We start from the raw sequence: 56,305 nt of genomic DNA, 5'->3' as shown, positions 1-56,305 counted from the left end.
CAGCGCACCACGCCGCCGCGCGCGCCCGTGCTGCCGACGCGCTGGGGTCTTCTGCACAAGACTGCCGAGCAATACCTGTCGCGCCACTGGCAGCGCCTGACTGCGCCGGTGGAGCGCGCTTTCGCCAGATTCGACCTTGTGCCCGATCTTGCCGAAGATCTTGGCAGCGCCCGCTGGTTCAGGGGCTTTGGCACCATGCTCGCTCTTGGCGCGGCGGCTGTGCTGATGTGGCCCAGCTTTGCCCCGTTGCAAGCCGCGCCGCTGACCTTGATGGACGATGCCGCGCAAGACGAGCTGCGTGTGCAGGGCATCCGCCCGCTCGCCTTCGGTGCGGACAACGGCCGACGGATGAACGCCACGTCCGCCGTCATCCCGCTTGCCGCCGCGCCGGAGCGCCCGAGCATCGACCTGACGGCAACGCTTGGCGCCGGCGACAGCTTCCCGCGCATGCTGCAGCGGGCCGGCCTTGCCAGCACCGACATCGTGCGCGTGCTCGACCTGGTGGGTGGGCAGGTCAAGCCCGGCGCAATTCCGGAAGGCACGCGCTTTTCCATTCGCCTGGGCGCGCGCACCAGCCCGGCGCAGCCGCGCCCGCTCGAGCAGCTGTCGTTCCGCCCCCGCTTCGACCTCGCGCTCGATATCCGGCGCAGCGGTGGCGCCCTGGCGCTCGCCAGCAACGCCATTGCCGTTGACACATCGCCACAGCGCATTCGCGGAATCGTCGGGGCGAGCCTCTATCGCTCCGCCCGCGCGGCAGGCGCACCTCCGTCTGCGGTGCAGGACTACTTGCGCACGATCGACGAGCACATGGCGTTCGAGGAGATCGCGCCGGGTGACGAGTTCGACCTGGTCTATGCCAATCGCCGCGCCGGCACGGGCGAGCAGCAGGCCGGCGATCTGCTCTATGCAGGCGTTGTCCGCGCCGGAAAGCCGGTGCTGCAACTCCTGCGCTGGGGCAGCGATGGGGCATTCTATTCGCCGCAAGGCATGGCCGAGGGCGCGCAGGAGACCACGGGTTTCCTCGGTGCGCCGGTCAACGGCCGCATCACTTCGGGCTATGGCGCGCGCCGCCATCCGATCCTCGGCTATGTGCGCATGCACGCCGGGATCGATTTCGCCGCCAGCTGGGGGTCCCCCATCTATGCCGCCACAGATGGCCGCGTCAGCATAGCCGGGTGGCATGGCGGGCACGGCAACTACGTTCGCCTCGATCACGGCGGCGGCATCGGAACCGGCTATGGCCACATGAGCCGCATCGCCGTTTCGGCGGGCATGACCGTGCGGCGCGGGCAGGTGATCGGCTATGTCGGCTCCACCGGGCTTTCGACCGGGCCGCACCTCCATTACGAGATGTATCGCGCAGGGCAGACGGTGAACCCGATGTCGATGACCTCGATCGTCCAGCGCGCGGCTATCGACCCGGCGCAGCTTGCCGCCTTCCGCAGCAAGCTCGCGCAGATCACGGCGATCCCGGCTAACCGCTCCCGATGATTGCAGCGGGGCGAGCCAGCGGCTAGGCCTTCCTGCCATGACGACTTATCCGATGACTCGCCTGCGCCGCACCCGTGCCACTGCATGGAGCCGCGCCATGCACCGCGAAGTGCTGGTCACGCCTGCAGACCTGATCTGGCCGCTGTTCGTGACCGAGGGGGAGGGCGTCGAAGATCCGATCCTGTCGCTTCCCGGCGTATCGCGCTGGTCGGTTGACGGCATCGTTGCGCGGGCCAGGGAAGCGGTGGCGCTGGGCATTCCGTGCCTTGCCCTGTTTCCGAACACCCAGCCCGATCGCCGCAGCGAGGATGGCAAGGAAGCGCTCAACCCGGACAACCTGATGTGCCGGGCGATCAAGGCGATCAAGCAGACCTGCGGCGACGATATCGGTGTGCTGACCGACGTCGCGCTCGATCCCTACACCAGCCACGGGCAGGACGGCCTGATCGATGATGAGGGCTATGTCCTCAATGATCAGACCGTGGAAATGCTTGTCGGGCAGAGCCTCAACCAGGCCGCAGCCGGGGCCGATATCATTGCCCCGTCCGACATGATGGACGGCCGCATCGGTGCAATCCGCGAGGCGTTGGAAGGCGCTGGCCACATCAACGTGCAGATCATGTCCTATGCGGCCAAGTATGCCTCGGCTTTCTATGGACCGTTCCGCGATGCGGTGGGTTCGCGCGGGCTGCTCAAGGGCAACAAGAAGACCTACCAGATGGACCCGGCCAACGCCGAGGAAGCGCTGCGCGAGGTCGAGATGGATCTGGCCGAAGGTGCTGACAGCGTGATGGTCAAGCCGGGCCTGCCCTATCTCGACATTGCGTGCCGCGTGAAGCAGACCTTCGGCGTACCCGTGTTCGCCTATCAGGTGAGCGGCGAATACGCGATGATCGAGGCAGCCGTGGCAGCCGGGGCCGCCGATCGCGATGCCATGGTTCTGGAAACGCTGGTGGCCTTCAAGCGCGCGGGCTGTTCCGGCGTGCTGACCTACCATGCGGCTCACGCTGCCCGGCTTATGGGCGCCTGAAGGACCAGATGATGTATCCCGACGTTTCGATCGTCCCGCTCAACGGCAAGACCCCGCGCATCCACGAGAGCGCCTTCATTGCGCCCGGCTGCCGGATCATCGGCGATGTCGAGATCGGGCCGGACGTTTCCATCTGGTACAACTGCGTCCTGCGCGGCGACGTCAATTTCATCCGCATCGGCGCGCGGACCAACATTCAGGATGGCAGCGTCATCCACGTCGACAGCCCCGCGCCCACCAAGCCCGATGGCTTTCCGACGATCATTGGCGAGGACGTATTGGTCGGTCATCTGGCCATGGTCCACGGCTGCGTCATCGAGGATCGCGGTTTCGTCGGCCTGGGCGCGATCGTGATGAGCGATGCCCATATCGAAAGCGACGGCATGCTCGCAGCAGGCGCGATGCTGACAGGTGGCAAGCGCGTGTTGTCGCGGCAGTTGTGGGGCGGCCGTCCCGCCAAGTACATGCGCGACCTCGACGATGCGGCCATCGCCGATATGCAGCGCGGCGTGCAGCACTACGTCCGCAACGGTCAGGCGCACAAGGCGGCGGTGCTTGGCACGACCGAAGGCTGACCTGCCACCGCCAGCGGCCTTGCGCGCGCTGGTCGATGCCGAGGGGCGTCTGGCGGTGCGCGTGACGCCGGGCGCGCGCAGCGAGGGCATCGAGATCGAGCAGGGGCGCGTTGCCGTGAAAGTCCGCGCCAAGCCCGAGGATGGCAAGGCGACGGCAGCGGTCGGCGAACTTCTGGCAAGGGCGCTGGGTGTTGCGCCGTCCAAGGTAGAAATGTTGCGCGGCGCAACTTCTCGGGAGAAGTTGTTCAGGATTCCGCCAGTCTAACTTTCAGAAGGTACCCTGAACGCAACGACGACCATCGCCGCGCTCCAGACGCTGGCGATCCACAGGCATCCCATCGGCAGGCGATCCTGCAGGAAAGCGCCGAGCACGGCACCGCCCAGCAGGCCAAGCCAGAGCTGCGCCCATGACGCCCATCGGCCATCGCCTTTACCCGTGATGCGGCGTGCCAGGCCAATGCCGAGCTTGACCAGGGCGCCGGTCATGTAGGTCAGGCCGACAGTTACTTCGCCATCGCGCTGGAAAGTGTTGTTCAGCGCACCCATCGCCAACACCAGCGCCGCCATCATGAGCGTTCCGATCCCGGCAGCGCGGGCCAATGCGCCGATCACCAGTAGCGCGGTCACCAGCGCCAGCACGGCGGGTTTGCGCATCGACCCCGCACGCTCGGAAACGAGCGCGCCACCCGTCACGCCAGCGATGAAGCCGCCGATCAACAGGGCCGGAACTATCGCATCTTGCGGGGCAGTGCCAATCGCAACGCCAAGCCGTGTCGTATTGCCCGACATGAAGGAGACGAAGTAGGCCTGCGCCGAAAGAAACCCGACCGAGTCCACAAACCCGGCCATTGCGGCAAGAGCCATGGCGAATGTCCGGCGCTGGCGGTCGTTGAGGATCACGCTGCGCCTTCTAGCGCGTGTTTGCGCCGAAGGGAATCAACGGGGGAATCAGTCGCGCGCCATGCCTCGGGCCATCTGGCCAAGGACTTCGCTGAGCCCGACGGCAATTTCGCGGTCCTCCGGGGCAACATCGGCGATCGCCCGCGCCATGCAGTCGGCCCATTGCTTTGCCGTGTCGCGCGTGATCGGGAAGGGCTTGTGCATCGACATCATGCACTTGCCCGGATGCGCCTCGAACCAGTCGCGTGGACCGCCGCTCCAGCCCGCCAGAAAGCCCGGCAAGGATTCGCGCATCGGCGCAAGGTCCGGCGCATGCATGGCGCGCAGTTCTGCAAACGCAGGATCGGTTTCCATCAGGTCATAGAAACGGTCGGTGATGCGGCGCAGCGTTTCGATGCCGCCAAGGCGCTCATAAGGACTTGTCGCGGGGGCCTGGGTAGCCAAGGGATTGCTCCGGAACAGGGATCTGGAGCCTTGCTTGTGCCCCCAACCTGCGCCGACAACATTGACCGCCGTCAATCAACTGGACAATCCCTTGGCGCTTCAGTTGCGATGGGGGAGTGCCTTGGCCGCCAGTCCTGCGGCCATTCCGCCAAGGACTGCCCCGATCGCCCAGTTGGTCGCCACCGCATCCCACTGGCGATAGCGGGTCCATTCACTGCCGGTGCGGAGCGACGTCCAGGCGAGTCGCCCTAGCGCATAGGCCGGAGCGGCGAGCAACACGTTTGCCATTCTTTTCTCTCCCAGACGTTTTTCAGGAAACGGCAGGCAAGTGACTAGGTTCCGCAAGCTCAATCCGCGATCAGGCCCTTCAGCGTCTCGAGCCGGTCCGCTTCATGCGCGGGCTTGTCGCTGCGGATGCGGCTGATGCGCGGGAAGCGCATGGCGACGCCCGACTTGTGCCGCTTGCTGGCGTGGACCGAGTCAAAGGCGACTTCGAATACCAGCGACTTGTCGGTTTCGCGCACCGGGCCGAACTTCGCCACGGTATGCTGCCGCACGTAGCGGTCGAGCCATTTCAGTTCATCGTCGGTGAACCCGAAGTAGGCCTTGCCCACGGGTAGAAGTTCCGCGCCCTCGTCGGGGTCGCCGTTCCAGCAGCCGAAGGTATAGTCCGAATAGAACGACGATCGCTTGCCGCTCCCGCGCTGCGCATACATCAGCACGCAATCGATCAGCAGCGGATCGCGCTTCCACTTGTACCACAGCCCGGTCCGCCGCCCGGCGACGTAAGGGCTGTCGCGCCGCTTGAGCATGACTCCCTCGATCGCCTCGTCCCGGGCGCGGGCGCGCACTTCGGCAAGCTCGGCGAAGTCCCGTGCCTCGATCACCTGCGAGATATCGAAGCGGCCCTGGTCGAGCTTCGGCACCAGGGCTTCCAGACGAGCGCGGCGCTGCTCCCAAGCCCATTCGCGCAAGTCTTCGCCATCCTCGATCAGCAGGTCATAAAGACGTACGAAGGCGGGATAGTCGCTGAGCATAGCCTTCGACACGGTCTTGCGCCCCAAGCGCTGCTGCAGCGCGTTGAAGCTCGCCGCGCCACCACTCTCGCCACCCTGATGCACCCCGCGCACCAGCAGTTCGCCATCGAGCACGCAGGGCGTGGAAAGCGCTGCCGTCACTTCCGGGAATGTGCCGGAAATGTCGTCGCCACTGCGCGAATAGACGCGCGTCTCGCCGGCGACGTGGACGATCTGCACGCGAATGCCGTCCCATTTCCACTCGGCTGCGAACTCCGACAGCTCAAGGCTTTCCGCTTCGAGCGGGTGTGCCAGCATGAACGGCCGGAACAACGGGAGCAGGTCGGTGCGCGGAGGCGCAGTTCCGTTGGCGGCCCAATCGAACAGGGGCAGGTAAGGGGGCGCCTGTCCGTGCCAGTACTCCTCCACATCCTCGACGCTCACGCTGAACGCCTGTGCGAACGCGACCTTGGCGAGCCGCGCCGAAATGCCGATGCGCATCGCACCGGTGGCAAGCTTCAGCAGGGCATAGCGACCGTTGACGTCAAGACGGTCGAGCAGATCGGTAAGTACGCCCGGCGCGGTGGTACGTGTGGTTGCGTGCAGGGTTTCTACTACCTCCGCTACGGAAGGCGGAGGCAGCCGATCTCCCAATGGTTCCGGCCAGAGCAGGCTGGCCGTCTCGGCGGTGTCGCCAACGTAATCGCGGCTCAACGTCCACAACACGGGGTCCACCCGCTCGGCCATCAGCGAGCGGATCAGCCCGGCCTTGACTGCGGGGAAGTCCAGCCCATCGGTCAGCGCGGCCAGCGCCCAGCCGCGGTCTGGATCGGGTGTCTCGCGCATGTAGTCGGCCAGCAGCGCCAGCTTGGCATTGCGCGATGGCGTGAGGACGAGCGCGTCGAGCAGGGCGGCAAAGCGCTCCATCAGTCGTCCTCGTCCTCGTAGCCGACCAGCGCGAGGGCCCGCGCCTTGCGCTGCGTCAGTTCGCACCAGCGCAGCAGCGCTTCCTCGCGTCCGTGGGTGATCCAGGTCTCGGCCGGATTCACTTGCGCGATGGTCTGGGTCAGTTCGTCCCAGTCAGCGTGGTCGGAGATGATCAGCGGCAGCTCTACATTGCGTTGCCGCGCCCGCTGCCGCACCCGCATCCAGCCCGAAGCCATGGCGGTGACAGGGTCAGGCAGGCGGCGGCTCCAGCGGTCGTTCAAGGCAGACGGCGGGCAGATCACGATGCCGTTGGCCAGCGCCGCCTTGGGCACCCCTGCCACGGCCTTGAGATCGCCAAGATCGACGCCGTGGTCCTCATACAGCCGGCACATCCGCTCCATCGCGCCGTGGAGCCAGATCGTGTCGTGAAATCCCGCCGCGCGCAGTTCGGCAATCACCCGCTGCGCCTTGCCCAGGGCATAGGCGCCGACAAGCACGCAGCGCCCTTGATCGTTCTCGCGGGCACTGAGCAGCTTGGCCATTTCCTCGGCAATCGGCGGATGGCGGAACACCGGCAGTCCGAACGTGGCTTCGGTGATGAACACGTCGCAGGGCGTCACTTCGAAGGGCGGACAGGTGGGATCGGCACGGCGCTTGTAGTCGCCGGTCACGATCACCCGCTCGCCGGCGCGCTCGAGCAGGATCTGCGCAGAGCCAAGGACATGTCCCGCCGGCACGAAAGTTGCGCGCACCCCTCCGGGAAGGCTGATCGTCTCGCCATAGGCAACAGGCGCCGCCCGGACCGCGCTATCCGCTTCGACACCATAGCGCAGCTGCATGATCGCCAGCGTTTCGGGCGTCGCCACTGTCCGCCCGTGACCACCCCGTGCATGATCGGCATGCCCATGCGTGACCAGGGCGGTATCGACTGGCCGTGCCGGATCGATCCACACATCCGCTGGAGCGACGTGGATGCCCATCGGCTCTGCCCTGATCCACGAAAATGCCGCTGCCATGCCGGAACAATGGCGGGCTCACGGGATTCGTTCCAGATGAACCATCGCCACAGGATTGCGCGCGCGGGACAGGCGAGGTTCAGGTCACCGGGTTAGCTTTCGCCCGCCCTCAAACAGACGATCCGGGAGACTGGCCATGCTCCGCAAAAGCACATTGCTCCTCGCACCACTATGCGCCGCTGTGCTCTTGGCAGGGTGCGACGGAAAGGAGAAGGAAACCGGACCGGATGTCTCGCCGACAGCGTCGATCCCGGCGATTGCCGGGGCCGAGCCGCCGGTTACAGCGGTGCCGCCCTCGGCCAATCCGCTCGCCAGCTTCGACCGGCTCGATGCCGCGCGCGATGGGGCGATATCCAGCGCGGAGTATGCACAAGGGGCGCAGACCCTGTTCGAGATGATGGACCTGAAACAGAACGGCAATCTCGACGTCGACCAACTCCGCGCGGGCTCTGCCATGCTGGCCGAGATCGACGGCCTGACTCCGCGGGACCTGCTGGCCGTCGCCGATGCCGATGGTGACGGCAAGCTGACCCTGTCCGAATGGATGGCCTTCAACAACGCCCGATTTTCGATGATCGACAGGAATGGCGATGGCATGGTGAGCCGCGCCGAATGGGATGCCCCTCATCCCGCGCCGCCTCGGGCGCCATAAGGATGATCGAGAAGGGGCGGCACCTCGCGATGCCGCCCCTCTGCTCGTGCACAGCTCTGGAGCCTATTCGGCTTCGTCCGCACTCGGCTCTTCGGTCGCCGCGCTTCCCGCCTTGCCCTTCCTGGCCTTCTTCTTGACCAGCTTTGGCGCGGCTGGCGTCAGTTCAAAGGACAGCGCGTCCTCCTTCAGGCTGACGTGGACTTCGCCGCCATTGGCCAGCTTGCCGAACAGCAGTTCCTCGGCGAGTGGCTTCTTGACCTTCTCCTGGATCAGGCGGGCCATGGGCCTTGCGCCGTAGAGCTTGTCGTAGCCCTTCTTCGCCAGCCAGCTGCGCGCGTCGGCATCGAACTGGATGTGGACGTTCTGTTCGGCCAGCTGCAGTTCGAGCTGCAGCACGAACTTGTCGACCACGCGGCTGACGACTTCGGGCGGCAGGTAACCGAACGGCACGATCGCATCGAGACGGTTGCGGAATTCAGGCGTGAACATCTTCTTCACCGCCTCGTCACCCGCATCGGCCTTCGACACGTCGCCAAAGCCGATGCCCTGCCGCGCCATGTCCGAAGCGCCCGCATTGGTGGTCATGATCAGGACCACATTGCGGAAGTCCACCGTCTTGCCGTGGTGGTCGGTCAGGCGGCCATTGTCCATCACCTGCAGCAGGATGTTGAACAGGTCGGGGTGGGCCTTCTCGATTTCGTCGAGCAGCAGGACGCAGTGCGGCTGCTGGTCGATCGCATCGGTGAGCAATCCGCCCTGATCGAAGCCGACATAGCCCGGAGGCGCGCCGATCAGGCGCGAAACCGAATGCCGCTCCATGTATTCCGACATGTCGAAGCGCTGCAGCGGAATGCCCATGATCTGGGCGAGGCTGCGGGCAACTTCGGTCTTGCCCACGCCAGTGGGACCCGAGAACAGGAACGAGCCGATCGGCTTGTCCGCATCGCGCAGGCCGGCGCGGCTCAGCTTCATGGCCGAGGACAGCACCTCGATCGCCTTGTCCTGCCCGAAGACCAGACGCTTGAGATCGCGCTCGAGATGTTCGAGCACCTTCTTGTCGTCGCTGCTGACCGACTTGGGCGGGATGCGCGCCATCGTCGCGATGACCTGCTCGATCTCGCGGGCGGTGATCGTCTTCTTGCGCTTGTTCGGCGGCACCAGCATCTGCATCGCGCCCACCTCGTCGATCACGTCGATCGCCTTGTCGGGCAGCTTGCGGTCATTGATGTATCGCGCCGAAAGCTCGACCGCGGTCTTGATCGCGTCCGGCGTGTACTTGACCTTGTGGTGCTCCTCGAACGCGGTGCGGAGGCCCCGAAGGATCTTGATGGTGTCCTCGACGGTCGGCTCGTTCACGTCGATCTTCTGGAACCGGCGCAGCAGGGCACGGTCCTTCTCGAAGTGGTTGCGGAACTCCTTGTACGTGGTCGAGCCGATGCAACGGATCGTCCCGCCCGAAAGCGCAGGTTTCAGGAGGTTTGAGGCATCCATCGCCCCGCCGCTGGTGGCGCCAGCGCCGATCACGGTGTGGATCTCGTCGATGAACAGCACCGCGTGAGGCATCTTCTCGAGTTCCGAGACGACCTGCTTGAGGCGTTCCTCGAAGTCGCCGCGATAGCGCGTGCCCGCGAGCAGGCTGCCCATGTCGAGCGAGTAGATGACCGCTTCGGACAGCACTTCGGGCACTTCGCCTTCGACGATCTTGCGCGCGAGGCCCTCGGCAATCGCCGTCTTGCCCACGCCCGGATCGCCCACGTAAAGCGGGTTGTTCTTGGAGCGGCGGCACAGGATCTGGATGGTACGGTCCACTTCCGGGCCGCGCCCGATCAGCGGATCGACCTTGCCGTTCAGCGCCTTCTCGTTGAGGTTGACGCAGAACTGGTCGAGCGCGGTTTCCTTCTTCTGGCCCTTGGCGTCGGCCTTCTCTTCCTGCTGCTTCGGAGCCTCTTCCTCGGCGCCCTTGGGCGTGCGACCTTCGACCTGGCGGCCGCCCTTGCCAATGCCGTGGCTGATGAAGCTGACCGCATCGAGGCGGCTCATGTCCTGCTGCTGCAGGAAATAGACAGCGTAGGAATCGCGCTCGGAGAACAGTGCGACCAGCACGTTGGCGCCCGTCACGGTGTCCTTGCCCGAGGACTGCACGTGAAGGATGGCGCGCTGGATCACCCGCTGGAACCCGGCGGTCGGCTGCGGATCGGCCTTTTCCTGGGTCTTGAGCGACTGGTATTCCTGATCGAGGTACTGGCGCACCACGTCGCCAAGATCCCCAAGGTCCACGCCGCAAGCCTGCATGACCTGCGCCGCGTCCGGATCGTCGATCAGGGCCAGCAGGAGATGCTCGAGAGTCGCGTACTCGTGGCTGCGCTCGGACGCATTGGCGAGCGCGGTGTGCAGCGTTTTCTCGAGACTCTGGGCGAAACTGGGCATGTTGCGGCTACTTTCTGGCTTGCGCCGGTGGGTTCTCCGACATGGAGAGTGCACACGCGTTATTAACCCGGGCTAAACCACGTGTGAGGGTGAGAACAGATGCCTGAAAGACACCCGTATATCGCGAGATATGGTAACGCCCTTCGGCAAAGGGAAGGGCGCGCGCATTCATCCGGCTTCGCCAGTAGGGGGAGGCGTTCGAAACAGCGCTTCTGCCGCCGCGCGATGGGCGCTCGCCTTGTCGCGATGGGCGACGGTGCGCATGATCTCGAGTTCGAGCAGGCGAATGCGCTCGTTCAGTTCATCGTGCGAATAGGGGTCGAGCACTTCGGTTGCCAGCTGGCTGGCCAGGTCCCCTTTCGGGCGAGGGCGCTCATCATGGTCCATTCCGGGCAGTTTGGGCATTGCAATGCCTTGCTGTCAACGCCTTGCATGGCTAGCCAGAGGCAAATTGGTATTCACAGGGGCAACAGCGGCGGATGAGCGGCATTCCTGCAACAATGACGGCAATTGGCTGGGACGCGCCCGGCGGGCCTGAAGTCCTGCGACCGGAAAGCGTCCCGGTTCCGGTGCCGGGACCGGGGCAGGTGCTGGTCAAGGTGGCCTTTGCGGGCGTGAATCGCCCCGATGTCATCCAGCGCCAGGGCTTCTATCCCCCGCCGCCCGATGCCTCGCCCCTGCCGGGCCTCGAAGTGTCGGGGCAGGTCGTCGCGATGGGCGAAGGGGTGACCTGGCCTTTCACCGGCACGATGGTCTGCGCGCTGGTGGCGGGTGGCGGCTACGCCGAGTACTGCATCGCCGAAGCCGCGCAGTGTCTCCAGGTGCCAACCGGCCTTTCCATGGCAGAGGCTGCGGCGATTCCGGAAACCCTGTTCACTGTCTGGCACAATGTCTTCGAACGCGGCATGGCGGCACCGGGCGAGACGATCCTCGTTCACGGCGGCACCAGTGGCATCGGCTCGATGGCGGTCCTGCTCGGCAAGCTGTTCGGCGTAACGGTAATCGTCACTGCGGGCGGCCCAGAGAAGTGCCACCAGGCGCTCGAGATCGGCGCGGCCCATGCGATCGACTACAAGGCGAGCGACTTCGTGGAAGAGGTCAAGCGCATCACGGAAGGCCGCGGGGTCGACATGGTGCTCGATATGGTTGCGGGTGATTACGTGGCGCGCAATCTCAAGTGCCTCGCCGATGATGGCCGCCATGTGACAATAGCGGTGCAGGGCGGGGTGAAGGCGGAACTCAACATGGCTGAAGTCATGCGCCGCCGCCTCACGCTCACCGGCTCAACGCTGCGTCCGCGTTCAAAGGTCTTCAAGGCGGCGCTTGCGTCCGAAATCCGCGAAACGGTTTGGCCGCTCGTCGCCACCGGCGAACTGCGCCCTATCATGGACCGGACCTTTCCCCTGGCCGAGGCTTCGGCCGCCCACGCCCGCATGGAACAGGGCAGCCACATCGGCAAGATCGTGCTGGCGGTCTGAGCGCGCGGGAAATCGCACTGCGTGCGATGCCCACCCCCAACCCCTCCCGCCTGCGGGAGGGGGGATAAAGCACAGCCCTGACTCCCCTCCCGCAGGCGGGAGGGGCTGGGGGTGGGCATTGACGACAGCCAACAAAAAGGCCGCCCCTTCGCAAGGGCGGCCCCTTTTCGTGTCGGATCCAGCCGGACCTCAGCTGTCGGAAATGCCCTCGGCGCGGCGCGCGGCAAGCCATGCTGCCGCTTCGGCTTCCTGCGCGGCTTCCGATGCGGCCTTGGCCGAGGCCTGACGCTCGGCGCGCAGTTCCTCGATCAGCGCTTCACGGTCGGTGCCAAGGCGCAGCGCGGCTTCGCCGTTGTCCTCGATGCCAGCCTTCTTCGCGGCCTTGGCGACCAGCGAATCGAGTTCGCGCTGCGAACACAGGCCCAGCGTGACCGGGTCCTTCGGGTTGATGTTGCCGATGTTCCAGTGGCTGCGATCGCGGATCGCGGCGATTGTCGTGCGCGTCGTGCCGATCAGCTTGCCGATCTGCGCGTCGGAAACTTCGGGATGGTTGCGCAGGATCCAGGCGATGCCATCGGGCTTGTCCTGACGCTTCGAAACCGGGGTATAGCGCGGGCCCTTGGTGCGGCTGACGGCCAGCGGGGCACGCTGCATCTTCAGCTTGTATTCGGGATTGGCCTGGCCCTTGTCGATCTCGGCCTGGTTCAATTCGCCCGAATGGATCGGATCGCGCCCGGTGTACTTCTGCCCGGCCAGGTCGTCGGCCATGGCCTGCACTTCAAGGATGTGAAGGCCGCAGAACTCGGCGATCTGCTCGAAGGTCAGCGCGGTGTTGTCGACGAGCCAGGACGCAGTGGCGTGCGGCATCAGCGGATACGTGGGCTGGTTGCTCACGGACAATCTCCCGAAAAAAAGCGGTCCCGCAAAACGCGGATACAATAAGGGCCGCCCCTCGCGGAGCGGCCTTGAACCTCGCCGATGTAAGCCGGGAATGGCGAATCGGCAAGTTTTTGTTTGGGAACCTTAGCTGACGAGCGTCAGAGACGGCTCCTCCCCAGCGTGAACCCGATGGGCGAACCTGCCATCGACCTGCGCGCCCTGTTCGATCGTCAGCGCATCATAGCTGACATCGCCGTGGATGCGGGCGGTCTTGAGGATCACCAGTTCTCCCGCTTCGATCGAGCCATGGACCGTGCCCGAAAGCCGCGCCGACCGCGCCTTGATCGCGCCGGTGACAGTGCTCTTCTCGCCCTGCACGAGCGCGGCGCAAGTGATGTCACCTTCTACGCTGCCGTCGATGTGCAGGTCAGCAGTCGCCGAAAGATCACCCTTCACAGCGAGATCGGCACCAAGCACGGAGAATGTAGCGGCCATGGTCGTGTTACTCCCCGATGTTGTGCGCGGCGCTTCCGGCGCGGATTTCCTGAACATGCCTGTTTGCCTCAAGGAAGGGGCGCGGGTTGACCGGACGGTCGTTGATCCGCACTTCGAAGTGGAGATGGGGGCCGGTCGAGCGCCCGGTGTTGCCGATCTTGCCGATTTCCGCACCAGCGTCGACCTTCTGGCCAATGCGCGCGACCGTGCGCGACATGTGGGCGTAGCGGGTCATCAGCCCGTTGCCGTGGCTGACCTCGACGACGTTGCCATAGCCCTGCTTCTGCCCGACGAAGCTGACCGTGCCCGCCGCCGCCGCATAGATCGGCGCGCCCACGGGCCCGCGGAAATCCAGCCCGGCATGAAACGCCGCGCCGCCGGTGAACGGGTCGGAGCGATAGCCGAACCCGCTCGAGATGAACTCGAGGCTGGCCGGCAGCGTGTTGGGAATACGCCGTAGCCCCTTTTCCAGCGCGGCCATGCGTTCGAGGCTGGCGCCAAGGCGGGCAAAGCGCGGGTCGACCGACTGGTCGTTTTCGGTAAAAAGACGGATCAGCGGGCCGCCCTGCCCTTCGCGCGAGGCAGCGCGCAGCATCGCCGGGTTCAGCCCGACACGGCGGATCGCGGTTTCAGCCTGCGCCGAACGCGCATCGGCATAACGCGTCAGTCGCTCGATGAAGGCCAGCTGGCGCGCTTCGATTTCGGCGAGGCGCTTTGCCTCGGGCAATTCCATCGAGATCTTGCGCACGGTCTTCTGCGCTTCGCCGCTGCTGTCGGACACCGTGCCTTGCGGCAGGTCCCTGGGCAGTTCGCCGATCGTGCCTTCGATCGCCTTCTCGATGAAGTCCTGACGGCGATCGAGGTCGTCCGCCACACCTTCCAGCCCGCCGCGATACTTCGCCACCCGGCTTTCTGCCGATGCCACCGCCGCTTCGCGTTCCAGCAGCGCGGCATGATCGCGCGCGGCCGTGAACTGCGAGAACAACGTCACCGCCATGACCACCAGCCACAGCAATACGGCCGCAGCGATGCCACCGGCTATTGTCATCTGCAGGCGCGAGGAGATGCGGATGAAGCGGACCTGACCCTGCGAGCGCATGAAGAACTCGCGCTCGGGAAACCAGCTGCGAACGCGTGCAACCGCATTGGCCACAGCTGGCGCAGCCGCAAAGCGGGCAGGCTTTATCGATGGCACAGGCAGGCGACCCCCGTCGTTTTTCTGCTTGGTTTGGTTAATTCAGATCCCGTCGCGGCGCGGACTAGCCATCGGGTTCCCGGCTGGCGAATCCGAATCGGGCCAGACGCGCCGAGTCGTGTGAGTCCCCCGATGAATCGTTTGCAGTGGTGTAAGCAGGCGCACAATTCACGCCTTGAAAGGCTTCGACTCGCCCTTCTCGCTTCCATCCGGATGACACGCGGCAATCCCGGTGCTAGTGCGCTGCCCCATGTCCAGCCAGCCCGCACAGCAGCCCGAATCCGTGACCGATCTGGTCGAAGGCCTCGCCCGCGCCGCCCGCACGGCGCAGGGCCTGTTGGCACGCATGGATTCGCCAGCCAAGGAGCGTGCGCTCAAGCTTGCCGCCTCTGCCTTGCGCGCCGCCGAGACTGAAATCCTCGCCGCGAACGAGCAGGACATGGCCAACGGCGCAGCGAATGGCCTCACCAGCGCGATGCTCGATCGCCTGAAGCTCACGCCCGAACGTCTCGCCGGAATCGCCGATGCGGTGGAACAGGTCGCCAGTCTGGCCGATCCTGTCGGCGAAGTCATTTCAGAAGCCGCGCGCCCCAACGGCATGGTGCTGCAACGTGTGCGCATTCCCGTCGGCGTGATCGGCATTATCTATGAAAGCCGCCCGAACGTGACCGCCGACGCCGCCGCGCTCTGCGTCCGCTCCGGCAACGCCACGATCCTGCGTGGCGGATCGGAAGCGGTCCACTCCAACCGCGCGATCCACAAGGCGCTGGTCGCCGGGCTGGTCGAAGGCGGCGTGCCCGCCGATGCTGTCCAGCTCATGCCCACGCAGGACCGTGCCGCCGTCGGTACGATGCTTGCCGCCGCTGGCCTGATCGACATGATCGTGCCGCGCGGTGGCAAGAGCCTCGTCGCCCGTGTGCAGGCCGATGCCCGCGTGCCGGTCCTTGCCCACCTTGATGGCATCAACCACACGTTTGTTCATGCCGCTGCCGATCCGGCGATGGCAAAGGCTATCGTGCTCAACGCCAAGATGCGCCGCACCGGCATCTGCGGGGCGATGGAAACCCTGCTGATCGATGCGACCTATCCCGATCCGCACGGCCTTGTCGAACCGCTGCTCGATGCCGGATGCGAGCTGCGCGGCGATGCCCGCGCCCGCGCCATTGATCCGCGCATCGTGCCCGTCGCCGCCAACGACTGGGATACCGAATATCTCGATGCGATCCTGTCGGTGGCCGTGGTCGACGGCCTCGACGAAGCGCTGGCACATGTCGCTGCCCACGCCTCGGGCCATACCGATGCCATCGTCACCGAGGATCAGGCCGTGGCCGACCGCTTCCTGACCGAAGTCGACAGCGCCATCGTGATGCACAATGCCTCCAGCCAGTTTGCCGATGGTGGCGAATTCGGCCTCGGCGCAGAAATCGGCATCGCCACCGGCCGCCTCCATGCACGCGGCCCGGTCGCGCTCGAAGGCCTCACCACCTACAAGTGGCTGGTCCGTGGCTCGGGACAAGTGAGACCCTGAGGAATCCCGCTGCGCCCCTGACCGGCCTGTTCGGCGGCAGCTTCAACCCCGCCCACGGCGGCCACCGCCGCGTCACGCTCTTTGCGGTTCAGGCGCTGGGGCTTGACGAGGTGTGGTGGCTGGTCTCTCCCGGCAATGTGCTCAAGCCGGCCCACGGCATGGCTCCGCTCGAAGCGCGGCTGGCCTCGGCCCGCCGGCAGAGCCGGAATGCCCCGATCCGCGCCACCGCGATCGAGCGGGAACTCGGCACCCGTTTCACCGTCGACACCCTGCGTGCCATCAAGCGCCGCTATCCCAGACGCCGTTTCGTGTGGCTGATGGGAGCGGACAATCTCGCGCAGTTTCATAAGTGGAAGCACTGGCGGCAGATCGCGCGCGAGATGCCGATTGCGGTGATTGCGCGTCCGGGTTATGATTCGGCTGCCTTGGCAAGTCCTGCCATGGCCTGGCTGCGCCGCTGGCGCCAGCGGCCCGGACAGTTCGTCTCCGGCGCAATGCGGAGCGCTCCGGCGCTGACCATTCTTCGCTTCGATCCTGACCATCGGTCTGCCAGCGCGATTCGCGCCCACGATCCGGATTGGTCCCGCCGCTACGCACCAGCGGCCATGCGCGATGTCGTAACGCATCGCCCGGTCTCTCCGGGCCTTATCAAGCGAGGAAAATCCTGACCGCGCAACACCTTGATCCATGTTCCGCCATGGTGCGGGACATAGAAACTCTTGCGCGTTCCAACCGTTATCCCTTGACTCTTGAGCCACGGAGGCCATTTCGCGCATCATGACCAGCGTACAACCGCTGTCGGCCAATGCCGGCACCGCTCCGAAGACACCCTACACCCCCGCCGCGCTGCACGATCTCGTGCTGCAGTCGCTTGACGACGATCAGGCGCAGGAGGTGGTTTCCATCCCGCTCGAGGGCAAGAGCTCCGTTGCCGATTACATGGTGATCGCTTCGGGCCGCTCGACCCGTCAGGTCGCGGCGATGGCACAGAAGCTGGCCGAGCGCATCAAGCATGGCGGCTTCGGCCACGTGCGGATCGAAGGGCTTCCGGCGGCGGACTGGGTGCTGATCGATGCGGGCGACGTGGTCGTCCACCTCTTCCGCCCGGAAGTGCGCACGTTCTACAACCTCGAACGCATGTGGGCCTTCGGAGACGCCGGCGCGGCGTGATTCGTGACGTGCGCCCTTGGCATCCGCCAAGGGCTTGCGGCACCAGCCCACTCCCCCGGCCCGACCACTCAGAGCCTACCTGGTAAGATGATCGGGCCGGGGAAGCGGTCTGGTGCCGCTCTTGTTTTGGTTCTGGGGATTCTCACGCAGCCCATTCCCGGCTAGACCGGTCCCATGCTGCTCCACGTCATCGCCCGCGGAAAGATCGGTCGTTCGCCCGAGGCTGAGCTCGTCGAGCGTTATGCCAAGCGGATCTCGTGGGGCTGGAAGGTCACCGAACTGCCCGACCGGGGCGGCACCGTTCCTGCCCCATCGCAGACACCGTCACGCACCGTCGCGCTCGATGAACGCGGCAAGCAGCTGACCTCCAGCGAATTCGCCGCGATCCTTGGCCGGTGGCGTGACGATGGCGTGCGCGAAACGCGGTTCCTGATCGGAGCGGCTGACGGTCATGATGACCCTTTGCGCGATTCCGCCGACCTGCTGATCGCGTTCGGCAAGGCCACCTGGCCCCACATGATGGCGCGCGCCATGCTGGCCGAACAGCTGTGGCGGGCGACCAGCATTCTCGCGGGCCATCCTTACCACCGCGAAGGATAGTGGCGCCATGACGTCACGCCTTGCCTTTGTTTTTGCTTGCTTACTCCTCATTGGGGCCCTCGGCTGGCAGGTAACGGCACAGCAGGCCACGCCCTATGCCGATGCCGGTGAGGCGGGAGATGTGCTGCGTCGCGCCGGGCAGGCACTGGCGCAATCGCGCAGCCGCGCCGAACAGCTCGAACAGGCCGCACAAAAGGCGACCGCCGAGGCAGACCGCACTGCGCGCGAAGCCGCCGCTGTCGCTGCGCGCATCCAGCAGTCCGAGGCAGAGATCCAGCTGGCGCAGGCGAAGATCGTGCTGATTGACCGTCAGCGCGAAACCTTGCGCAGTCGCATGGCCGAGCGGCAGGAACCGGTCGTGCGGCTGACAGCGGCACTGCAGATGATGGCCCGCCGCCCGCTTGCCTTCAGTCTCGTCCGCGCCGATTCGGTGCGTGACACCATCCACCTGCGCGCGGTGATGGAGACCATGCTCCCCGAAGTGCAGAGACGCACCGCTTCGCTGCGTGCCGAAATCGTGCGCGGTCGCAAGCTGCAGGACGAAGCGCGCCTTGCTGCGCAGCAGTTGCGCGAAGGCGAAAAGTCCCTCGGCGCCCGCCGCACCGAACTTGCCGCCCTCGAAAGTCGCCAGCGGCTCGCATCGCGCGCGGCGCAGGGCGTTGCCGCGCAGGAATCCGATCGCGCGCTGGCCTTGGCCGAACAGACACGCGACCTGTCCGGCCTGATGGGCAGGCTCGAGGCCGACGGTGCCTTGCGCCAGCAGCTTGCCGCGCTGCCCGGCCCGGTGCTGCCGCCAGCGCGTCCGGGCGAGGTGCTCAAGGTTCTGGACGCGCCCCCGCCGCTGCTGGCCACCTCCACGCCGAAGCTCGCCTGGATCATGCCGGTCTCGGGCCGTCTGGTCTCGGGCTTCGGCGCGCAATCGCCCACGGGCCTGACCACCGGGGTCGCGCTCGCGCCTGCTGGCGGTGCGCAAGTCATTTCCCCTGCCGATGGCCGCGTTGCCTTTGCCGGGCCCTATCGCGGCTATGGCACCATCGTCATCGTCGAACATTCCGGCGGCTGGACCACGCTCGTCACCAATCTCGGTCGCGTGGCCGCGCGCGTCGGCGACAAGGTCGTGCAAGGCTCGCCTCTGGGAGTCGCCGGGCCGGGTCGCCCGGTGCTCACCGTCGAGCTTCGCCGCGATGGCACGCCGGTCAATCCGCTCGATCTGCGCGGCTGACGACGCTGGTCGAAGCAAATCCGCCGTTCGTCGACGAAACGGGCTCACCCTGTCCCAAAACCTCATCTGGTGTTAATTCAGCGCCGGTTATAGGATCGCCTGCAATGCTTGCCTCTTCGCGAAAGGCCTTTGGGCACATGAAGTTCGCCCCCCTGCTGCGCGCCACTGCGCTTGTTACCGCCGTGGCGCTGATCCCGGTGGCGACCACCGGCCTTGCCGCGGTCGACGCCAAGTCCGGCCCCGAATTCGGCAAGCTGATGGCCGTCTACGAACGGATCAAGTCGAGCTATGTCGAGCCGGTCGATGATGACAAGCTGCTCAAGGGCGCGATCGACGGCATGCTCGCCACGCTCGATCCACACAGCGCCTACCTCGATGCCCGCGATTTCGAGAACCTGCGCACGCAGACCGAAGGCTCCTACGGTGGCCTCGGCCTGTCGGTCACCATGGATGATGGCGCGGTCAAGGTCATCGCGCCGACCAAGGGCAGCCCGGCAGACCTCGCCGGCATCAAGGCGGGCGACTTCATCACCCATCTCGATGGCAAGCTGATCTACGGCGGCTCGCTCGACGAAGCGGTCGATCAGATGCGCGGGGTGCCGGGTACGCAGATCAAGCTCAGCGTCTTCCGCCCCGGCCGCGACGAACCATTCGACGTCACGATCACGCGCAAGATCATCGAACTCAAGCCCGTCGAACTCGCGATGAAGGGCAGTGTCGCGGTCATTTCGGTGTCCAGCTTCAGCGCCGATGTCGGTGCGTCGGTGCAGCGCGCCTGGAACGAAGCCAAGGTGAAGACCGGCGGCAAGGTCACCGGCCTGGTGCTCGACCTGCGCGGCAACCCCGGCGGCTTGCTGGATGAGGCCGTCGCCCTGTCGGACCTGTTCCTCGACAAGGGCACGATTGTCTCGCAGCGTGGCCGCTACGCCCGCGATACCGAGGTCTATCCGGCGGAGATCGACACCAAGGGCGATATCGCCAAGGGCGTGTCGATGATCGTGCTGATCGACGAAGGCTCGGCATCGGCTTCGGAAATCGTTGCAGGGGCCCTGCAGGATCAGCACCGCGCCGTGGTCATGGGCCAGCGCAGCTTCGGCAAGGGCAGCGTGCAGACGCTGATCCCGCTCACCCGCGATACTGCGGTCAAGCTCACCACTGCGCGCTATTACACGCCTTCGGGCCGCAGCGTGCAGGAAGGCGGCATCGATCCGGACATCACCGTGCCGCAGATCTCCGACCCCGACCTGCGCAAGCGCCAGCTGCGCTCCTACCGCGAGAGCGACCTGCGCGGCCACCTGATCAACGAGATCAAGCTTGAGGACAAGGACCTCGAGAAAGACAAGATCGAGGACCCGCGCTTCAAGATGACGCCCGAGGAACTGAAGGCAAAGGACATCAAGGATTTCCAGCTGTACTACGCCGTGCAGACCCTCAATCGGACCCAGCCGAGCGCGGCGCTTGCAGCAAAGATGAAGCGCTAATAGAGCTCGCGGCATGACCTCGCAGCAGTCCCGTAACGCCGCCTACGCGCTTGCCCTGATCGTGCCCGCCGCGCTGATGGGCGGGGCGCTGATCTCGCAATACGTGTTCGGGCTCTACCCGTGCCAGATGTGCTGGTGGCAGCGCTACCCGCACATCGCCGCCATCGTGCTGGCGCTCCTGGCGCTGACGATGAAAGGGAAGGGCTCCGGCGATCTTGCGGTGACGCTCGCCGCCACGGCCATCGGCATTTCCGGCCTGATCGGCGGCTTCCATGCCGGTGTCGAATACGGCTGGTGGGAAGGCGTCACCGCCTGTTCCACCGTCGCGGGCGGCGGCAATCCTTTGGATGCGATCATGAATGCCCCGGTCGTGCGCTGTGACGTGGCACCTTGGTCCATGTTCGGAATCAGCCTCGCCGGGTTCAACTTCCTGATCTCAGTTGCAGGCGCGATCCTTGTATTCGCGCTGCTCGGCAAAAGCCGCAAGGGAGCGTGAGATGACCAAATTCGCCGAAATGCTGCGCGTCGATCAGGCCGGCGAATTCGGCGCAACGCGGATCTACGCAGGCCAGCTTGCCGTCATGGGCAACCGCGCCCCGCATTCGGCGGAAATCGCCGCAATGGCCGAGCAGGAAGCCGGGCACCGCGCGAAGTTCGATGCCCTGATCGCCCAGCGCGGCGTGCGACCGACTGCGCTCCAGCCGGTATGGTCGGCAGCAGGCTTTGCTCTCGGCGCCGCAACCGCCCTGATCGGCCCCGAAGCCGCCATGGCCTGCACCGCCGCGATCGAGACCGAGATTGACCGGCACTACACCGAACAGCTTGAGGAACTGGGCGACGAGGACCCGGAACTCGCCGCGATGATCCGCGAATTCCGCGATGACGAGCGCGAGCATCGCGATGCCGCGCTGGCGGCTGGCGCAGAAAAGGCGCCTGCCTATCCCGTGCTGTTCCACGCCATCCGCCTCGGCTGCCGCGCCGCCATCGCGCTTTCCAAGCGGATTTGATCCAGCGCAGGGAACTGCGCGCCTTCATCTACCATTCACAGGCAGCGCGCCCTATATCGGGGCAAGCCTGACCGGAGACCCATGATGAAGCGCCTGATTCCTGCCGCCCTGCTGCTGTCCAGCGCCTTTGCCGCTCCGGCGCTTGCCCAGGCGGACCAGCCGCTGGTCGATCCCTCGGGCGAGAAGGTGAACCAGCTGATCGTCTATGGCGACGATCCGTGCCCCAAGTCCGAAGGCAGCACGATCACCGTCTGCGCGCGCAAGGAAGAGGAAGAACGCTTCCGCATTCCCAAGGCGCTGCGCGACAACCCCAATGCCACGGTCAACCAGGCGTGGAGCCAGAAGGTCCGCGCCTATGAGACTGTCGGCAACTTCGGCACCAACTCGTGTTCGGCCGTGGGCGCTGGCGGCGCCACCGGCTGCCTTGCCCGCCTGATCGACCGCGCCTATGCCGAGAAGAGGAATAGCTCCGATGTCCAGTTCGGCAAGCTGATCGAGGAAGAACGCGCCAAGCGGCTCGAGACCATCGACGCCGATGCCGCCGCCGAACAGGCGCGGGTCGAGCAGATCGAGAAGGAATACGAAGCAAGGCTGAAGCGCGAACGGGAGCAAGCCGGCGAGCAGGCTCCGGCCACTTCCGCACCCGCGCAGCCGTAACAGCCCACCCCGCTGCAACTAACGCCAGCTGCGCTGACGTAAGTCTCGCGGCCCTCCCGCTTGCGGGAGGGCGTGTTGCCGTGCTGCGTTGTTCTCCCCTCCCGCAGGCGGGAGGAGTTAGGGGGTGGGCACCGGCGACAGCCGGTAAATTCACCCCAGCGCAATATCCGGCGCGTCTTCCTGCTTCATGCCGACAGTGTGATAGCCGGCATCAACGTGATGCGTCTCGCCAGTCACGCCCGATGACAGGTCGGACAGCAGGTAGAGGCCCGCACCGCCCACGTCCTCGATCGTCACGTTGCGGCGCAGCGGGCTGTTCAGTTCGTTCCATTTGAGGATGTAGCGGAAGTCGCCGATGCCGCTGGCGGCCAGCGTCTTGATCGGGCCGGCCGAAATCGCGTTCACGCGCACGCCCGATGGTCCGCAATCGTTGGCGAGGTACTTCACGCTGGTTTCCAGCGCCGCCTTGGCCACGCCCATCACGTTGTAGTGCGGCACGACTTTTTCCGCGCCGTAATAGGTCAGCGTCAGGATCGACCCGCCGTTCGGCATCATCTCCATGGCCCGCTTGGTCACCGCCACGAGGCTGTAGGCCGAGATGTTCATGGTCATCAGGAAGTTGTCGAGCGTGGTGTCGTAGAACTTTCCACGCAGCTGGTTCTTGTCGGAATAGCCGATGGCGTGGACGATGAAGTCGATCGTCGGCCACTTCGCCTTCAGTGTTTCGAACGTCTGGTCGAGCGCGGCCATGTCGGACACGTCGCATTCGATCAGGAAATCGCTGCCAAGGCTCGCGGCCAGCGGGCGCACGCGCTTCTCCAGCGCTTCGCCCTGGTAGGAAAAGGCCAGTTCTGCGCCGTGTTCGTGAAGCTGCTTGGCAATGCCCCAGGCGAGCGACTTGTCATTGGCGAGGCCCATGATCAGGCCGCGCTTGCCTTGCATAAGTCCAGTCATGCGTCAGTGTTCTCGCTTCTTATCTCGTTCCCGGCGCTCGTGCGCGATGCGCGTGCGCGATTGTCAGCCTGGCCCAGCATGTCGCGCTCCTCCGGTGTTTCGGCAAGTGCGGCGTTGAGTTCGGCCCCCACCACCATCCCTAAGCCCACCAGCCAGAAAAAGAAAAGGGCGATCATCACTCCGGCAAGGCTTCCGTAGGTGAGATCGTACGAAAAGAACGTGCGCAACGCGGTGGGCAGCAGCGTCGTGACCAGGATCCACCATCCCGTGACAAACAGCGCCCCCGGCCATTTCGGGTAGCCGCGCCCGCGATAGGCGCCGGGCGTCAGCGAAATGAACAGCAGCCACAGCGCGCCATAAAGAACCACGGCGGGAATGAAGCGCGAAAGGGCCAGGCTGCCGAGGATATCTGCGAATTGCGGCAACCATGCCTCGATCACTTCCTGCGCAGCGCCGATCAGGACCTGTGCGAAAATGGCGAAGAGAATGAGGACGACCGACGCCAGCGTGATTCCGGTCGATGCCAGCCGGTATCGCCAGAAGGCATGTTCCCAGCGCGTGCCATAGGCGCGGCGCAGGATGTCCCGGATCGTCTCGACCAGACTGCCCACTGTCCACAGGCCGAAGATTCCGCCGATCCACAGGAGCCAGCCGGTACGCGCTTCGATCACGCTGCGGGCAACCGGTTCGATGGTCGTCGCAACGACCGGAGGCAGGGCGATGAGCACCGTATCGATTGCGGCCGCGCGCTGGCTCGCCTCGCCGATAAACGAGAACAGCGCGGCCCCGGTAATGAAGAACGGGAACAGCGCGATGACGATCATGTAGGCAAGATTGCCGGCATGGATCGACCCGTCATTGAAGACGCCGGTCCACACGCGCTTGATCACTTCCCAGGCCCTGCTCCCCGGGCCCAGTCTTTCGCGGGCCTCGGCAAGTCCGGAGCGCCAGCGCAGCGCTTCGCGCCGCCGTGCTTCGGGCGAAAGATCCGGCATGTCGACAAGCGGGCGGGGCCCCGGCGGGGTCTGGCCGGGAGCGTTCACTCAGACACCAAGCTTGTCACGAAGGTTGCGCATGTCCGCCCAACCCTCGAGACGTGCTTTCAGGTCCCCGTCATCGGCAGGAATGTCGATCTGCAGCGTCACCAGCTGGTCGCCGCGGGTGCCATCCTTGCGGGTGAAGCCCTTGCCCTTGAGGCGCAGCGTCTTGCCACTCGAACTGCCCGGAGCCACGGTCAGCATGACGGCGCCATCGACTGTCGGCACCTTGACCTTTGCTCCGTTCAGCGCCTCGGCAAGGCTGATCGGCAGGTCGAGCCGGATATTGTCGCCATCGCGTTCGTAGAAGGGGTGGCTGCCGATCTCGATAGTGACGATGGCGTCGCCGTTGCCGCCGGGGCCGGGTTCGCCCTTGCCGCCCAGCCGCATCTGCTGGCCGCTCTCCAGCCCTGCAGGCAGCTTCAGGTCGATGGTCTTGCCGTCCGACAGGGTGATGCGCTGGTTGGCGCGCGTCGCTGCATCGACGAACGAGACCTGCAGGCGGTAGTTCACATTGGCGCCCTTGGGCGGAGGACCGCGGCGCGCCCCGCCACCCATTCCACCCATTCCACCCATTCCGCCGCGACCGCCGAACAGTCCTTCGAAGATGTCGCCGATATCGACTCCCTCGGCGCCGCCGAAGCCGCCTTCGAAGCCGCCGTCATGGCGGAAACCGCCCTGGTGCCCGCGAAAGCCGCCGCCTCCGCCGAAGCCACCGCCGAACGGGCCGGTCGGATTGCCTTCTGCGTCGATCTCGCCACGATCGAACTTGGCCCGCTTGTCCTTGTCGGACAGCAGGTCATAGGCGCGGGTCACTTCGGAAAAGCGCTCCGCCGCCTTGGGGTTGTCCTTGTTGGTGTCCGGGTGCAGTTCCTTGGCCAGCTTGCGATAGGCGGACTTGATGTCCTTCTCGCTTGCGTTGCGCGGAACCCCCAGGGTGGAATACGGATCGGCCATGGCACTCTAGCTAGGATTTGCAAGCGTTGCCCGCAAGGTTGCCTTTCCTACATCGCAGCAGAAGAGTAGGCCGGTCTCCATGCAATTGATCCCGGTCATGGAAAACCGCTCCCGCCATGCCAGACACCTCATGAAGGCAGGGAGCCCGGCCGTTCAGAAAACCCCGCCGGAAAGTTTTCTCTGGACTGTGTAAACCCCGTAAACCCCTTTCAGGAAATTCCAGTGCAACCTGAACAGACTTCCGACGCGATCCCCCATGCCGATCCGCTCGCGATCTTCGAATCGTGGTATGCTCAGGCGCAGGCCAGCGAGCCCAATGATCCCAACGCCATGGCGCTGGCGACATCTACGCCCGACGGCCATCCCTCGGTGCGCATGGTGCTGCTCAAGGGCCACGGCCCGGACGGCTTCGTGTTCTACACCAACTTCCACAGCCGCAAGGGCGGCGAACTGGCGGCAAATCCCCACGTCGCGCTGCTGTTCCACTGGAAATCGCTGCGCCGCCAGATCCGCATCGAGGGTTCGATTGCCGAAGTCACGGCTGCCGAGGCCGATGCCTATTTCGCCAGCCGCCATCCCGAATCGCGCCTTGGCTCGGCCGCATCGGACCAGTCGCGCCCGCTGCCGGACCGTCAGGTCTACCTCGACCGGGTCGATGCGTTGCGGCAGCGCTATCCCGATGGCAACGTGCCGCGCCCGGCGCACTGGTCGGGCTACCGCGTAACCCCTGTCGCAATCGAGTTCTGGCAAGACCGCGATTACCGCCTGCACGAACGTCGCCGCTTCGTGGCCGACGGAGCAGGCGGCTGGACCAGCACCCTGCTTTACCCCTAAGGCACCCGCCATGGACATGACCCGCGCCGACACCCACGCCGACCTCAACCGCAAGGCTGCGCTTGCCAGCATTTCGGTGGCGGTGCTTCTCGTCGGCATGAAGGCGTGGGCAGTGCTCTCGACCGGGTCGACCGCCATGCTCGGCAGCCTTGCCGATACCGCGCTCGATCTGGTGGCGAGCCTTGCCACCCTGCTCGGCGTGTGGGTCGCCTCGCAGCCTGACGACCACAACCACCGCTTCGGGCATGGCAAGGCCGAAGCGCTGGCGGCGATGTTCCAGGTCGTGCTGATCTCGATCTCGGCCATCGGCCTTGCCTTCCGTGCGGTCGGGCAGTTCCTCGGGCAGGCGCAAGTGGCCGAGGCGGAGTCGGGCGTCGTTGTCTCGACCATCGCGCTCGGCGCGACCCTGGCACTGCTGGCCTACCAGCGCCACGTCATCCGGCAGACCGGCAGCCTGGCGATCAGCACCGACAATGTGCACTACAAGTCCGACCTGTTCCTCAACCTCGCGGTCATCGCTGCGCTGGTGCTCGACACTTATGTAGGCATCAAGGGTGCCGACGCGGTGTTCGCATTCGGCATCGCGCTATGGCTGGCGTGGGGCGCGTGGGGCGCATCGCAGGAAGCCGTCGATCAGCTGATGGACCACGAATGGCCGCTCGAGAAGCGCGAACGTTTTCTCGAAGTCGTCGCCCAGCACCCTGAGCTCAAGGGCCTGCACGACTTGCGCACCCGCACCAGCGGCAACCGCGATTTCGTCCAGTTCCACGTCTGGGTCGACGGACGCATGACCGTGACCGAGGCGCACCGTGTTATGGACGAGATCGAGGACAAGCTGATGGCGGAGTTCCCCGGCGTCGAGATCCTCATCCACCCAGACCCCGAAGGGCTGGTCGACGAGGACATGATGGGCGCCGAGAACCTGCTCAGCCCCGGTCCCGATGGCACCAGCCCGGCCATCCTCGCACAGGGTGCGCCGAACACTTGAGGACAGCCGCGTGACCGATTCCCGAGTTCCCTACTTCCACGTCGATGCTTTCACCGCCCGCGCCCTGGGTGGCAATCAGGCGGCGGTGATGATGCTCGATGCCTGGCCTGACGATGCAACGCTTCTGGCGATCGGCGCGGAGAACATGTTCGCCGAAACCGCCTTCCTCGTGCCCGATCAAACCGGCATGGCCGATTTCGAGCTCCGCTGGTTCACCCCTGCTGTCGAAGTGGCGATGTGTGGCCACGCTACGCTGGCATCTGGGCACGTCGTGCTGGCGCAGGACCCGATGCGGGGCCGTGTCACGTTCTCGACGCGCAAGGCCGGCGTGCTCGAGGTTGCGCGCGATGGCGATCGCTACGTGCTTTCGCTTCCGGCCGTGCCCACGGCTCCCGGTGCTTTCGACGATGCGGTGCCTCTGCTCGGGCCGGGCAAGCCGATCGACGTCTGGCAGGGCGATGGCTACAACATCTTTCATTACGCCACGGCTGACGAAGTCCTCGCACTCGCGCCGGATTTCAAGGCCCTGCTACGGTTCGGCGACACGCAGTTCATCGCCACCGCCGCGGGCAGCGGACATGCCTCGGGCGCAGACATCGTCAGCCGCGTGTTCGTGCCGGGTGGCGGGATTGACGAGGATGCCGCCACCGGATCGGCCCACGCTGCGCTCACGCCGTACTGGGCAAGCAAGCTCGGGCGCGCGACATTCTCGGCGCATCAGGCCTCGGCACGCGGCGCGGACTTCGTCTGCCGCCTCGAAGGTGATCGCGTGTTGCTGGGCGGCGATTGCGTGACCGTGGTCGAGGGGCTGTTCCGCCTGCCGTGAAGCCTCAGCGGTAAAGCGCCACAACGTCCGCCAGGCCGTCCACCAGCGGGGCCAGCTGTTCGTCCGGCGTCTTGCCGAGGCGCACCACAGTTAGCCCGCGGCTCGGGCTGACGATCACGTACTGGCCGAGATGGCCGATGCAGGCGAACAGGTCCTTCGGGCCGCGATCGGGAAACAGCGAAGACTCGCCGTTCGTCGGAGTACGGTTGAGCCAGATCTGCGCGCCGTACTGCGCCTCTCGTGGCGAGGGCGTGACCATGAACTCGATCCACTGCCGCGGGATGATCTGCGCGCCCTTGACCGAGCCCTTGTTGCGCAGGAACTCGCCGAACTTCGCCCAGTCGCGCGCGGTGCCGTGGATCAGCGAACCGCCGATCAGCGTGCCCGCGGCGTCGAATTCGGGCAGCATCGATTTCATGCCAGCCGGTTCGAACAGGCGGGTGCGCAGGTAATCGGCCACGGCCTGACGGCGATTCTCCGGGTTCGGCGCGGGCGAGAGCACGCGCGCTGCGAGATCGGCGAGGATCACGCTGGTCGCCGAAGAGTATTCGAACTTGCGGCCCGGCTCCGCTTCGAGCGGCTGGTCCTCGGCATAGCGCGCCATGTCGTCGCGACCGTCGAGGAACAGCATGCGCACTTCGTCGGATTCGTAGACCGGATCGATCGCTTCGGAATGGCGCAGACCCGACCGCATCTGCAGCAACTGGCGAAGCGTGATCTCGCCGCGCGGATCGCCGGGGCGCTGCCACGCCGGGACCGGCGCGGTCTCGTCCAGCCGCAGGCGCCCATCGGACACGAGCATCCCGATCATCACGCCGGTGACCGACTTGGCCATCGACCAGCTGACGAAGCGGGTATTCTCGTGATAGCCCTCGGCATAACGCTCGGCGACGATGCGACCGTTCTTCATCACGATGACAGCGCGCGTCTCGCCCATCTCGGGCGCGAACAGGGCGTCGACCGCGCGGGCCAGCTTTTCGCGACCGGTGCCGGGGTCCTTGACCACCGCCTTCATGGCTTCTTCCGAGACGGGCGGCGGCCCTTCGGCCTCATTCGTCCCCCGCGAACAGCCAGCCACGGCTGGCAGCAGCGCAAGGGTCAGGATAAGGGAGAGCGAGCGACGGGCCATCGGGCCAGTCCTTTCGACCAGAATCGGCAGTCATGGCAACCGGCAACCAAAGTTCCCCCACAGCTCCGTCATTGACGATCGCGCCCAGACGCAGCTGGCGCTGGCGCGCGCTGCTGATCGCACTGGCCTTGCTGCTTGCGGTGCTGGCGACGTTCTGGACCGCAATTCGCGACTATGCGACGACCGGGGCAAGCTATGGCGCGCGCGTGGCGTGTTCGTGCCGCTTCGTTGGCGGGCGCGAACTGTCGGATTGCCGCAAGGATTTCGAGCCGGGAATGGAACTGGTGTCCCTGAGCGAGGATGCCGAGGCCAAGAGCGTGACAGCACGCTTCGCCCTGCTGTTCAGCCAGACCGCAACCTATCGCAAGGGGCCGGGCTGCGTGCTTGAGCCGTGGAAGAAATAGGGCGCAAGAATTGAAGCTTCAGGCGTCCCAACGCTCGGTCGAATCGATCCAGCCGCCGCCGACCACCCGCTCGCCCGCATAGAGCACAGCGGCCTGCCCCGGAGCGACGCCGTACTCGGGCTGCATGAAGCGGATCGTTGCGCTGGCGCCTTCGCCGAACGGACCTTCCAGTTCGACCGGTACGGGCTTTGCCAGCGAGCGCACCTTTGCCGTCAGCGGTCCCGCCGGGAGCGGGCCGATGCGGTTGGTTTCCGTGATCTTCGCGCGGCTGACTGCCAGCATCGGACGCGGCCCCACCAGCACGCGGCGCTGCGGCGCATCGAGACCGATCACGTAGAGCGGTTCGGGCTGTCCGCCGATCTCGAGGCCCCGCCGCTGGCCCACGGTATAGTGGATGATGCCGCGATGGTGCCCGAGCACTTCGCCACTGGCAGCATGGACGATCTCGCCGGGCGCGTCGCCTTCGGGCCGGACCGACCGCACGATCTTCGCATAGTCGCCATCCGGCACGAAGCAGATGTCCTGGCTGTCGGGCTTGGCGGCGACGACGAGGCCCATGTCCTCGGCGATGCGGCGCGTTTCGGTCTTCGGCAGGCCGCCCAGCGGGAAACGCAGGAAATCGAGCTGGGCCTCGGTCGTGCCATAGAGAAAGTAGGACTGGTCGCGCGCCGGATCGAACGCACGGTGGAGTTCGGGGCCGTCGCCATCGACCACGCGGCGCACGTAGTGACCGGTCGCCAGGCAATCTGCACCCAATTCGCGGGCCATCGCCAGAAGATCGGTAAACTTCGGTCCCATGTTGCAGCGAACGCAGGGAATCGGAGTCCGACCGTTGAGATAATCATCGGCAAAGCGCTCGACGACTTCCTCGCGGAAGCTGGATTCGTGGTCGAAGACGTAATGGGCGATGCCCAAGCGGTCGGCCACGGCACGTGCATCGCGGATGTCGTCACCGGCGCAGCATGCGCCCTTGCGCCCGGTCGCCGCGCCATAATCGTAAAGTTGCAGGGTAATGCCGATCACTTCGGCCCCGCTTGCCGCAGCAATTCCCGCCACGACCGAACTGTCGACGCCGCCGGACATGGCAACGACGATGCGCCGCGCCTTGACCGGTTGCGGCAGGTCGAAGAGGTCTGGAAGTGTTGCCGTGTCGAGCATGAGGCGCGCCATAGTCGGTTTGGCGCCGCAGCGCAAAGCGTGCGGCAGGAACACGGATTCGGACCGTCACAAGATAAACAACAATTAAACGGCCCCTTTACCGGACCTTAGCCATCTCGCGCCTAGAAGCACCGCGATGGATATGAGTTTGAACGATCATGCGGCGTTTTTCGGCGGCGATACGGTTTCGACAGCCGGGTCCGGGTTGCGTCCGCTGTCGTGGCACGGGCTGTGCGCCCGCATCGCCGCAACGCAGGATCTGCGCCGATCGATGTGTGAGGAAGGCGAAGATGGGCTCGCCGAGGAAGGTGGCAGTTTCCACAGACTCACCGCCGCCTTCATTGCGTCGAACGTATGGGGCAATCCACCGCATGAACGGGTCGTTAACCCTAAGTCTTCAGCGAATGGCAAAGCAGGACTGGGCACATTCGCCGCCGATATGACCGTGACGCGGCAAGGCCGCGCCGAAGCACGAGACTGACATGATCGAGAACCAGAAAATCCGTCCGGCACAAGTCATCGGCCCGCTCGGCGAACCCCTGACGCTCGACAGTCTGCCGCCTGCCAACACCACGCGCTGGGTGGTCCGGCGGAAGGCGGAAGTCGTAGCGGCAGTGAACGGCGGGCTCCTGACCATCGACGAGGTCTGCGAGCGCTACAACCTCACGCTCGAGGAGTTCGCCTCGTGGCAGCGCGCGGTCGACCGCTCGGGCATGCAGGGCCTGCGCGTGACCCGTATCCAGCATTATCGCGATCTGTACGAGCGACAGCTCAAGTATTGATCGCAACAACCAGCTCCATCCGCGGCGGCCGCTTCCTTCGGGAGGCGGCCGTTGTTCTTTGGGGCATCTGTTCGGTTGTTCGCTTGCACTGCAAAGGTATCCGGCGGGTTACAAAAAGTTACAGGTGCAAGAAAGACACGGTGTCCATTTCGGCATAAGTCCTTCGTCGAGACGGAATTGCGCCTCGTCGGAAGGGTAGCTATTGCAATGCAATGACCTGCCATACGGCGGTGCCGCATGCTTGCGGCAAGTGCGTTATGAATGTAACACACCTACTCGAATTTCAAGGGGCCTGCCCTCGCCCCGCCGCGGGACGAAGGCATTGACGAACATGAACTACGAAACGACGATCAACGCCGACAATACCGTCTCGCCCGCTTTTGACGGAGAGGGCGATGGTCGGCTGTCGTCCCGACGCATCTGGATCATCGGTGCAGCGGTTCTGGCGGTTCTGGCAGCAGCGTGGTTTCTCATGCACCGGGGCGATGGCAATGCCGCTGCCGATGCGCAGGAATCGCAGGCGCAGGTCGTGACCGTCGTGGTGCCCGGTACCACCACCATCGCTGGAACCATCACGGCCAGCGGCACGATTGCCGCGCGGCGCGAGATGCCGGTCGGGGTTGCCGGGGAAGGCGGGCAGATCGTGCAGGTGCTGGTGGATGCGGGCGACTGGGTCCGTGCGGGCCAGGTTCTCGCTGTGATCGACCGGTCGGTCCAGGGCCAGCAGATCGCGAGCCAGGCCGCCAATGTCGAAGTGGCCGCCGCCGATGCCCGGCTGGCACAGGCCAACCTCGATCGTGCGCTGAAGCTGGTGGAGCGCGGATTTATCTCAAAGGCAGACATCGACCGGCTCACCGCCACCCGCGATGCCGCCAATGCACGGGTGCGGGTGGCAAGGGCCAGCCTTGGCGAACTCGGTGCCCGCGCTGCGCGTCTGAACATCGTCGCGCCGGCGGCAGGCCTTGTGCTGACACGCGCGGCCGAACCGGGCCAGATCGTCACCCCGGGTTCTGGCGTTCTGTTTTCCATGGCGCGTGACGGGCAGATGGAAATGCAGGCTCGCCTTTCGGAATCCGACCTTGCGCGTCTTGCGGTGGGCGCGAGCGCGGAAGTCACGCCTGTCGGCACCGACCGCAAGTTCTCGGGTCAGGTCTGGCAACTCTCGCCGACGATCGACCAGACAAGTCGCGAAGGGATCGCGCGCATTGCCCTTGCCTACGACAAGGTCCTGCGCCCCGGCGGCTTTGCCACCGCAACGCTGGTTTCCGGGACAACGAACGCGCCGCTTCTGCCGGAATCGGCCATCCTCAGCGACGATAAGGGGTCCTACGTCTTCGTCATCGACCAGGATGACAAGGCGGTTCGCCGCCCGGTGAAGACCGGTCAGGTCAGTGCGAAGGGCATCGCCGTCGTCGAGGGCCTTTCGGGCCGCGAGCGGGTGGTGCTGCGGGCCGGCGGCTTCCTCAATCCGGGGGACAAGGTCCGGCCGGTCGTTCAGAAATAAGGGCTGGCGATGAACTTCCAGAACATCTCGGCCTGGTGCATCCGCAACCCGGTCGTACCCATCGTCCTGTTCCTCGGGCTTACGCTCGCTGGCCTCGTCTCGTTCATGCAGATGAAGGTCCAGGACAACCCGGACATCGAATTCCCGGTCGTCATCGTGCAGATCAGCCAGCCCGGCGCTGCTCCGACGGAGATCGAGAACCAGATCACGCAGCGTGTCGAATCGGCCGTGCGATCGATCGCCGGTGTCGACACGCTGACGTCGACTGCCTCCGAAGGCAGCAGCCAGACGCAGGTCCAGTTCAAGATCGGCCAGGACATCAACGCCGCGGTCAACGAGGTCAAGAACAAGGTCGACCAGATCCGTTCCGACCTGCCCGAGGGCATCCTCGAGCCGCAGGTGTTCAAGGTCGAGACCTCATCCAACCCGATTGCCTACTTCGCGGTTGCGGCGGACGACATGACCATCGAGCAGCTCTCGTGGTTCATCGACGATACGATCGCCAAGCGCCTGCTGACCGTGCCCGGCATGGCCGAGGTCAGCCGTTCGGGCGGGGTCAATCGCGAGATTGCCGTCACGCTCGATCCGATGAAGATGACAAGCCTCGGGGTCACTGCAAGCCAGGTCAATGCAGCGCTGCGCCAGGTCAACATCAACGCGGCAGGCGGCAAGACCGAAGTGGCCGGCTCGCGCCAGTCGGTTCGCGTCCTCGGCAATGCGAAGACCGCGTACGAACTGTCGCAGACCGAGATCAGCCTCAGCGGCAATCGCACGGTGCGTTTGGCCGACGTTGCCGATGTCAGCGATTCCTACAGCGAACTGACCTCGATCGCGAAGTTCAACGGCAAGCCTGTCGTGACCTTCTCGTTTTCGCGTGCGCGCGCGGAGTCCGACGTGTCCGTCTATGACGGTGCGCTCAAGGAAATGGAGAAGATCAAGCAGGAGCAGGGCGGCAAGATCCACTTCGAGCTCCTGTTTACCTCGGTCATCCAGACCAAGGATCAGTACCGTTCGTCGATGAACGCGATGGTCGAAGGCGCTGTCCTGGCGGTGGTCGTGGTGTTCCTGTTCCTGAGGGACTGGCGCGCGACGATCGTGTCGGCGCTGGCCATTCCCCTGTCTTCGATCCCCACGTTCTGGGTCCTTGACCTGATGGGCTTCACGCTCAACCAGATGTCGCTTCTGGCGCTGGGGCTTGTCGCGGGCGTACTGGTCGATGACGCGATCGTCGAGATCGAGAATATCGTCAGACACATGCGAATGGGCAAGACCGCCTATCAGGCGGCGATCGACGCCGCCGACGAAATCGGTCTCGCGGTTGTGGCGACGACGTTCTCCATCGTAGCCGTGTTCTTTCCCGTGGCGCTCATGCCCGGCGTATCCGGCCAGTTCTTCAAGAACTTCGGCCTGACCGTGGTCATCTCGGTCCTGTTCTCGCTGCTGGTCGCGCGCATGATCACCCCGATGATCGCGGCCTATTTCCTGCAGGCGCACGGCGAGGCGGAGCACGGCAGCGGGCCGTGGATGGACAAGTACATGAAGGTGCTGGGCTGGTCGCTCGATACCTCGAAGGCGAGGGCCTACCGCGCCGAGCATCCGCGCCGCCGCTTCCGCGCGCGCTTGCGCGACCACCGGTTGTGGATGATGGGCATCGGGGCCGGTGCCTTCGTGCTGACCATCGTCATGTTCATGTCGATCCCGGCACAGTTCTTCCCCGACGCCGACAGCGATTCGAGCACGGTCACCATCGAAATGGTGCCGGGCACAACCTTGCAGCAGACCGAGCGAAAGGTGGGCGAGGTCGTCGACCTGCTCGCCAAGCAGCCCGAGGTGGAATCGCAGCTGGCCTCGGTGCGGGAGGGGCGCGGCAACATCTATGTCAACCTCCGGCCCGACCGCGAACGGACCAGTCTGGTCTTCGAACGCGAATTGACCCCGCAATTGCAGTCCATCTCGGACATCCGGGCGAACTTCCAGGCCCAGGGGCCGAGCGGTCCCGGTGGCGGTTCGGGCCGACCGATCAGCATCATGCTGGCCGGGTCCGATCCAGAATTGCTGCAGAAGACCGCACAGACGCTGGTCGATCAGATGAGCACGCTGCCGCTCGTCGTGGCACCGCGCATCAGTGCCGACTTGCGCCGGCCTGAAGTGATCATCAAGCCGAGGCTTGATCTTGCGGCGAGCCTCGGCGTGACAACGCAGACGCTGAGCCAGGTGATCCGCATCGCGACTCAGGGCGAAATCGACCAGAACAGCGCCAAGTTCTCGCTGTCCGATCGTCAGGTTCCGATCCGTGTGAAGTTGCCGGAAGCCTCGCGCCGGGACCTTTCGACGCTGGAGAACCTGCCGGTTCCGACCGCTTCGGGTGGATCGGTTCCGCTGTCGCGCGTGGCCGAGATCGAATTCGGTTCGGGGCCGACGCAGATCCAGCGCTACAACCAGAGCCGCCGCGTCTTTGTCGGTGCGGACTTGCCTCCGGGCGTGGTCAAGGGCGATGCAATGAACGCCATCGCGAAGCTGCCCGTAATGCGAAATCTGCCGCAGGGCGTTTCCAACACTGCGGCAGGCGAAGACAAGTTCCAGGCCGAGCTGATGTACAATTTCGTCATCGCCGTCGCTTCGGGCATCTTGCTGGTGTTCTCGGTACTGGTGCTGCTCTACCACCGCTTCATCTCGCCGCTGGTGAACATGGGGTCGCTGTTCCTCGCCCCGCTCGGCGGCTTGCTGGCGATCGGCCTGATGGGGCAGGCGCTGTCTCTGCCCGTGTTCATCGGCATTCTCATGCTGTTCGGCATCGTGGCGAAGAACTCGATCCTGCTGATCGACTTCGCAATCGAGGAGATGGCCACCGGGAAGGCCAAGCTCGAGGCCATTACCGAAGCCGGGCACAAGCGTGCGCAGCCGATCATCATGACCACCGTGGCCATGGTGGCCGGCATGATCCCGACCGCGGTTTCGGTCGGCGGCGATGGTGGATGGCGTGCTCCCATGGGCGTCGTGGTGATCGGCGGGCTCACGCTGTCCACGGCCTTGACCCTGCTGATCGTGCCGGCGGGCTTCAGCCTTGCCGACGGTCTCGAGAAGCGCGTCGGGCCATGGCTCGCCCGCAAGGTTCTCGGGCATGAGCCGGCACCAAGGCCCGTTGCCAAGCCGATTGTACCAGCCACGCGGAACGAACCGCAGCACGAGGCATTTCCGGCGGAGTGACCGCCAGATCGCAACAGCCCGTCGAAGCAGCGCCTTCGAACCCCAGCGGACCCGTCCGCATCGGTAGAGGGCGCGCAATGCCAATGGTGGTTGATCGTGCCCGGCGGATGCGTATCGTCGCCACCTGCCTGCTGGTGGCGATGGCGCTGATCTATGTTGCCACCCGACGGTATGAGGGACTGCATCCGGCAATCGGCTTCATCCGGGCCTTTGCCGAAGCGGCGATGGTCGGTGGCCTGGCGGACTGGTTTGCGGTAACCGCGCTGTTCCGGCATCCGCTTGGTCTGCCAATCCCGCACACGGCGATCATACCCGAAAACAAGGACCGCATTGCCGATACGATGGCATCGTTCCTGCAGGCCAATTTCCTGACTCCGCAGGTTGTCGCGCGCCGCATGGGGGCGGTCAACGCCGCCGCCGCCGCCGGTGCGTTTCTGTCCGATCCGCGGACGGGGGAAAGCCGCTTGCGCGATGGGGCGGCAGGGTTGCTGGCCGATGTGCTGGAATCGCTCGATCCCGATGAACTTGGCGGTCTAGCCAAAGGCGCGTTGCGGACGCAGCTGGAGAAGCTGGAACTGGCGCCATTGCTGGGCCAGCTGCTGGGCGCGGCAATCGCCGATGGGCGGCACATGCCGGTCATCGAAAGCCTGATCCGCAAGGCTGCAGAGACGATCGAGGCAAACGAGCCTCTCATCCAGTCAACCATTCACGAGCGCGCCAACACGATCCTGCGCTGGACAGGCCTTGATGAAAAGCTGGCGAATGCCATCCTCGATGGCCTTTACAAGCTTCTGGCTGAAACGCTGGTCGTCCCCGACCACCCGTTGCGCCGCAAGATCGAGGAAGGTCTGGCAACGCTTGCCGACGATCTGGTGAACGACGCCAATATGCGCGCGAAGGTCGAACGGATGAAGCACGAGGTGCTGGCCAATCCCGCATTCGGCCGGTGGCTGGACGGATTGTGGGAACGTGGCAGGATGCGCCTCCTGCAGGTCGTCCGCAACCCGCGCGGCGCGCTGGGCGGCCAGTTGGGGGCAAGCCTTGCCGAGCTTGGCAATGCGCTGCAGCGCGATGTGCGACTGCAGAAGGTGGTCAATCGCTTTGCCCGGCGGACGCTGGTCGGCGTGTCGACGCGCTACGGCGCGCAGATCGTGCGGCTCGTGTCCGAAACCGTGAAGCGGTGGGACGCCCGCACCGTTACTGATCGCATCGAGGGGGCGGTCGGCCGGGATCTGCAGTTCATCCGCATAAACGGCACCTTGGTCGGTGGACTCGTTGGCCTCGTGTTGCATGCGATGGACGTAATGTTGTGAACGCGCTGCCGCAGTTTGAGACGGATCGGCTGATCCTCAGAGTGCCGGGTCGCGACGATTATCTTCTCCTGCGCGATCTTGTCGCCGATCCCGAAGTACATCGCTTCCTCGGGCCTCGGCCGGAAGACCCTACCACAGACATGTTTTCGCGTGCCCTGCGCGGCGCTGGCTCATGGCAACTGTACGGTTACGGCATGTTTCTCGTGCACGAGAAGGGCAGCAATGCCTTCGTCGGGCAAATGGGCCTGTTCCATTCACTGCGCGGCTTCGGCAAGGGGCTTGATGACGTGGTCGAGGCAGGGTGGATCGTGGCGCGGCCCTTCTGGGGCCGTGGCTATGCAAGAGAAGGCATGGAGGCGGCGCTGGACTGGTTCGACCGCACTCACAAGCCGCGCCGCATCGCTTGCATGATCGAGCCTGAGAACCATTCGTCCGTGCGACTGGCCGAGCGTCTTGGCTTCGTTCGTTATGACGAACATATCTTCGAGGACGAAGCGGCTGTCGACCTTTACGAGCGGGTCATAGAGAGCTGACTGCGGGAAACGGCACCGCAGAGGGATCGGCTAGATTGCCGGCGAGCAGGCGCGCGGCCTGTCGCTGGAGTTCCTCGATCGGGAAGGGCTTGGTCAGGACCGCGGTTCGATCCTCCAGACGGGCATCGTTCTGCAGCACTACGCTGTCGGCGTAACCTGTCACGAACAGCACGCCGAGATCCGGCAAGCGGCGGCGCGCCTCGTCGGCAACCTGTCGGCCGTTGAGTCCGCCTGGCAGGCCCACGTCGGTGACAAGCAGATCGATATCGGGGTAGCGATCAAGCACGGCGAGCGCCGCTGCGCCATCGGCAGCTTCGATGCAGCGCATGCCGATCATGGCCAGCGCGTCGAGCATCATCATGCGCACGGTAGGTTCGTCGTCCACGACCAGCACGGTGGCATCGGGCGGCGTATCGAGGCCACGGATGTCTGCGTGCTCCACGACATCTTCGAGCGCAGCATCGTGCCTCGGCAGGTAGATCCGCACTTGCGTGCCCACGCCCTGCGTTGAACGGATCCGGACAATGCCGTTGCTCTGGCGTGCAAAGCCGTAGACCATTGACAGGCCCAGGCCTGTTCCCTTGCCCGTGGGCTTGGTCGTGAAGAAGGGTTCGAACACGCGGTCGAGATCTTCGTCGGCAATGCCCACGCCGGAGTCGGACACGGTGATCGTCATGTAGTCACCGGATGGAAGACCGCGGCTTCGCGCATCGTCCTCGTCCAGCGCGAGATTGAGCGTCGAGATGGCAAGCGTGCCGCCGTCCGGCATCGCGTCGCGGGCATTGATGCACAGATTGAGCAGTGCGTTCTCGAGCTGGTTGGCGTCTACCAGCGCGAGCCAGAGTGCAGGATCGAGATCAGTCTGCACGGCGATCTGCGGCCCCATGGTGCGCCGGACGAGTTCGATGAAGTCTTCGATGAGGCGATTGGCATGCGTTGCCCGCGGCGACAGGGTCTGGCGACGGGAAAACGCAAGCAACCTGTGGGTCAGTGCTGCAGCGCGTTGTGCGGCGCCAAGCCCTGCTTCGACATAGCGTGGCACCTCGTCACTGCGGCCTTGGTTCACGCGTCGGCCTACCAGCTCGAACGCGCCGGTTATACCTGCCAGGAGGTTGTTGAAATCGTGCGCGAGGCCACCGGTCAACTGGCCCACCGCTTCCATTTTCTGCGCCTGGCGCAGGGCGTTCTCGGCCTGCTCACGCTGCGCGAGCGCATCGGCAATCCGCTGTTCGAGCGTTTCATTGAGCTGGTGCAAGGCGCCTTCGGCCCGGACCCTCTCGGTCACGTCCTTGAACAGGACCGCGACCAGCCGATCCTCGAACGTGCCGATGCGGAACGACGAAACCTCGAGGTGGCGGTTGGTTGCGACCAATTCGTTGCGGAACCGGATTGGCTCGCCCGTGTGCAGCACCTTGCCGTAGAAGGCGATCCAGTCATCGGCCTCGTCAGGCACCATGTCGCGCAAGTGCTGCCCGACCACGTTCGGAATTCCGGTGTGCCGTTCGTAAGCTGGGTTGGCGAGGACGTGGACATAGTCACTGAGGGGGCCGTGGGGCCCATCGAGGAACTTGATGACGCAAAAGCCATCGTCCATGTTCTCGAACAGGATGCGATAGATCTCATGGCCGACAGCGGGCGCGCGGAAAGACGGATCCGCTACGGCGACGCCGTCTTTCACGGATGGATCGATTCAGGCGAGCAGGATTGGGCGCAGTCCATCGCATGCCAAACGCAGTTCATCGCAGCTTGTTCCCGCGTCCTGCCAAAAGGGGCGGGAATACGAAAAAGGCCGGAAGGATTGCTCCTTCCGGCCCAATTCGTGTCAGCTTGAACAGGCGTGGACTTAGAAGTCCATGCCGCCCATGCCGCCCATGCCACCGCCCATCGGCGGCATCGCGGGCTTGTCGTCCGGCTTCTCGCTGATCGCCGCTTCGGTGGTGATCAGCAGGCCCGAGACCGAGGCAGCGTCCTGCAGGGCAGTGCGCACGACCTTGGTCGGGTCGATCACGCCGGCAGCCTTGAGGTTCTCATAGGTGTCGGTCGCGGCGTTGAAGCCCTGGTTCTCGTCGTTCTCGCGCAGCAGGTTGCCGGCGACGACAGCACCGTCGTGACCCGCGTTTGCAGCGATCTGACGGATCGGGGCCTGGATCGCGCGGCGCACGATGTCGATGCCCTTGGTCTGGTCGTCGTTGGCGCCCTTGAGGCCGTCGAGAGCCTTGGTCGCATAGAGCAGCGCGGTACCGCCGCCCGAAACGATGCCTTCCTCAACCGCAGCGCGGGTGGCGTGGAGAGCGTCGTCGACGCGGTCCTTGCGCTCCTTCACTTCGACTTCGGTCGCACCGCCGACCTTGATGACGGCAACGCCGCCAGCAAGCTTGGCCAGACGCTCCTGCAGCTTCTCACGGTCGTAGTCCGAAGTGGTGACTTCGATCTGCGCACGGATCTGCTCGACGCGGGCCTTGATCTCTTCGGCCGAACCGGCACCGTCGACAATCGTGGTGTTGTCCTTGTCGATGGTGACCTTCTTGGCCTGGCCGAGCATGGCGAGCGTGACGCTCTCCAGCTTGATGCCGAGGTCTTCGGAGATCATTTCGCCGGCGGTCAGCGTGGCGATGTCGCCCAGCATGGCCTTGCGACGGTCACCGAAGCCCGGAGCCTTGACGGCGGCGATCTTGAGGCCACCGCGCAGCTTGTTGACGACGAGGGTCGCCAGCGCTTCGCCTTCGATGTCTTCGGCGATGATCAGCAGCGGGCGGCCCGACTGCACAACCGCTTCGAGGATCGGCAGCATCGCCTGGAGCGACGAGAGCTTCTTCTCGTGGATCAGGATGTACGGGTTCTCGAGCTCGACCGTCATCTTTTCCGGGTTGGTGATGAAGTAGGGCGAGAGGTAGCCGCGGTCGAACTGCATGCCTTCGACGACATCGAGTTCGAATTCGAGGCCCTTGGCCTCTTCCACGGTGATCACGCCTTCCTTGCCGACCTTTTCCATCGCCTCGGCGATCTTCTGGCCGACTTCGGTGTCACCGTTGGCCGAGATGATGCCGACCTGGGCGATTTCGGCCGAGCCTGCGACCGGGGTCGAACGCGCCTTGAGGTTCTCGACGACCTTGCCGACGGCGATGTCGATGCCGCGCTTGAGGTCCATCGGGTTCATGCCCGCAGCAACCGCGGTCATGCCTTCGCGAACGATCGCCTGGGCAAGAACGGTCGCGGTGGTGGTGCCGTCACCGGCTGCGTCATTGGCCTTCGAGGCCACTTCGCGCAGCATCTGGGCGCCCATGTTCTCGAACTTGTCCTTGAGTTCGATTTCCTTGGCGACCGAAACACCGTCCTTGGTGATGCGGGGCGCGCCGAAGCTCTTGTCGATCACGACGTTGCGGCCCTTGGGGCCCAGCGTGACCTTCACCGCGTCGGCGAGGATGTCGACGCCGCGCAGAATGCGTTCACGAGCGTCGCGCGAAAAGCGTACGTCCTTGGCAGCCATTTCTCGTTCCTTTGAATGTCTTTGAGTTGATTCAGGAAATCCGGGGTTCGGCTCAGCCGATCACGCCCAGGATGTCCGATTCCTTCATGATCAGCAGGTCTTCGCCCGAAACCTTGACTTCGGTGCCGGACCACTTGCCGAACAGGACGCGGTCGCCGACCTTGACGTCGAGCGGGGTGATCGTGCCGTTTTCGGCGCGAGCGCCGGTGCCGGTGGCGACGATCTCGCCCTCAGCGGGCTTTTCCTTGGCGCTGTCGGGGATGATGATCCCGCCGGCAGTCTTTTCCTCGGCTTCGACGCGGCGTACGAGCACGCGATCGTGCAGCGGACGGAAAGTCATGGGTTGCTCCCTCTTCCAAGTTAAAAAATGAGCCTTGGCACTCTCAAGGCGAGAGTGCCAGCGGGCGGCATATGGGTGCCGGTGGAAGGGGCGTCAATGGGTGTGGCGCAGATTCTTTTCACGCAGATGAACAAATCGGCGAAGCGCACCTTCAGGCCGGCAGGAGCCCCAGCTTCGCGCGGTTTGCCCAGCGCCAGTGCATCAGTCCGGCAACGAAGATCAGCCCGACAAGCAGGCCGAACCACACGCCCAAGCCACCAAAGCCGGTAAACAGACCCAAGCCCAGCGCCGTGCCCACGCCTGGCACCCAGTAGCCGAAGATTGCGATGAGCATAGGCACGCGGGTGTCCTGCAATCCCCGCAGCTGGCTAGCGCCGACTGCCTGCGCGCCATCGAACAGCTGGAATGCAGCTGCAACCATCATGTACTGCAGCGCCAGCGCCACGACCGTCGCGTTCTGTGGGGCGGCAGGGTCAATGTAGAGCTGCAGGAGCTGAAGCGGGAACAGCAGCATGACGGCGGCCGACAGGGCCATGAAGCCAATGCCGAGTTGAGTCGCCACCCGGCCAGCTAGGGCGATGGCCGGGTTGTCGCCCGCGCCATAAGCGAGGCCGACGCGGATCGTCGCCGCCTGGCCGACGCCAAACGGTACCTGAAAGGCGATTGCCGCGAATTGCAGGGCCAGCGTATGTGCGGCCAGCTCGACTTCGCCGATTCTGCCCATCAGGAAGGCCGCGCCGTTGAACATGCCGGCCTCGGCGATGATCGTGCCGCAGATCGGCAGGCCGATCTTCAGAACATCCGCGAACCGCGTCCATTCGGGCTTCCACCACCGGCCAAGCAGGCGATAGCGGTGGAGCCTTCGATCGAAGCGTATCACGACGACGAACGCCAGCAGCATCGCCACGCTGGTCAACACGCTGGAGATCGCGGAACCAAGCAGGCCCAGTTCGGGCGCCCCCATGTGGCCGAAGACGAAGAGCCAGTTTCCCAGAGCATTGATCGCCACCGCCATGCCGGTGATCGCGGTGCCGATGCCGGGCCTGCCGAGCGTTGCCACGACGGTGCGGAGAAGCGCTGCAAGGACTGCGGGAATCGCGGCCCACATCAGCACCTGCAGGAAGGGAACGGCGCGCGCGATCACGCCAGGGTCCTGCCCGGTGATGCGCATCAGGGGCCCGCCGAGCATGCACACACCGATCGCGACGAGGGAGGCAAGCAGGCCAGCCCAGGCAGCCATGCGCACCGTGCGGCGCACTTCGCGAACTGCGTGCCGCCTTCGCCCAAGTTCCGCCGCGATCAGTGGCGATGCGGCACCGACGAGGCCCGTCAGGCTCCATACCAGCAGACCGAACAGCGAAACCGACAGCGACGAGGCTGCCAGCGCTTCCGGCCCGAGCCGCGCCACGAACACGACATCGACCGCGAAGACTGCCATCTGCAGGAGGTTGGCACCGACAAGCGGCGCGGCGAGCCGCAGCATCGCCCGCAGTTCGTCGATCCATCTGTGAGGCGGCCGTTCAAACATGGGACGCGCGGTGTAGGGCCGGGGGGCCCGGAAGGAAAGCGCTGTGTGACCGAGTCGCGGCAGGCCATGGCGCCACGCGGTCCAAGGGCCGTGGGCAGAAACTCCGCCATGAGCCAAGCGCCGTCACAAACCCATGATATATGTGGATTTCATGCGGCTTGATGTCACAAATCATGTCCGCGTGGCGGCAATGGTTGACCCACTCCCCGGTCAGTGACAGCGTTCTGCCGATGGAAGGGTTCGGCCAATGGGCAGACCGGCTGCGCATGGCACGCAAACCGGCGGCGCGGGCGCAAGGCGGCATCGGTCGCCTTCGCGCGCTTGTCGATGCGCACCCGCCGCATGGACCGAATCTGTCGCGACTGGCGGTGCGCGCAGCGACGCTTCTGCTGGTCATGGCCGCCGTCCAGGCCGTGGCGAGCCTCGCCTTCTACGATGTCATCGATAAGGAGACGCTGCGCGAGGATCATGCTCGGCGCGTTGCCGAACTGCTCGTGGTCAGCAACCGCGTGCACGAACTGCATCCGGACGCACTCGGCACGATCATGAGCACGAGCCACCTGGAAGTCGCGCTGTCCAACTCGCCACAGGCGCTGGTCGGTCGCGAGGACGAAGCTGTAAGCGAGATCCGGGGGCACATTCTGCGCTGGGAGCCCACCTTGGCCGGGCAGCAGATCATCCTCGGACTTGAGCCGTCGCGCTTGGGCTACGGCAATCTCGTCGGAGCGATGCGGCTTCGAGACGGGCATTGGCTCAACTTCCGTTCGCGCGACGTGACCTCGGGCTGGCCGATTGCCCTGCGCGCCACGGTATTGACGCTGATCACGGCCGTAGTCGGCTTTGCCCTGTCGCTGTGGTCGCTGCGCATCATCACCCGGCCCCTGCGCGAACTGACCGACGCCGCCGACGCGATCGGCAAGGGGCAGGTCGTGCCGGTGCGCGAAAGCGGCCCCGACGACCTGCGCAGTCTCGCCCGGTCGATGAATGCCATGCAGGAGCGCATCGCGGCGATGCTCGAGGATCAGGCGCGATCGTTCGAGGCCATCAGCCATGATCTGCGCACGCCCCTCTCGCGCGTGACCATAGCCGCCGACCTGATCGACGATGCCGAGATCGCAGGCCTTGTCCGTGATGCCACGAGCGAAATGGAAGCCATGCTGATGTCTCTCCAGCGCTACCTCAGGGCTCAGCACCTTGCGCCTGAAGCGGTCATGATGGACCTCGGCCTCGCAGTGACGGACCTTGTCATGGGCAGCTTTGAAGGGAAGGCCGAGGTCGAGGTTACGCCAGGGGCCATGATCTGCACCTGGCGCGAGCCCTTGCTGATGGCCCTGCACCCGCTGATCGAAAATGCCGTGCATTATGGCGGCAAGGCAAAGGTCTGCGTCGAACCGGATGCGCAAGGCCGCTGGCATGTATTGATCGCCGATGATGGGCCGGGAATTTCCGAAGACCAGTTCGAACGGATTCTTGCGCCGTTCTACCGCATCGACGACGCGCGGGCGCGCGACACGGCAGGTTTCGGGCTTGGCATTCCCACTGCACATCGTCTGCTTGAGCGCTTTGGTGGCGCTATCAAGTTCGCACGCGCGGAAAGTGGTGGGCTGTTGGTCTGCGTGCGGGTCCCCGTCGCAACGGACTGACCACAAACGAAAAAGGCGGAGCTGAATGCCCCGCCTTTCCCTGTAACTTGTCCGGAAAACCGGAAGAAGATTACTTGACTTCGACGGTGCCGCCGGCTTCCTCGATCTTCTTCTTGATGTCTTCGGCTTCAGCCTTCGACACGCCTTCCTTGATCGCCTTCGGAGCGCCTTCGACCAGCGCCTTGGCTTCGGTCAGGCCCAGGTTGGTGATCGCGCGGACTTCCTTGATGACCTGGATCTTCTTGCCACCGTCGCCGGTGAGGATGACGTCGAATTCGGTCTTCTCTTCAGCGGCTTCAGCAGCAGCGCCAGCCGGAGCAGCAGCAACGGCAACAGCAGCAGCGGCGGAAACGCCCCATGCTTCTTCGAGAGCCTTGGCGAGGTCAGCGGCTTCGAGGACGGTCAGCTTCGAAAGTTCTTCAACGAGCTTGGCGATATCGGCCATGGTATTTCACTCCTGATCTTGTGGTGCCCACGCGCCCGAGTGGCGCGGCGAGCGTAAATCGAACGAACGGTCTTATGCGGCTTCCTTGGCGTAGGCGCCGAAGACGCGGGCCAGCTTGGCTGCCGGAGCAGTCGTGAGCTGGGCGATCTTCGTGGCCGGAGCCTGGATGAGGCCGATAAGCGTGCCGCGCAGCTCGTCGAGGCTGGGCATGGAGGCGAGCGCCTTGACCCCGGCTTCGTTGAGAACCTGCGAACCCATTGCACCACCGACGATTTCGATCTTGTCGGTGGTCTTGGCGAACTCGACCACTGCCTTGGCGGCAGCAACCGGATCGACAGAGGCGGCGATTGCGGTCGGACCGGTGAAGAAATCACTCAGACCTTCGTAATCGGTGCCTGCGACGGCAAGCTTGGCAAGACTGTTCTTCGCAACCTTGTAGGTCGCGCCCGCTTCGCGGATCTTCGTGCGCAGGGCGGTGGACTGGGCCACCGTCATGCCGAGGTTGCGGGTGATGACCACCGCGCCGGCCTCGCTGAAGACGCCGTTAAGGAAGGCGACCGAATCGGCTTTCTGCGAACGATCCATGCCATACTCCTTCACATGTGACTGAGCCGGGAGACCCGGACAGTCGGCTACGTTTGTCGATGGCCCGAAGACCACCGGCGAGTCCGTGACAAGGGAAGGAGGTGCGCCGTAAAGCGCGAGGGGCGCCACGATCCTTGCAGGAGCGAGGGGCCTTGAAACTCTTTTCCCCGTCTAGGCTGGAGATTAAGTGCAGGCAGATCCTGCACACCAACTGTCTCGGACGGATGATCGGCAAGGCCAAAGAGGCCCACCGGTCGGGCGGGCCTCTGGCGGATTCGCGCTGTGAAGTCAAGCTTCGGGGCTATCGCCGCCTTCCGGTTCATAGCCCAGAACGTCGCCGGGCTGGCAGTCAAGTTCCCGGCAGATCGCTTCCAGCGTCGAGAAGCGGATGGCCTTGGCCTTGCCGGTCTTGAGGATCGAGACGTTGGCGAGTGTCAAGTCGATGCGTTCGGCCAGTTCGGTCAGCGTCATGCGGCGGGCGTGGAGCAGGTCGTCAAGTTTGACATTGATCGGCATCACACGGTCCCTTCCAGGTCTTCGCGCATCTGCGCGCCGATGCGGAACACCCGGGCGAGGATGAACAGGACGAGGGCAAGCAGCAGGCCGTTGATCGAGAAATCGGCATCGACATTGACCGAGGCTGCATCCGCGCTGGCCTGTTCAAGCATTACGCCGACGATCCCGACGGGTATGGAAAGCAGCTGGATGATGACCGACAGCCACGCCATCGCGCGCAGACGCTCTGCGTTGCCGGGGGTGAACGGATCGCCGTCCTCGACCGTTGTGACGATGGCACGGAGCTTTTCGACGAACCGATGCATCGAAGCCAGCATTGCGGCGAGCAGCGGGAACATCAGCAGGATGAGCCAATAAATCGATTCTGCAGCACCGGCCTTGGCGAGCTTTTCGGCAACCATCCCGTGCAGGCCGACCGCGGCTGCAAAACCTATACCGAGACCCACCATGCCAATCACGATTACGATCAGCATGAACGTGAGCAGAGCCTTGGCCAATCCCAGAAGCGGGTCGGTGCGGAGTGTGGACATTGGATTCCCTCCTGTTGAGTGGGCGGTCAGGCGGCGAGCGGGAGCTGGTAGGTCGCCATGACGGGACCATCGGCGAGCGCGAACGGGGCAGAGCCGGCATCCACCGTCGGCAGCCACAGCGTGGCAGCCAGCAGCAGCGAGAGGATCGCGGCGGCGGTCTGGGGAAGCAGGCGGGACATGATCGTTCTCCGATAAGGTCAATATCGATATTCAATAATATCGATTCGCCTTATCGTCAATCAATAATATTGAAAAACGATATGGCGGCCTGATGCAATGTGCTTTTGCACACATTCGGAATGTTCCCGTTGACCAGACGGCACCTTTCCTGATCACTATGGTCAAGGGCAGCGCAATCTGGGGAGATGGGCGCGTGGGGTGGCTAGCAAGAACGGCAATCGCGCTGGTGGCTGTTTGCACCGCGATGGGAACGGCACAGGCGCAGCCGGACGATACGGTCGGCACCGAGGCTGACGGCAGTGTTTCGCTCGACCGGGCTATCGTGAACCTGCTGAAGGACCGGCTTCGCAATCTTCCCCCCGGAATCGAACGCCGCTTGGTTGATGTGCCTGCGAGGGATGTGTTTTTCCCGGTGGATTCCCTGCCTGCCGATGCGGCGACGCTGCGTGCGATGGGCTACACATCGATCCAGGACAGTCCGAGGCTGACAAGCAAGATCGAAGAGCATTATCTCGCGCAGATTCCAGACGACTATAACGACCTCCCCAGGCTGGAGACCGACAAGGTGCGCGTTCTCTATCTGCGAACGTGCAATAGGTATGAGGCGGTTCGGAAAGCAGCCATGCAGTTCCGCAGTGAGGCGGTCGAGGATGGCGACATCGCCGTGTGGCATGTAGAGCAAGCAAACTTCGAACTGGCGCTTGAGGCTGTAGCGGGATCCGATCTGGATGCAGGTGAGGACCTCGCGCAGCTTTTCATGAGCGGAACTTCTTCCTCCAGCGGCATATCCGATGATAATCTGCGCAAGCTCAACCGCCTGCTGGTCCGCGCTCTGACGGACGACAAGGCAGATGCAGATACAGGTGCGCAGGCGCTTCCAGTACTTGTCCTGCGAGGACCATGCGTCACCGCGTTGAGTCCCGTAAAGTCGTTATTCCCGGGTCTGATAGCGATACCCCCCTTGCCGGTTCCGGTGGGAGGGGGCGGCTATGCTTATGCACCACCAAAGTACTTCGCCGTTTCCTGGCCTGTCGGGGCATCCCAGGTGCTCGTCGGGCGCGGGATTGAAGGCATGTTATGCAGTCAGCGCAGTTTGCCGTGGGAAAGCAGCAAATGCGGTTTCAAGCCGGCCGGTAACAGGACTGCGTTGGCCGCCAGAGCTATGGGCCGCCATGTCTTCGTCGCAAGAATTGGGTCCAAGTGGGCAAGGGGGCAGTTCGATGTGAGTGGGGCTGTGCTCTTCGGTGAGAATTTGCCTCCTGGTCAGATGCCCGTGATTACCCTCATGCCCGATCCGTGAAAGGGGAGTTGAAAGATGGAGAACTTTCGTGCCTTCGTCGAGCGTATCGGATCGGTCTGGGCCCTGGTGCTTGCCGGTGGCGCTTTCGCGCCGGTGCTCGCGGCGTTTTCGGGGTTTGCGCCAACGTCCGAAAGCTATGCCTCGGTCAACATTGCGATGATCTGCGCCTTGCTGGTGCTGGTGGTCCTTTGCAATGTCTGGGTGTTCGGCCAACGTCTCAGGGCGCAGACGGCTAAATTGGTCTTCGCCGCGCTTACTCTGGCTAGCCTCGTGCTACTGGGCACTTACATTCTCGATCTATTGAAGTTCCAGATCGTTCATGGCGAACAGACCTTCATCGGCGGTTGCGGCTGGACGGATGAAACTATTGCCATAGCAAGAGAAATGAAGCGTTCGGTTGCCAATCAGTGTCCTGGTGATGTCGAGTGGCTGCTGGATCAGGCAGCAATGCCAAAGGAAATCTGGGCCCATCCACAACTGCAGGCAAATGAGGTTCGGCTCCTGGCAAAGTGGGCAGGGTTGACGTTGTCATGGTCCGCACTCGTCGCATTCTTCGCGCTAGCGTTCCTCAAGCCCGGGCGTACGCCAAAGGGCTGAATTTTCCCGCTTTGACAACGTATGCGGCAACTCCTATATGCCGCTCCTGTCCAGCGCTTCGAGCAAGGCCGTCCCATGCGCAGGGGGTGGCTCGGGAAGGAGGCGCAGGGCAATCCATCTGACGCAAGAGGCTGCGGGCCATGGCTTCCGTTGAACGGGGTGCCGTGCGCTGTGCGGCCTTTCGCCGTTTGGTGGCCCATCGCCCGCGCGTGGCAGAATTTCCGCCGGTTTTCCGGCCATTTGTTGAAAGAGGCTCGCAACCTTTATGGTTTCCAAGACAGCCAGTCGTCCCGGTGTGAAGAAGCGCATCCGCAAGATCTTCGGGGACATCCACGAAGTCGTGCAGATGCCGAACCTCATCGAGGTCCAGCGCGAATCGTACGAGCAGTTCCTCCGCTCCGATCCGTCGATCGGCTATGTCTCGGGCCTCGAGAAGACGCTGCGTTCGGTCTTCCCGATTCAGGATTTCGCCGGCACCGCCAGCCTCGATATCAAGGAGCGTGACGGTTACGTCCTCGAAGCGCCGAAGTACGACGTGAACGAATGCCGCCAGCGCGGCATCACCTATGCTGCGCCGATGAAGGTCACGCTCAAGCTTGCCACCTTCGAGGTCGATGCCGAGACCGAGACCAAGTCGCTCATCGATATCAAGGAACAGGACGTCTACATGGGCGACATCCCGCTCATGACCGAGAACGGGACGTTCTTCATCAACGGCACCGAGCGCGTGATCGTGTCGCAGATGCACCGTTCGCCCGGCGTGCTGTTCGACCATGACCGCGGCAAGACCCACTCCTCGGGCAAGTATCTCTTCGCGGCCCGCGTGATCCCCTACCGTGGTTCGTGGCTCGACTTCGAATTCGACGCCAAGGACATCGTCAACGTCCGTATCGACCGCAAGCGCAAGCTGCCGGTCACGGCGCTGCTTCATGCGCTGGGCCTGGACGACGAGCAGATCCTCCACCACTTCTACGACACCGTGAACTGGGCACGTGCCGAGGGCGGCTGGAAGGTGCCCTTCGTGCTCGAGCAGTGGCGCGGATCGAAGCCGATGTTCGACATCGTCGATGCCAAGTCGGGCGAAGTGATCTTCCCGGCGGGCCAGAAGATCTCCCCCCGCGCTGCCAACAAGGCGGCCAAGGACGGTCTTGAAGAGCTGCTGATCCCGACCGAGGAAATCTTCGGCCGCTATGCCGCGCGTGACCTGATCGACGAAGCCACGGGGCGCATCTGGATCGAAGCCGGTGACGAAGTGTCCCCGGAAAACCTCGACATGCTCGACAAGGCCGGGATCGACACGCTCGAACTGCTCGACATCGATCACGTCTCGACCGGTCCCTGGATCCGCAACACCCTCAAGGCCGACAAGGCCCCGGATCGCGACCACGCGCTGGCCGATATCTACCGCGTCATGCGCCCGGGCGAGCCGCCGACGCGCGAAACCGCCGAAGCGCTGTTCGATGGCCTGTTCTTCGATGCCGACCGCTACGACCTCTCGGCCGTGGGTCGCGTCAAGCTGAACATGCGCCTCGGCCTCGAGTGCGATGACAGCGTCACCACCCTGCGCACGGACGACATCCTCGCCGTGGTCAAGGAACTGGTGAATCTCAAGGACGGTAAGGGCGAAGTCGACGACATCGACAACCTCGGCAACCGTCGCGTGCGTTCGGTGGGCGAGCTGCTGGAAAACCAGTACCGCGTCGGCCTGCTGCGCATGGAGCGCGCCGTGAAGGAGCGCATGTCCTCGGTCGACGTGTCGACCGTCATGCCGAACGACCTGATCAACGCAAAGCCCGCCGTGGCCGCCGTGCGCGAGTTCTTCGGTTCCTCGCAGCTCTCGCAGTTCATGGACCAGACCAACCCGCTTTCGGAAGTCACCCACAAGCGCCGCGTTTCGGCACTTGGGCCGGGCGGTCTGACCCGCGAGCGCGCCGGCTTCGAAGTCCGCGACGTTCACCCGACCCACTATGGCCGCATCTGCCCGATCGAAACGCCGGAAGGCCCGAACATCGGTCTGATCAACTCGCTGTCGACCTTCGCGCGCGTCAACAAGTACGGCTTCATCGAGACGCCGTACCGCAAGGTCGTGGACGGCAAGGTGACCAAGGACGTCATCTATCTCTCGGCGATGGAAGAGCAGAAGCACACCGTGGCGCAGGCCTCGGCCGAGCTGAATGCTGACGGATCGTTCGTCGAGGAACTCGTCTCGGCCCGCCAGAACGGCGAATTCGTGATGAGCCCGCGTGACCAGATCACGCTGATGGACGTCAGCCCCAAGCAGCTCGTCTCGGTTGCCGCCTCGCTCATTCCGTTCCTGGAAAACGACGACGCCAACCGCGCGCTCATGGGCTCGAACATGCAGCGCCAAGCCGTGCCGCTGATCAAGGCCGATGCGCCGTTTGTCGGCACCGGCATGGAAGAGACCGTGGCGCGCGATTCGGGCGCTGCGATCTCGGCCCTGCGTTCGGGCGTGGTCGACCAGGTCGACGCAACCCGTATCGTGATCCGCGCCTCGGGCGATATCGAACCCGGCCAGTCGGGCGTCGACATCTATCGCCTGCAGAAGTTCGAGCGCTCGAACCAGTCGACCTGCATCAACCAGCGTCCGCTGGTGAAGGTGGGCGACCTGATCGAGAAGGGCGACATCATCGCCGACGGTCCGTCGACCGAGTTCGGTGAACTGGCGCTGGGCCGCAACGTGCTCGTCGCGTTCATGCCCTGGAACGGCTACAACTACGAAGACTCGATCCTGATCAGCGAACGCATCGTCAAGGAAGACGTCTTCACCTCGATCCATATCGAGGAGTTCGAAGTCATGGCCCGCGACACCAAGCTCGGGCCTGAGGACATCACCCGCGACATCCCGAACGTCGGCGAGGAAGCCCTGCGCAACCTCGACGAGGCGGGCATCGTCTACATCGGTGCGGAAGTTCACCCCGGTGACATCCTCGTCGGCAAGATCACCCCGAAGGGTGAATCGCCGATGACGCCGGAAGAGAAGCTGCTCCGCGCGATCTTCGGTGAAAAGGCCAGCGACGTGCGCGACACCTCGCTTCGCCTCCCGCCCGGCGTTGCCGGAACGATCGTCGACGTTCGCGTCTTCAACCGTCACGGCATCGAGATCGACGACCGTACCCGCGCCATCCAGAACGAGGAAATCGAACGCCTCGCCAAGGACCGCGAGGACGAGCGTGCGATCCTCAACCGCGCCACCTTCAACCGCCTGCGCGACATGCTGCTCGGCCAGGTCTCGGCTGCAGCGCCCAAGGGCATCAAGAAGGGCGAAGTCATCGACGAGCAGGTTCTCGCCGATGTCGAGCGTCACGAATGGTGGAAGTTCGCCGTTGCCGACGATGCACGCCAGCAGCAGCTGGAGGCGGTCAAGGCGCAGTACGACACTGCGGTGAAGGCGATCCAGGAGAAGTTCGAGGACCGCAAGGAAAAGCTCGAGCGTGGCGATGAACTCGCCCCCGGCGTGCTCAAGATGGTCAAGGTCTTCGTTGCCGTGAAGCGCAAGCTGCAGCCGGGCGACAAGATGGCCGGCCGTCACGGCAACAAGGGCATCATCAGCCGCATCCTGCCGCAGGAAGACATGCCGTTCCTCGAGGACGGTACGCCGGTCGACTTCGTGCTCAACCCGCTGGGCGTGCCTTCGCGCATGAACGTCGGGCAGATCTTCGAAACGCACCTTGGCTGGGCCGCGCGCGGTCTCGGCAAGCGCATCGGCGCGGCTCTCGACTCATGGCGCGAGGCCAACCCGAACCCCGAAGCCGGCCAGCCGCCGGAAGCGGTGCGCGAGCTGCTCAAGGAGATCTACGGCGACAACTATGCCGACGAGATCGACGCCCGCAACGACGCGCAGATCATCGACTTTGCCCAGGCTGTCCGCAACGGCGTGCCGATGGGCTCGCCGGTGTTCGACGGCGCGGTGGAAAAGGACGTGACCGACATGCTGCGTCTGGCCGGGCTCGATGAATCGGGTCAGGTCACGCTGTTCGACGGTCGCACCGGCGATGCCTTCGACCGCAAGGTGACGGTGGGCATGAAGTACGTGCTCAAGCTTCACCACCTGGTCGACGACAAGATCCACGCACGTTCGATCGGGCCGTACTCGCTCGTTACCCAGCAGCCGCTGGGCGGCAAGGCGCAGTTCGGTGGTCAGCGCTTCGGCGAAATGGAGGTCTGGGCGCTTCAGGCCTACGGCGCGGCCTACACGCTGCAGGAAATGCTCACGGTGAAGTCGGACGACGTGGTCGGCCGCACCAAGGTCTACGAAGCGATCGTCAAGGGCGACGACACCTTCGAGGCCGGCATTCCCGAAAGCTTCAACGTGCTCGTCAAGGAAATGCGCTCGCTGGGCCTCAACGTCGAACTGTCGTCGCTCGATGACACGGATGACGACGGCCTCGCCGAGGCGGCGGAGTAAGGAATACGGGCGGCGGTTCTGCCGCCGCCCACCCCTTCGCACCAGAATTCACGTCCAACGCCCTTTCACAGGGCAAGGGAACGGCACCAAATGAACGACCTGACCAAATTCACCAACCAGCTCGCCAAGCCCGAGACCTTCGACCAGATCCAGATCGGTCTGGCGTCGCCTGAGCGCATTCGCAGCTGGTCCTTCGGCGAGATCAAGAAGCCGGAAACCATCAACTACCGCACGTTCAAGCCCGAGCGTGACGGCCTGTTCTGCGCGCGCATCTTCGGCCCCGTGAAGGACTACGAGTGCCTCTGCGGCAAGTACAAGCGCATGAAGTACAAGGGCGTCGTCTGCGAAAAGTGCGGCGTCGAAGTCACCGTCACCAAGGTGCGCCGCGAGCGCATGGGCCATATCGAACTGGCCGCGCCGGTCGCGCACATCTGGTTCCTCAAGTCGCTGCCTTCGCGCATCGGCCTGCTCCTCGACATGCAGCTCAAGCAGCTTGAGCGCATCCTCTACTTCGAAAGCTACGTCGTCATCGAGCCGGGCCTGACCCCGCTCGAGAAGTACCAGCTGCTGACCGAGGACGAACTGCTCGACGCGCAGGACGAGTATGGCGAAGACGCCTTCTCGGCCGGCATCGGTGCCGAGGCCGTCAAGCACATGCTGATGAACCTCGATCTCGAGCAGGAGCGCGACGATCTGATGGAAGAGCTGCGGACGACCAAGTCCGAGCTGAAGCCCAAGAAGATCATCAAGCGCCTCAAGGTCGTGGAATCGTTCATCGATTCGGGCAATCGTCCGGAATGGATGATCCTCGATGTCGTGCCGGTCATTCCGCCCGAACTGCGCCCGCTGGTGCCATTGGACGGTGGCCGCTTCGCGACCTCGGACCTCAACGACCTCTATCGCCGCGTCATCAACCGCAACAACCGCCTCAAGCGCCTGATTGAGCTGCGCGCGCCGGACATCATCGTCCGCAACGAAAAGCGCATGCTGCAGGAAGCCGTTGACGCGCTGTTCGACAACGGTCGCCGTGGCCGCGTGATCACTGGCGCCAACAAGCGTCCGCTGAAGTCGCTGTCCGACATGCTCAAGGGCAAGCAGGGCCGCTTCCGCCAGAACCTGCTCGGCAAGCGCGTCGACTATTCGGGCCGTTCGGTCATCGTGACCGGCCCTGAACTCAAGCTGCACCAGTGCGGCCTTCCGAAGAAGATGGCGCTCGAACTGTTCAAGCCGTTCATCTACGCCCGCCTCGATGCCAAGGGTCTGTCGATGACCCTGAAGCAGGCCAAGAAGTGGGTCGAGAAGGAACGCAAGGAAGTCTGGGACATCCTCGACGAGGTGATCCGCGAACACCCGGTGATGCTGAACCGGGCGCCGACGCTGCACCGTCTCGGCATCCAGGCGTTCGAGCCGGTCCTCATCGAAGGCAAGGCGATCCAGCTGCACCCGCTCGTCTGCTCGGCCTTCAACGCCGACTTCGACGGTGACCAGATGGCCGTCCACGTACCGCTTTCGCTGGAAGCCCAGCTCGAAGCGCGCGTGCTGATGATGTCGACCAACAACATCCTCTCGCCCGCCAACGGCAAGCCGATCATCGTGCCTTCGCAGGACATGGTGCTGGGCATCTACTATCTGTCGATGGACCGCGCTGGCGAGCCGGGCGAAGGCATGATGCTGGCCGACATGGCCGAAGTGCACCAGGCGCTGGAGGCCAAGGCCGTCACGCTGCACTCGAAGATCATCGCCCGCGTTCCGCAGACCGACGAGAACGGCAAGCAGTACCTCAAGCGTTTCGAAACGACGCCGGGCCGCATGCTGATCGGCGAATGCCTGCCCAAGAGCCACAAGGTTCCGTTCGAGATCGTCAACCGCCTTCTGACCAAGAAGGAAATCGGCGACGTGATCGACCAGGTCTATCGCCACACCGGCCAGAAGGACACGGTGCTGTTCGCCGACGCCATCATGGCGCTGGGCTTCCGCAACGCGTTCAAGGCAGGCATCTCGTTCGGCAAGGATGACATGATCATCCCCGACAGCAAGGATGCGCTGGTTGCCGAGACCAAGGAACTGGTTGCCGACTACGAGCAGCAGTACCAGGACGGCCTGATCACCCAGCAGGAAAAGTACAACAAGGTGATCGACGCCTGGAGCCGTTGCGGCGACCAGGTTGCGAATGCCATGATGGAAGAGCTCAAGAGCTCGCCTGTCGACGAGGCGACCGGCCGTCAGAAGCCGATCAACGCGATCTACATGATGTCGCACTCGGGCGCTCGTGGCTCCCCGGCGCAGATGAAGCAGCTTGCGGGCATGCGCGGCCTGATGGCCAAGCCCTCGGGCGAGATCATCGAAACCCCGATCATTTCGAACTTCAAGGAAGGTCTGACCGTTCTTGAATACTTCAACTCGACCCACGGTGCTCGTAAGGGCCTCGCGGACACCGCGCTGAAGACCGCGAACTCGGGTTACCTGACCCGTCGTCTGGTCGACGTGTCGCAGGACTGCGTCGTGATCGAGGAAGACTGCGGCACCGAGCGTGCGCTGGAAATGCGCGCGATCGTCCAGGGCGGTTCGACGATTGCCTCGCTGGGCGAGCGCATCCTTGGCCGTACCCTTGCCGAAGACCTGATCGAGGCGAAGTCGGGCGAGGTCATCGCGCAGAAGGGCGAACTGCTCGACGAAGCCGCGATCGCGAAGATCGAAGCTGCCGGCGTGCAGTCGGCCAAGATCCGCTCGCCGCTGGTCTGCGAAGCCCAGCAGGGCGTGTGCGGCACGTGCTATGGCCGTGACCTTGCGCGCGGGACGCCGGTCAACATCGGTGAAGCTGTCGGCGTCATCGCCGCGCAGTCGATCGGTGAGCCGGGCACCCAGCTGACCATGCGTACCTTCCACATCGGTGGCGCGGCGCAGGTCAACGA

Annotated in this window: 54 protein-coding genes (2 of these 54 cut by a window edge); 30 read left to right on the top strand and 24 right to left on the bottom strand. The window is 64.5% G+C overall.

Annotated features, from left to right (window positions below; all coding sequences use genetic code 11):
• The 4 genes in view from IM701_RS14980 to IM701_RS14965 are tightly spaced (at most 37 nt apart) and all read left to right on the top strand, a layout consistent with a single transcriptional unit that may run on beyond the window.
• On the top strand, nucleotides 1–1,491 hold the 3' portion of the coding sequence (locus IM701_RS14980; RefSeq protein WP_230487730.1) for a M23 family metallopeptidase. Its footprint begins 39 nt before the window's first position; 1,491 of the gene's 1,530 nt are visible here — the last part of the coding sequence; its start codon lies off the left edge, out of view; the stop codon is at nucleotides 1,489–1,491.
• Between the two features lie 37 nt (nucleotides 1,492–1,528).
• On the top strand, nucleotides 1,529–2,521 hold the full coding sequence (gene hemB, locus IM701_RS14975) for a porphobilinogen synthase (RefSeq protein WP_039333282.1): 993 nt from the start codon (nucleotides 1,529–1,531) through the stop codon (nucleotides 2,519–2,521).
• An 11-nt stretch (nucleotides 2,522–2,532) separates the two neighbouring features.
• The gene (locus IM701_RS14970; protein ID WP_039333376.1) at nucleotides 2,533–3,096 is read left to right on the top strand and encodes a gamma carbonic anhydrase family protein; all 564 of its coding nucleotides are present in this window, start codon (nucleotides 2,533–2,535) and stop codon (nucleotides 3,094–3,096) included.
• Nucleotides 3,077–3,361: a DUF167 domain-containing protein gene (locus tag IM701_RS14965; protein ID WP_193827364.1), complete on the top strand. Its 285-nt coding sequence runs from the start codon at nucleotides 3,077–3,079 to the stop codon at nucleotides 3,359–3,361. Before IM701_RS14970 ends, IM701_RS14965 begins: the two co-directional genes overlap by 20 nt.
• Here IM701_RS14965 and IM701_RS14960 read toward each other — a convergent pair.
• From IM701_RS14960 to IM701_RS14940, 5 genes are all read right to left on the bottom strand, one after another.
• Nucleotides 3,358–3,996, bottom strand: coding sequence for a YoaK family protein (locus tag IM701_RS14960; RefSeq protein WP_193827363.1), 639 nt, complete (start codon nucleotides 3,994–3,996; stop codon nucleotides 3,358–3,360). The two genes, IM701_RS14965 and IM701_RS14960, sit on opposite strands and share 4 nt — an antisense overlap.
• Before the next feature lie 48 nt (nucleotides 3,997–4,044).
• A complete protein-coding gene (locus IM701_RS14955; protein WP_193827362.1) occupies nucleotides 4,045–4,440 on the bottom strand; it encodes a group II truncated hemoglobin in 396 nt (131 codons plus the stop codon).
• A 99-nt stretch (nucleotides 4,441–4,539) separates the two neighbouring features.
• Nucleotides 4,540–4,728: a hypothetical protein gene (locus tag IM701_RS14950; protein WP_193827361.1), complete on the bottom strand. Its 189-nt coding sequence runs from the start codon at nucleotides 4,726–4,728 to the stop codon at nucleotides 4,540–4,542.
• A 59-nt stretch (nucleotides 4,729–4,787) separates the two neighbouring features.
• On the bottom strand, nucleotides 4,788–6,383 hold the full coding sequence (locus IM701_RS14945; RefSeq protein WP_193827360.1) for a cisplatin damage response ATP-dependent DNA ligase: 1,596 nt from the start codon (nucleotides 6,381–6,383) through the stop codon (nucleotides 4,788–4,790).
• A complete protein-coding gene (locus tag IM701_RS14940) occupies nucleotides 6,383–7,399 on the bottom strand; it encodes a ligase-associated DNA damage response exonuclease (RefSeq protein WP_193827359.1) in 1,017 nt (338 codons plus the stop codon). Before IM701_RS14940 ends, IM701_RS14945 begins: the two co-directional genes overlap by 1 nt.
• 136 nt (nucleotides 7,400–7,535) lie before the next feature.
• On the opposite strand from IM701_RS14940, the gene IM701_RS14935 reads away from it, so the two are divergent.
• Nucleotides 7,536–8,051, top strand: a complete 516-nt coding sequence (locus IM701_RS14935; protein WP_082013320.1) for an EF-hand domain-containing protein — start codon at nucleotides 7,536–7,538, stop codon at nucleotides 8,049–8,051.
• A gap of 63 nt (nucleotides 8,052–8,114) precedes the next feature.
• Here the strand turns inward: IM701_RS14935 and clpA are convergent, their stop codons facing one another.
• Together clpA and IM701_RS14925 are read right to left on the bottom strand one after the other, a co-directional pair.
• Nucleotides 8,115–10,478: an ATP-dependent Clp protease ATP-binding subunit ClpA gene (clpA, locus tag IM701_RS14930; protein WP_193827358.1), complete on the bottom strand. Its 2,364-nt coding sequence runs from the start codon at nucleotides 10,476–10,478 to the stop codon at nucleotides 8,115–8,117.
• Nucleotides 10,479–10,646: 168 nt separating this feature from the next.
• Nucleotides 10,647–10,883, bottom strand: a complete 237-nt coding sequence (locus tag IM701_RS14925) for a DUF1192 family protein (protein ID WP_370584333.1) — start codon at nucleotides 10,881–10,883, stop codon at nucleotides 10,647–10,649.
• 74 nt (nucleotides 10,884–10,957) lie between these two features.
• Between IM701_RS14925 and IM701_RS14920 the strand changes: the two genes are divergently transcribed.
• A complete protein-coding gene (locus IM701_RS14920) occupies nucleotides 10,958–11,956 on the top strand; it encodes an NAD(P)H-quinone oxidoreductase (RefSeq protein WP_193827357.1) in 999 nt (332 codons plus the stop codon).
• A 189-nt stretch (nucleotides 11,957–12,145) separates the two neighbouring features.
• Here IM701_RS14920 and IM701_RS14915 read toward each other — a convergent pair whose 3' ends face one another.
• The 3 genes from IM701_RS14915 to IM701_RS14905 form a co-directional block, all read right to left on the bottom strand.
• On the bottom strand, nucleotides 12,146–12,850 hold the full coding sequence (locus tag IM701_RS14915) for a DUF1013 domain-containing protein (protein WP_039337814.1): 705 nt from the start codon (nucleotides 12,848–12,850) through the stop codon (nucleotides 12,146–12,148).
• Nucleotides 12,851–12,979: 129 nt separating this feature from the next.
• Nucleotides 12,980–13,330, bottom strand: a complete 351-nt coding sequence (locus IM701_RS14910) for a polymer-forming cytoskeletal protein (protein ID WP_193827356.1) — start codon at nucleotides 13,328–13,330, stop codon at nucleotides 12,980–12,982.
• Between the two features lie 7 nt (nucleotides 13,331–13,337).
• The gene (locus IM701_RS14905) at nucleotides 13,338–14,429 is read right to left on the bottom strand and encodes a M23 family metallopeptidase (RefSeq protein ID WP_193828478.1); all 1,092 of its coding nucleotides are present in this window, start codon (nucleotides 14,427–14,429) and stop codon (nucleotides 13,338–13,340) included.
• A gap of 346 nt (nucleotides 14,430–14,775) precedes the next feature.
• On the opposite strand from IM701_RS14905, the gene IM701_RS14900 reads away from it, so the two are divergent.
• The 9 genes from IM701_RS14900 to IM701_RS14860 all read left to right on the top strand — a co-directional run bounded on the left by IM701_RS14900 (nucleotide 14,776) and on the right by IM701_RS14860 (nucleotide 22,190).
• On the top strand, nucleotides 14,776–16,053 hold the full coding sequence (locus IM701_RS14900; protein WP_193827355.1) for a glutamate-5-semialdehyde dehydrogenase: 1,278 nt from the start codon (nucleotides 14,776–14,778) through the stop codon (nucleotides 16,051–16,053).
• Nucleotides 16,017–16,721, top strand: coding sequence for a nicotinate-nucleotide adenylyltransferase (locus tag IM701_RS14895; protein WP_230487729.1), 705 nt, complete (start codon nucleotides 16,017–16,019; stop codon nucleotides 16,719–16,721). Before IM701_RS14900 ends, IM701_RS14895 begins: the two co-directional genes overlap by 37 nt.
• A gap of 109 nt (nucleotides 16,722–16,830) precedes the next feature.
• A complete protein-coding gene (gene rsfS, locus IM701_RS14890; protein ID WP_039337819.1) occupies nucleotides 16,831–17,223 on the top strand; it encodes a ribosome silencing factor in 393 nt (130 codons plus the stop codon).
• 174 nt (nucleotides 17,224–17,397) lie between these two features.
• Nucleotides 17,398–17,823 (top strand): 23S rRNA (pseudouridine(1915)-N(3))-methyltransferase RlmH, encoded by a 426-nt coding sequence (locus tag IM701_RS14885; RefSeq protein WP_193827354.1) that lies wholly within the window; start codon nucleotides 17,398–17,400, stop codon nucleotides 17,821–17,823.
• Between the two features lie 7 nt (nucleotides 17,824–17,830).
• The gene (locus tag IM701_RS14880; RefSeq protein WP_193827353.1) at nucleotides 17,831–19,045 is read left to right on the top strand and encodes a murein hydrolase activator EnvC; all 1,215 of its coding nucleotides are present in this window, start codon (nucleotides 17,831–17,833) and stop codon (nucleotides 19,043–19,045) included.
• Nucleotides 19,046–19,182: 137 nt separating this feature from the next.
• On the top strand, nucleotides 19,183–20,526 hold the full coding sequence (locus IM701_RS14875) for a S41 family peptidase (RefSeq protein WP_193827352.1): 1,344 nt from the start codon (nucleotides 19,183–19,185) through the stop codon (nucleotides 20,524–20,526).
• Between the two features lie 13 nt (nucleotides 20,527–20,539).
• On the top strand, nucleotides 20,540–21,022 hold the full coding sequence (locus tag IM701_RS14870; protein WP_193827351.1) for a disulfide bond formation protein B: 483 nt from the start codon (nucleotides 20,540–20,542) through the stop codon (nucleotides 21,020–21,022).
• A 1-nt stretch (nucleotide 21,023) separates the two neighbouring features.
• Nucleotides 21,024–21,533 (top strand): demethoxyubiquinone hydroxylase family protein, encoded by a 510-nt coding sequence (locus tag IM701_RS14865; RefSeq protein ID WP_039337828.1) that lies wholly within the window; start codon nucleotides 21,024–21,026, stop codon nucleotides 21,531–21,533.
• Between the two features lie 84 nt (nucleotides 21,534–21,617).
• Complete coding sequence (locus IM701_RS14860; RefSeq protein ID WP_370584332.1) at nucleotides 21,618–22,190, top strand: hypothetical protein; 573 nt, start codon at nucleotides 21,618–21,620, stop codon at nucleotides 22,188–22,190.
• A 150-nt stretch (nucleotides 22,191–22,340) separates the two neighbouring features.
• Here IM701_RS14860 and fabI read toward each other — a convergent pair whose 3' ends face one another.
• The 3 genes from fabI to IM701_RS14845 are packed head-to-tail and all read right to left on the bottom strand — an operon-like array spanning nucleotide 22,341 to nucleotide 25,138.
• A complete protein-coding gene (fabI, locus tag IM701_RS14855; protein WP_039337829.1) occupies nucleotides 22,341–23,144 on the bottom strand; it encodes an enoyl-ACP reductase FabI in 804 nt (267 codons plus the stop codon).
• Nucleotides 23,141–24,139, bottom strand: coding sequence for a YihY/virulence factor BrkB family protein (locus tag IM701_RS14850; RefSeq protein ID WP_193828476.1), 999 nt, complete (start codon nucleotides 24,137–24,139; stop codon nucleotides 23,141–23,143). The genes fabI and IM701_RS14850 overlap by 4 nt, the downstream gene beginning before the upstream one ends.
• A gap of 48 nt (nucleotides 24,140–24,187) precedes the next feature.
• Nucleotides 24,188–25,138, bottom strand: a complete 951-nt coding sequence (locus tag IM701_RS14845; protein ID WP_193827349.1) for a DnaJ C-terminal domain-containing protein — start codon at nucleotides 25,136–25,138, stop codon at nucleotides 24,188–24,190.
• Nucleotides 25,139–25,360: 222 nt separating this feature from the next.
• On the opposite strand from IM701_RS14845, the gene pdxH reads away from it, so the two are divergent.
• The 3 genes from pdxH to IM701_RS14830 are packed head-to-tail and all read left to right on the top strand — an operon-like array spanning nucleotide 25,361 to nucleotide 27,786.
• Nucleotides 25,361–25,972 carry a pyridoxamine 5'-phosphate oxidase gene (pdxH, locus tag IM701_RS14840; RefSeq protein WP_062343477.1) on the top strand — a complete coding sequence of 204 codons (612 nt, stop codon included), beginning with the start codon at nucleotides 25,361–25,363 and terminating at the stop codon, nucleotides 25,970–25,972.
• A gap of 10 nt (nucleotides 25,973–25,982) precedes the next feature.
• The gene (locus IM701_RS14835; protein WP_039337833.1) at nucleotides 25,983–26,960 is read left to right on the top strand and encodes a cation diffusion facilitator family transporter; all 978 of its coding nucleotides are present in this window, start codon (nucleotides 25,983–25,985) and stop codon (nucleotides 26,958–26,960) included.
• Nucleotides 26,961–26,970: 10 nt separating this feature from the next.
• A complete protein-coding gene (locus tag IM701_RS14830) occupies nucleotides 26,971–27,786 on the top strand; it encodes a PhzF family phenazine biosynthesis protein (protein WP_230487728.1) in 816 nt (271 codons plus the stop codon).
• 4 nt (nucleotides 27,787–27,790) lie between these two features.
• Here the strand turns inward: IM701_RS14830 and IM701_RS14825 are convergent, their stop codons facing one another.
• Nucleotides 27,791–28,915, bottom strand: coding sequence for a serine hydrolase (locus IM701_RS14825; RefSeq protein ID WP_193827347.1), 1,125 nt, complete (start codon nucleotides 28,913–28,915; stop codon nucleotides 27,791–27,793).
• Between the two features lie 32 nt (nucleotides 28,916–28,947).
• Here IM701_RS14825 and IM701_RS14820 point away from each other — a divergent pair, with 32 nt between their 5' ends.
• Nucleotides 28,948–29,319, top strand: a complete 372-nt coding sequence (locus IM701_RS14820) for a hypothetical protein (protein WP_193827346.1) — start codon at nucleotides 28,948–28,950, stop codon at nucleotides 29,317–29,319.
• A gap of 18 nt (nucleotides 29,320–29,337) precedes the next feature.
• Here the strand turns inward: IM701_RS14820 and mnmA are convergent, their stop codons facing one another.
• Nucleotides 29,338–30,489: a tRNA 2-thiouridine(34) synthase MnmA gene (gene mnmA / locus IM701_RS14815; protein WP_193827345.1), complete on the bottom strand. Its 1,152-nt coding sequence runs from the start codon at nucleotides 30,487–30,489 to the stop codon at nucleotides 29,338–29,340.
• A gap of 136 nt (nucleotides 30,490–30,625) precedes the next feature.
• Between mnmA and IM701_RS14810 the strand changes: the two genes are divergently transcribed.
• From IM701_RS14810 to IM701_RS14785, 6 genes are all read left to right on the top strand, one after another.
• Entirely contained in the window at nucleotides 30,626–30,958 is a 333-nt protein-coding gene (locus IM701_RS14810) for a hypothetical protein (protein ID WP_193827344.1), read from the top strand.
• A 1-nt stretch (nucleotide 30,959) separates the two neighbouring features.
• Entirely contained in the window at nucleotides 30,960–31,259 is a 300-nt protein-coding gene (locus tag IM701_RS14805) for a DUF1153 domain-containing protein (protein ID WP_039337836.1), read from the top strand.
• Between the two features lie 331 nt (nucleotides 31,260–31,590).
• Complete coding sequence (locus IM701_RS14800) at nucleotides 31,591–32,763, top strand: efflux RND transporter periplasmic adaptor subunit (protein WP_039337837.1); 1,173 nt, start codon at nucleotides 31,591–31,593, stop codon at nucleotides 32,761–32,763.
• Nucleotides 32,764–32,772: 9 nt separating this feature from the next.
• On the top strand, nucleotides 32,773–35,970 hold the full coding sequence (locus IM701_RS14795; RefSeq protein ID WP_039337838.1) for an efflux RND transporter permease subunit: 3,198 nt from the start codon (nucleotides 32,773–32,775) through the stop codon (nucleotides 35,968–35,970).
• A gap of 107 nt (nucleotides 35,971–36,077) precedes the next feature.
• Complete coding sequence (locus IM701_RS14790; RefSeq protein ID WP_193828475.1) at nucleotides 36,078–37,283, top strand: DUF445 domain-containing protein; 1,206 nt, start codon at nucleotides 36,078–36,080, stop codon at nucleotides 37,281–37,283.
• Nucleotides 37,280–37,816 carry a GNAT family N-acetyltransferase gene (locus IM701_RS14785; protein WP_230487727.1) on the top strand — a complete coding sequence of 179 codons (537 nt, stop codon included), beginning with the start codon at nucleotides 37,280–37,282 and terminating at the stop codon, nucleotides 37,814–37,816. The genes IM701_RS14790 and IM701_RS14785 overlap by 4 nt, the downstream gene beginning before the upstream one ends.
• Here IM701_RS14785 and IM701_RS14780 read toward each other — a convergent pair.
• From IM701_RS14780 to IM701_RS14765, 4 genes are all read right to left on the bottom strand, one after another.
• Nucleotides 37,803–39,494, bottom strand: coding sequence for an ATP-binding protein (locus tag IM701_RS14780; protein WP_230487726.1), 1,692 nt, complete (start codon nucleotides 39,492–39,494; stop codon nucleotides 37,803–37,805). The two genes, IM701_RS14785 and IM701_RS14780, sit on opposite strands and share 14 nt — an antisense overlap.
• A 165-nt stretch (nucleotides 39,495–39,659) precedes the next feature.
• The gene (gene groL, locus IM701_RS14775; protein ID WP_039337840.1) at nucleotides 39,660–41,303 is read right to left on the bottom strand and encodes a chaperonin GroEL; all 1,644 of its coding nucleotides are present in this window, start codon (nucleotides 41,301–41,303) and stop codon (nucleotides 39,660–39,662) included.
• Between the two features lie 52 nt (nucleotides 41,304–41,355).
• Nucleotides 41,356–41,643 carry a co-chaperone GroES gene (gene groES / locus IM701_RS14770; RefSeq protein WP_039337841.1) on the bottom strand — a complete coding sequence of 96 codons (288 nt, stop codon included), beginning with the start codon at nucleotides 41,641–41,643 and terminating at the stop codon, nucleotides 41,356–41,358.
• 151 nt (nucleotides 41,644–41,794) lie between these two features.
• Nucleotides 41,795–43,171: an MATE family efflux transporter gene (locus IM701_RS14765; RefSeq protein ID WP_039337843.1), complete on the bottom strand. Its 1,377-nt coding sequence runs from the start codon at nucleotides 43,169–43,171 to the stop codon at nucleotides 41,795–41,797.
• 194 nt (nucleotides 43,172–43,365) lie between these two features.
• Between IM701_RS14765 and IM701_RS14760 the strand changes: the two genes are divergently transcribed.
• Nucleotides 43,366–44,814, top strand: coding sequence for an ATP-binding protein (locus IM701_RS14760; RefSeq protein WP_230487725.1), 1,449 nt, complete (start codon nucleotides 43,366–43,368; stop codon nucleotides 44,812–44,814).
• Nucleotides 44,815–44,884: 70 nt separating this feature from the next.
• On the opposite strand, the gene rplL is transcribed toward IM701_RS14760, so the two are convergent.
• From rplL to IM701_RS14735, 5 genes are all read right to left on the bottom strand, one after another.
• On the bottom strand, nucleotides 44,885–45,259 hold the full coding sequence (gene rplL, locus IM701_RS14755) for a 50S ribosomal protein L7/L12 (RefSeq protein WP_039337844.1): 375 nt from the start codon (nucleotides 45,257–45,259) through the stop codon (nucleotides 44,885–44,887).
• Between the two features lie 72 nt (nucleotides 45,260–45,331).
• Nucleotides 45,332–45,844 (bottom strand): 50S ribosomal protein L10, encoded by a 513-nt coding sequence (rplJ, locus tag IM701_RS14750; RefSeq protein ID WP_193827343.1) that lies wholly within the window; start codon nucleotides 45,842–45,844, stop codon nucleotides 45,332–45,334.
• Nucleotides 45,845–46,132: 288 nt separating this feature from the next.
• On the bottom strand, nucleotides 46,133–46,360 hold the full coding sequence (locus tag IM701_RS14745) for a helix-turn-helix transcriptional regulator (RefSeq protein WP_039337848.1): 228 nt from the start codon (nucleotides 46,358–46,360) through the stop codon (nucleotides 46,133–46,135).
• Nucleotides 46,360–46,890 (bottom strand): DUF2975 domain-containing protein, encoded by a 531-nt coding sequence (locus IM701_RS14740; protein ID WP_193827342.1) that lies wholly within the window; start codon nucleotides 46,888–46,890, stop codon nucleotides 46,360–46,362. The genes IM701_RS14745 and IM701_RS14740 overlap by 1 nt, the downstream gene beginning before the upstream one ends.
• A 26-nt stretch (nucleotides 46,891–46,916) precedes the next feature.
• Nucleotides 46,917–47,069 (bottom strand): hypothetical protein, encoded by a 153-nt coding sequence (locus IM701_RS14735; RefSeq protein WP_156451958.1) that lies wholly within the window; start codon nucleotides 47,067–47,069, stop codon nucleotides 46,917–46,919.
• A gap of 194 nt (nucleotides 47,070–47,263) precedes the next feature.
• Between IM701_RS14735 and IM701_RS14730 the strand changes: the two genes are divergently transcribed.
• The 4 genes from IM701_RS14730 to rpoC form a co-directional block, all read left to right on the top strand.
• Nucleotides 47,264–48,370: a hypothetical protein gene (locus tag IM701_RS14730; RefSeq protein ID WP_193827341.1), complete on the top strand. Its 1,107-nt coding sequence runs from the start codon at nucleotides 47,264–47,266 to the stop codon at nucleotides 48,368–48,370.
• Nucleotides 48,371–48,385: 15 nt separating this feature from the next.
• Nucleotides 48,386–48,967, top strand: a complete 582-nt coding sequence (locus IM701_RS14725; RefSeq protein WP_193827340.1) for a hypothetical protein — start codon at nucleotides 48,386–48,388, stop codon at nucleotides 48,965–48,967.
• A gap of 265 nt (nucleotides 48,968–49,232) precedes the next feature.
• A complete protein-coding gene (rpoB, locus tag IM701_RS14720; RefSeq protein ID WP_193827339.1) occupies nucleotides 49,233–53,393 on the top strand; it encodes a DNA-directed RNA polymerase subunit beta in 4,161 nt (1,386 codons plus the stop codon).
• 90 nt (nucleotides 53,394–53,483) lie between these two features.
• On the top strand, nucleotides 53,484–56,305 hold the 5' portion of the coding sequence (rpoC, locus tag IM701_RS14715) for a DNA-directed RNA polymerase subunit beta' (RefSeq protein WP_039337853.1). 1,462 nt of this gene lie beyond the right edge of the window; the window shows 2,822 of its 4,284 coding nt (coding positions 1–2,822); the start codon lies at nucleotides 53,484–53,486; the stop codon falls past the right edge of the window.

The sequence above is a fragment of the Novosphingobium sp. ES2-1 genome (assembly GCF_015169775.1).
Lineage (GTDB): Bacteria > Pseudomonadota > Alphaproteobacteria > Sphingomonadales > Sphingomonadaceae > Novosphingobium > Novosphingobium subterraneum.
The sequence above is the reverse complement of the archived record's forward strand: the minus strand, read 5'-3'. Positions and strand labels throughout refer to the sequence as shown.

Excerpts from the sequence above, each read along its gene's own strand:
- hemB (WP_039333282.1), top strand. The coding sequence starts at position 1,529 with ATGACGACTTATCCGATGACTCGCCTGCGCCGCACCCGTGCCACTGCA.
- IM701_RS14970 (WP_039333376.1), top strand. The coding sequence starts at position 2,533 with ATGTATCCCGACGTTTCGATCGTCCCGCTCAACGGCAAGACCCCGCGC.
- IM701_RS14950 (WP_193827361.1), bottom strand. The coding sequence starts at position 4,728 with ATGGCAAACGTGTTGCTCGCCGCTCCGGCCTATGCGCTAGGGCGACTC.
- IM701_RS14945 (WP_193827360.1), bottom strand. The coding sequence starts at position 6,383 with ATGGAGCGCTTTGCCGCCCTGCTCGACGCGCTCGTCCTCACGCCATCG.
- IM701_RS14940 (WP_193827359.1), bottom strand. The coding sequence starts at position 7,399 with ATGGCAGCGGCATTTTCGTGGATCAGGGCAGAGCCGATGGGCATCCAC.
- IM701_RS14935 (WP_082013320.1), top strand. The coding sequence starts at position 7,536 with ATGCTCCGCAAAAGCACATTGCTCCTCGCACCACTATGCGCCGCTGTG.
- clpA (WP_193827358.1), bottom strand. The coding sequence starts at position 10,478 with ATGCCCAGTTTCGCCCAGAGTCTCGAGAAAACGCTGCACACCGCGCTC.
- IM701_RS14925 (WP_370584333.1), bottom strand. The coding sequence starts at position 10,883 with ATGCCCAAACTGCCCGGAATGGACCATGATGAGCGCCCTCGCCCGAAA.
- IM701_RS14920 (WP_193827357.1), top strand. The coding sequence starts at position 10,958 with ATGAGCGGCATTCCTGCAACAATGACGGCAATTGGCTGGGACGCGCCC.
- IM701_RS14910 (WP_193827356.1), bottom strand. The coding sequence starts at position 13,330 with ATGGCCGCTACATTCTCCGTGCTTGGTGCCGATCTCGCTGTGAAGGGT.
- IM701_RS14905 (WP_193828478.1), bottom strand. The coding sequence starts at position 14,429 with ATGCGCTCGCAGGGTCAGGTCCGCTTCATCCGCATCTCCTCGCGCCTG.
- IM701_RS14900 (WP_193827355.1), top strand. The coding sequence starts at position 14,776 with ATGTCCAGCCAGCCCGCACAGCAGCCCGAATCCGTGACCGATCTGGTC.
- rsfS (WP_039337819.1), top strand. The coding sequence starts at position 16,831 with ATGACCAGCGTACAACCGCTGTCGGCCAATGCCGGCACCGCTCCGAAG.
- IM701_RS14885 (WP_193827354.1), top strand. The coding sequence starts at position 17,398 with ATGCTGCTCCACGTCATCGCCCGCGGAAAGATCGGTCGTTCGCCCGAG.
- IM701_RS14880 (WP_193827353.1), top strand. The coding sequence starts at position 17,831 with ATGACGTCACGCCTTGCCTTTGTTTTTGCTTGCTTACTCCTCATTGGG.
- IM701_RS14875 (WP_193827352.1), top strand. The coding sequence starts at position 19,183 with ATGAAGTTCGCCCCCCTGCTGCGCGCCACTGCGCTTGTTACCGCCGTG.
- IM701_RS14870 (WP_193827351.1), top strand. The coding sequence starts at position 20,540 with ATGACCTCGCAGCAGTCCCGTAACGCCGCCTACGCGCTTGCCCTGATC.
- IM701_RS14865 (WP_039337828.1), top strand. The coding sequence starts at position 21,024 with ATGACCAAATTCGCCGAAATGCTGCGCGTCGATCAGGCCGGCGAATTC.
- IM701_RS14860 (WP_370584332.1), top strand. The coding sequence starts at position 21,618 with ATGAAGCGCCTGATTCCTGCCGCCCTGCTGCTGTCCAGCGCCTTTGCC.
- fabI (WP_039337829.1), bottom strand. The coding sequence starts at position 23,144 with ATGACTGGACTTATGCAAGGCAAGCGCGGCCTGATCATGGGCCTCGCC.
- IM701_RS14850 (WP_193828476.1), bottom strand. The coding sequence starts at position 24,139 with ATGCCGGATCTTTCGCCCGAAGCACGGCGGCGCGAAGCGCTGCGCTGG.
- IM701_RS14845 (WP_193827349.1), bottom strand. The coding sequence starts at position 25,138 with ATGGCCGATCCGTATTCCACCCTGGGGGTTCCGCGCAACGCAAGCGAG.
- IM701_RS14835 (WP_039337833.1), top strand. The coding sequence starts at position 25,983 with ATGGACATGACCCGCGCCGACACCCACGCCGACCTCAACCGCAAGGCT.
- IM701_RS14825 (WP_193827347.1), bottom strand. The coding sequence starts at position 28,915 with ATGGCCCGTCGCTCGCTCTCCCTTATCCTGACCCTTGCGCTGCTGCCA.
- IM701_RS14820 (WP_193827346.1), top strand. The coding sequence starts at position 28,948 with ATGGCAACCGGCAACCAAAGTTCCCCCACAGCTCCGTCATTGACGATC.
- mnmA (WP_193827345.1), bottom strand. The coding sequence starts at position 30,489 with ATGGCGCGCCTCATGCTCGACACGGCAACACTTCCAGACCTCTTCGAC.
- IM701_RS14805 (WP_039337836.1), top strand. The coding sequence starts at position 30,960 with ATGATCGAGAACCAGAAAATCCGTCCGGCACAAGTCATCGGCCCGCTC.
- IM701_RS14800 (WP_039337837.1), top strand. The coding sequence starts at position 31,591 with ATGAACTACGAAACGACGATCAACGCCGACAATACCGTCTCGCCCGCT.
- IM701_RS14795 (WP_039337838.1), top strand. The coding sequence starts at position 32,773 with ATGAACTTCCAGAACATCTCGGCCTGGTGCATCCGCAACCCGGTCGTA.
- IM701_RS14790 (WP_193828475.1), top strand. The coding sequence starts at position 36,078 with ATGCGTATCGTCGCCACCTGCCTGCTGGTGGCGATGGCGCTGATCTAT.
- groL (WP_039337840.1), bottom strand. The coding sequence starts at position 41,303 with ATGGCTGCCAAGGACGTACGCTTTTCGCGCGACGCTCGTGAACGCATT.
- groES (WP_039337841.1), bottom strand. The coding sequence starts at position 41,643 with ATGACTTTCCGTCCGCTGCACGATCGCGTGCTCGTACGCCGCGTCGAA.
- IM701_RS14765 (WP_039337843.1), bottom strand. The coding sequence starts at position 43,171 with ATGTTTGAACGGCCGCCTCACAGATGGATCGACGAACTGCGGGCGATG.
- rplL (WP_039337844.1), bottom strand. The coding sequence starts at position 45,259 with ATGGCCGATATCGCCAAGCTCGTTGAAGAACTTTCGAAGCTGACCGTC.
- rplJ (WP_193827343.1), bottom strand. The coding sequence starts at position 45,844 with ATGGATCGTTCGCAGAAAGCCGATTCGGTCGCCTTCCTTAACGGCGTC.
- IM701_RS14745 (WP_039337848.1), bottom strand. The coding sequence starts at position 46,360 with ATGCCGATCAATGTCAAACTTGACGACCTGCTCCACGCCCGCCGCATG.
- IM701_RS14740 (WP_193827342.1), bottom strand. The coding sequence starts at position 46,890 with ATGTCCACACTCCGCACCGACCCGCTTCTGGGATTGGCCAAGGCTCTG.
- IM701_RS14735 (WP_156451958.1), bottom strand. The coding sequence starts at position 47,069 with ATGTCCCGCCTGCTTCCCCAGACCGCCGCCGCGATCCTCTCGCTGCTG.
- IM701_RS14725 (WP_193827340.1), top strand. The coding sequence starts at position 48,386 with ATGGAGAACTTTCGTGCCTTCGTCGAGCGTATCGGATCGGTCTGGGCC.
- rpoB (WP_193827339.1), top strand. The coding sequence starts at position 49,233 with ATGGTTTCCAAGACAGCCAGTCGTCCCGGTGTGAAGAAGCGCATCCGC.